Annotated in this window: 42 protein-coding genes, 4 tRNA genes and 1 pseudogene (1 of these 47 running past the window's edge); 31 read left to right on the forward strand and 16 right to left on the reverse strand. The window is 40.6% G+C overall.

Features of this window, described 5'->3' with window-relative positions; translation table 11 throughout:
• Positions 1-140 precede the first annotated feature (140 nt).
• The 3 genes from FN809_RS16430 to FN809_RS16440 all read right to left on the reverse strand — a co-directional run bounded on the left by FN809_RS16430 (position 141) and on the right by FN809_RS16440 (position 1,733).
• A tRNA-Val gene (locus FN809_RS16430) sits at positions 141-215 on the reverse strand.
• Between the two features lie 31 nt (positions 216-246).
• Positions 247-321: transfer RNA gene (locus FN809_RS16435), tRNA-Val, on the reverse strand.
• Between the two features lie 122 nt (positions 322-443).
• Positions 444-1,733, reverse strand: coding sequence for a bifunctional folylpolyglutamate synthase/dihydrofolate synthase (locus FN809_RS16440; protein ID WP_142534627.1), 1,290 nt, complete (start codon positions 1,731-1,733; stop codon positions 444-446).
• Between the two features lie 100 nt (positions 1,734-1,833).
• Between FN809_RS16440 and FN809_RS16445 the strand changes: the two genes are divergently transcribed.
• The 5 genes from FN809_RS16445 (at position 1,834) to FN809_RS16465 (ending at position 7,408) form a co-directional block, all read left to right on the forward strand.
• A complete protein-coding gene (locus tag FN809_RS16445; protein ID WP_142534628.1) occupies positions 1,834-3,156 on the forward strand; it encodes a PhoH family protein in 1,323 nt (440 codons plus the stop codon).
• A 153-nt stretch (positions 3,157-3,309) separates the two neighbouring features.
• Positions 3,310-4,629, forward strand: a complete 1,320-nt coding sequence (gene mtaB / locus FN809_RS16450) for a tRNA (N(6)-L-threonylcarbamoyladenosine(37)-C(2))-methylthiotransferase MtaB (protein ID WP_142534629.1) — start codon at positions 3,310-3,312, stop codon at positions 4,627-4,629.
• Between the two features lie 49 nt (positions 4,630-4,678).
• A complete protein-coding gene (locus FN809_RS16455) occupies positions 4,679-5,488 on the forward strand; it encodes an inositol monophosphatase family protein (protein WP_142534630.1) in 810 nt (269 codons plus the stop codon).
• Positions 5,472-6,383: a lysophospholipid acyltransferase family protein gene (locus FN809_RS16460; RefSeq protein WP_142534631.1), complete on the forward strand. Its 912-nt coding sequence runs from the start codon at positions 5,472-5,474 to the stop codon at positions 6,381-6,383. Before FN809_RS16455 ends, FN809_RS16460 begins: the two co-directional genes overlap by 17 nt.
• Entirely contained in the window at positions 6,380-7,408 is a 1,029-nt protein-coding gene (locus tag FN809_RS16465) for a glycosyltransferase family 2 protein (protein WP_142534632.1), read from the forward strand. The genes FN809_RS16460 and FN809_RS16465 overlap by 4 nt, the downstream gene beginning before the upstream one ends.
• Before the next feature lie 6 nt (positions 7,409-7,414).
• On the opposite strand, the gene FN809_RS16470 is transcribed toward FN809_RS16465, so the two are convergent.
• On the reverse strand, positions 7,415-8,716 hold the full coding sequence (locus FN809_RS16470; protein WP_142534633.1) for a UDP-N-acetylmuramoyl-tripeptide--D-alanyl-D-alanine ligase: 1,302 nt from the start codon (positions 8,714-8,716) through the stop codon (positions 7,415-7,417).
• A 64-nt stretch (positions 8,717-8,780) separates the two neighbouring features.
• The gene (locus FN809_RS16475) at positions 8,781-10,277 is read right to left on the reverse strand and encodes an SUMF1/EgtB/PvdO family nonheme iron enzyme (protein ID WP_142534634.1); all 1,497 of its coding nucleotides are present in this window, start codon (positions 10,275-10,277) and stop codon (positions 8,781-8,783) included.
• A gap of 324 nt (positions 10,278-10,601) precedes the next feature.
• On the opposite strand from FN809_RS16475, the gene porU reads away from it, so the two are divergent.
• From porU to FN809_RS16500, 5 genes are all read left to right on the forward strand, one after another.
• Complete coding sequence (porU, locus tag FN809_RS16480) at positions 10,602-14,444, forward strand: type IX secretion system sortase PorU (protein ID WP_142534635.1); 3,843 nt, start codon at positions 10,602-10,604, stop codon at positions 14,442-14,444.
• Between the two features lie 82 nt (positions 14,445-14,526).
• Entirely contained in the window at positions 14,527-15,651 is a 1,125-nt protein-coding gene (gene porV, locus FN809_RS16485) for a type IX secretion system outer membrane channel protein PorV (RefSeq protein ID WP_142534636.1), read from the forward strand.
• Positions 15,652-15,850: 199 nt separating this feature from the next.
• Positions 15,851-16,336 carry a 2-C-methyl-D-erythritol 2,4-cyclodiphosphate synthase gene (gene ispF, locus FN809_RS16490; RefSeq protein WP_142534637.1) on the forward strand — a complete coding sequence of 162 codons (486 nt, stop codon included), beginning with the start codon at positions 15,851-15,853 and terminating at the stop codon, positions 16,334-16,336.
• A gap of 68 nt (positions 16,337-16,404) precedes the next feature.
• Complete coding sequence (locus tag FN809_RS16495; RefSeq protein WP_142534638.1) at positions 16,405-16,764, forward strand: CoA-binding protein; 360 nt, start codon at positions 16,405-16,407, stop codon at positions 16,762-16,764.
• Between the two features lie 655 nt (positions 16,765-17,419).
• Positions 17,420-17,746 (forward strand): thioredoxin family protein, encoded by a 327-nt coding sequence (locus FN809_RS16500; protein WP_142534639.1) that lies wholly within the window; start codon positions 17,420-17,422, stop codon positions 17,744-17,746.
• Here the strand turns inward: FN809_RS16500 and FN809_RS16505 are convergent.
• Positions 17,743-19,803 (reverse strand): urocanate hydratase, encoded by a 2,061-nt coding sequence (locus FN809_RS16505; protein WP_246095620.1) that lies wholly within the window; start codon positions 19,801-19,803, stop codon positions 17,743-17,745. The genes FN809_RS16500 and FN809_RS16505 overlap by 4 nt on opposite strands.
• A gap of 208 nt (positions 19,804-20,011) precedes the next feature.
• On the reverse strand, positions 20,012-21,265 hold the full coding sequence (locus tag FN809_RS16510) for a tetratricopeptide repeat protein (RefSeq protein ID WP_142534640.1): 1,254 nt from the start codon (positions 21,263-21,265) through the stop codon (positions 20,012-20,014).
• A 310-nt stretch (positions 21,266-21,575) separates the two neighbouring features.
• Between FN809_RS16510 and FN809_RS16515 the strand changes: the two genes are divergently transcribed.
• The 3 genes from FN809_RS16515 (at position 21,576) to FN809_RS16525 (ending at position 23,694) form a co-directional block, all read left to right on the forward strand.
• Positions 21,576-21,839 (forward strand): hypothetical protein, encoded by a 264-nt coding sequence (locus tag FN809_RS16515; protein ID WP_185957597.1) that lies wholly within the window; start codon positions 21,576-21,578, stop codon positions 21,837-21,839.
• Positions 21,840-21,939: 100 nt separating this feature from the next.
• Positions 21,940-22,350, forward strand: a complete 411-nt coding sequence (locus tag FN809_RS16520; protein ID WP_142534642.1) for a BlaI/MecI/CopY family transcriptional regulator — start codon at positions 21,940-21,942, stop codon at positions 22,348-22,350.
• A gap of 6 nt (positions 22,351-22,356) precedes the next feature.
• Complete coding sequence (locus FN809_RS16525; RefSeq protein ID WP_142534643.1) at positions 22,357-23,694, forward strand: M56 family metallopeptidase; 1,338 nt, start codon at positions 22,357-22,359, stop codon at positions 23,692-23,694.
• Between the two features lie 204 nt (positions 23,695-23,898).
• Here FN809_RS16525 and FN809_RS16530 read toward each other — a convergent pair.
• From FN809_RS16530 to FN809_RS16550, 5 genes and pseudogenes are all read right to left on the reverse strand, one after another.
• A pseudogene (locus FN809_RS16530) lies at positions 23,899-24,111 on the reverse strand (YfbK domain-containing protein); the annotation flags it as partial.
• A gap of 427 nt (positions 24,112-24,538) precedes the next feature.
• Positions 24,539-25,330, reverse strand: a complete 792-nt coding sequence (gene lpxA / locus FN809_RS16535; protein ID WP_142534645.1) for an acyl-ACP--UDP-N-acetylglucosamine O-acyltransferase — start codon at positions 25,328-25,330, stop codon at positions 24,539-24,541.
• Positions 25,331-25,596: 266 nt separating this feature from the next.
• A complete protein-coding gene (locus FN809_RS16540) occupies positions 25,597-26,997 on the reverse strand; it encodes a bifunctional UDP-3-O-[3-hydroxymyristoyl] N-acetylglucosamine deacetylase/3-hydroxyacyl-ACP dehydratase (RefSeq protein WP_142534646.1) in 1,401 nt (466 codons plus the stop codon).
• A gap of 58 nt (positions 26,998-27,055) precedes the next feature.
• Complete coding sequence (gene lpxD / locus FN809_RS16545) at positions 27,056-28,096, reverse strand: UDP-3-O-(3-hydroxymyristoyl)glucosamine N-acyltransferase (RefSeq protein ID WP_142534647.1); 1,041 nt, start codon at positions 28,094-28,096, stop codon at positions 27,056-27,058.
• A 118-nt stretch (positions 28,097-28,214) separates the two neighbouring features.
• A complete protein-coding gene (locus FN809_RS16550) occupies positions 28,215-29,480 on the reverse strand; it encodes an HD domain-containing protein (RefSeq protein WP_142534648.1) in 1,266 nt (421 codons plus the stop codon).
• A gap of 294 nt (positions 29,481-29,774) precedes the next feature.
• Here FN809_RS16550 and rimP point away from each other — a divergent pair, with 294 nt between their 5' ends.
• From rimP to FN809_RS16600, 10 genes are all read left to right on the forward strand, one after another.
• Positions 29,775-30,239, forward strand: coding sequence for a ribosome assembly cofactor RimP (gene rimP / locus FN809_RS16555; RefSeq protein ID WP_142534649.1), 465 nt, complete (start codon positions 29,775-29,777; stop codon positions 30,237-30,239).
• A 21-nt stretch (positions 30,240-30,260) separates the two neighbouring features.
• On the forward strand, positions 30,261-31,496 hold the full coding sequence (nusA, locus tag FN809_RS16560; RefSeq protein WP_142534650.1) for a transcription termination factor NusA: 1,236 nt from the start codon (positions 30,261-30,263) through the stop codon (positions 31,494-31,496).
• 63 nt (positions 31,497-31,559) lie between these two features.
• Entirely contained in the window at positions 31,560-34,628 is a 3,069-nt protein-coding gene (gene infB / locus FN809_RS16565) for a translation initiation factor IF-2 (RefSeq protein WP_142534651.1), read from the forward strand.
• A 255-nt stretch (positions 34,629-34,883) separates the two neighbouring features.
• Positions 34,884-34,956: transfer RNA gene (locus tag FN809_RS16570), tRNA-Met, on the forward strand.
• Positions 34,957-34,989: 33 nt separating this feature from the next.
• Positions 34,990-35,062, forward strand: a tRNA-Met gene (locus FN809_RS16575).
• 147 nt (positions 35,063-35,209) lie between these two features.
• Positions 35,210-36,085, forward strand: a complete 876-nt coding sequence (locus FN809_RS16580; RefSeq protein WP_142534652.1) for a M23 family metallopeptidase — start codon at positions 35,210-35,212, stop codon at positions 36,083-36,085.
• Between the two features lie 11 nt (positions 36,086-36,096).
• The gene (locus FN809_RS16585; RefSeq protein ID WP_185957599.1) at positions 36,097-37,251 is read left to right on the forward strand and encodes a 1-deoxy-D-xylulose-5-phosphate reductoisomerase; all 1,155 of its coding nucleotides are present in this window, start codon (positions 36,097-36,099) and stop codon (positions 37,249-37,251) included.
• 131 nt (positions 37,252-37,382) lie between these two features.
• Complete coding sequence (gene rseP / locus FN809_RS16590; protein ID WP_142534654.1) at positions 37,383-38,696, forward strand: RIP metalloprotease RseP; 1,314 nt, start codon at positions 37,383-37,385, stop codon at positions 38,694-38,696.
• Positions 38,697-38,735: 39 nt separating this feature from the next.
• Positions 38,736-38,939, forward strand: a complete 204-nt coding sequence (gene tatA, locus FN809_RS16595) for a twin-arginine translocase TatA/TatE family subunit (protein WP_142534655.1) — start codon at positions 38,736-38,738, stop codon at positions 38,937-38,939.
• 599 nt (positions 38,940-39,538) lie between these two features.
• Positions 39,539-39,970: a universal stress protein gene (locus FN809_RS16600; RefSeq protein ID WP_142534656.1), complete on the forward strand. Its 432-nt coding sequence runs from the start codon at positions 39,539-39,541 to the stop codon at positions 39,968-39,970.
• A 74-nt stretch (positions 39,971-40,044) separates the two neighbouring features.
• Here the strand turns inward: FN809_RS16600 and FN809_RS16605 are convergent, their stop codons facing one another.
• Positions 40,045-40,791, reverse strand: coding sequence for a toxin-antitoxin system YwqK family antitoxin (locus tag FN809_RS16605; protein ID WP_185957600.1), 747 nt, complete (start codon positions 40,789-40,791; stop codon positions 40,045-40,047).
• Positions 40,792-41,009: 218 nt separating this feature from the next.
• Here FN809_RS16605 and rnr point away from each other — a divergent pair, with 218 nt between their 5' ends.
• From rnr to FN809_RS16630, 5 genes are all read left to right on the forward strand, one after another.
• Entirely contained in the window at positions 41,010-43,172 is a 2,163-nt protein-coding gene (rnr, locus tag FN809_RS16610; RefSeq protein WP_142534658.1) for a ribonuclease R, read from the forward strand.
• 181 nt (positions 43,173-43,353) lie between these two features.
• Positions 43,354-43,953: a TetR/AcrR family transcriptional regulator gene (locus FN809_RS16615; RefSeq protein WP_142534659.1), complete on the forward strand. Its 600-nt coding sequence runs from the start codon at positions 43,354-43,356 to the stop codon at positions 43,951-43,953.
• Positions 43,954-44,039: 86 nt separating this feature from the next.
• Positions 44,040-44,957, forward strand: coding sequence for a homoserine O-acetyltransferase MetA (metA, locus tag FN809_RS16620; protein WP_142534660.1), 918 nt, complete (start codon positions 44,040-44,042; stop codon positions 44,955-44,957).
• 123 nt (positions 44,958-45,080) lie between these two features.
• Positions 45,081-45,458: a glycine cleavage system protein GcvH gene (gcvH, locus tag FN809_RS16625; RefSeq protein ID WP_142534661.1), complete on the forward strand. Its 378-nt coding sequence runs from the start codon at positions 45,081-45,083 to the stop codon at positions 45,456-45,458.
• 707 nt (positions 45,459-46,165) lie between these two features.
• Positions 46,166-46,804, forward strand: coding sequence for a hypothetical protein (locus FN809_RS16630; RefSeq protein ID WP_142534662.1), 639 nt, complete (start codon positions 46,166-46,168; stop codon positions 46,802-46,804).
• 521 nt (positions 46,805-47,325) lie between these two features.
• Here FN809_RS16630 and FN809_RS16635 read toward each other — a convergent pair.
• Entirely contained in the window at positions 47,326-49,143 is a 1,818-nt protein-coding gene (locus FN809_RS16635) for a glycoside hydrolase family 15 protein (protein ID WP_142534663.1), read from the reverse strand.
• Between the two features lie 9 nt (positions 49,144-49,152).
• A complete protein-coding gene (locus FN809_RS16640) occupies positions 49,153-51,357 on the reverse strand; it encodes a bifunctional alpha,alpha-trehalose-phosphate synthase (UDP-forming)/trehalose-phosphatase (protein ID WP_142534664.1) in 2,205 nt (734 codons plus the stop codon).
• A gap of 333 nt (positions 51,358-51,690) precedes the next feature.
• Between FN809_RS16640 and kamA the strand changes: the two genes are divergently transcribed.
• Positions 51,691-53,004 (forward strand): lysine 2,3-aminomutase, encoded by a 1,314-nt coding sequence (gene kamA, locus FN809_RS16645; RefSeq protein WP_142534665.1) that lies wholly within the window; start codon positions 51,691-51,693, stop codon positions 53,002-53,004.
• Positions 52,997-53,833: a putative beta-lysine N-acetyltransferase gene (gene ablB, locus FN809_RS16650; RefSeq protein ID WP_142534666.1), complete on the forward strand. Its 837-nt coding sequence runs from the start codon at positions 52,997-52,999 to the stop codon at positions 53,831-53,833. The genes kamA and ablB overlap by 8 nt, the downstream gene beginning before the upstream one ends.
• Before the next feature lie 299 nt (positions 53,834-54,132).
• Here the strand turns inward: ablB and FN809_RS16655 are convergent, their stop codons facing one another.
• Positions 54,133-55,104, reverse strand: a complete 972-nt coding sequence (locus tag FN809_RS16655) for a M23 family metallopeptidase (RefSeq protein ID WP_142534667.1) — start codon at positions 55,102-55,104, stop codon at positions 54,133-54,135.
• A 133-nt stretch (positions 55,105-55,237) separates the two neighbouring features.
• Between FN809_RS16655 and alaS the strand changes: the two genes are divergently transcribed.
• Positions 55,238-57,671 carry the 5' portion of an alanine--tRNA ligase gene (alaS, locus tag FN809_RS16660; RefSeq protein ID WP_142534668.1) on the forward strand. 197 nt of this gene lie beyond the right edge of the window, so the window shows 2,434 of its 2,631 coding nt (coding positions 1-2,434); its start codon is at positions 55,238-55,240; its stop codon lies beyond the right edge, outside the window.

Here is a 57,671-nt window from a genome sequence, read left to right on the forward strand (position 1 = left end):
CCAATCCATCGCAGGTATACCCGATGTAATATTTGTTTTTTGAAGGAGAATGCAGGATGTAGAAGTGGCAGGCCATGAAACGCTTTAGCTTACTTAAAAAAGAAAAGGAAGTCATATTTCTATAACTTCCTCCTATTCCGTGGGCGATGAGGGATTCGAACCCCCGACCCTCTGGGTGTAAACCAGATGCTCTGAACCAACTGAGCTAATCGCCCTAATGCTTTATACTATCTTTAAAAAATCGAGTGGGCGATGAGGGATTCGAACCCCCGACCCTCTGGGTGTAAACCAGATGCTCTGAACCAACTGAGCTAATCGCCCGATTTTTGTCTTTAAACCATGTCAAACCACCATTGTGATTTGCTTCCTCTTTTTGCCACCTCTTTTTTAAAGCGATGCAAATATAGACCTCTTTTTTTTATCTGCAAAACTTTTTGAATAATTCACAACACTTCGGCCACCACAAATGTGCTTCCTCCGATGAATATCAAATCATTAGCCCCCGCATTTTTTTTCGCTTTACACAGTGCCTCTTCTACCGACATATAAGTATTACCGATTACGCCATACTTTTGTGCTTCCTTTTTTAATATATCCACATCTAATCCTCTCGGAATATCAGCCTTGGCAAAATAATAAGTTGCGTCTTTTGGAAGCAATCGCAACACCCTACCAATGTTCTTATCGTTAACCATACCCCAAACCATGTGCAACTCCTTAAATGGTGTTTGACTTAACTGCTGCATCAATTCTTTTACACCTTCTGCATTATGACCGGTATCGCATATTATTGCCGGATTGGCACCCAACACCTGCCATCTACCCATTAATCCGGTATTTGCCACAACCTGCCTTAATCCTTTGTAAATATGACTCCTATTTATATTAAAACCCATCTCATTCAATACCTCTATTGTTTTTAATATAGTCTTTACGTTTTTTTGCTGATATTTACCCGCTAAATCCAATTTTAAATCCGGATATTCCAACGAATCTTTACGATACACCTGTAAAATTTGCGTTGCATCAACACCATTCATCGCTACCGGTATATTAAAGGCTTTATCCGCATAAAAAATAGGAGCCCCCTTTTCTCTGGCTATTGCATCGAATATTTTTTGCGTTAGTTCATCTGTTTCTCCAATTACCACCGGCGTATTGGCCTTTATTGTTCCGCCTTTTTCGCGAGCCACCTCTTCAATTGTATCCCCGAGCAAAGCAGTATGATCCAAGCCAATATTACTTATCACAGTGCATTGCGGCATTATAATATTGGTAGAATCTAACCTGCCCCCTAATCCTACTTCAATTACGGCTACATCCACCTTGTTCATCGCAAAATAATGAAAAGCCATGGCAACAGTCATCTCAAAAAACGACGGTTGCACTCCTTTAATAATGGACTGATGCTTTTCCACAAAGTTAATCACTTCGATCTCCGATATGCAGATACCATTAATTTTTATCCGTTCTCTAAAATCTTTTAAATGAGGCGAAGTGTATAATCCCACTTTATAACCGGCTTCGTACAAAACTGAGGCTATACCGTGCGATGTAGAACCTTTGCCATTGGTTCCGGCCACATGTATTGTTTTAAACTTTTTGTGTGGATGGTTAAAGTAGCTATCCAACTTATGCGTATTATTTAAGTTGGCCTTATAGGCAACAGTTCCCGCACGTTGATACATTGGCAGTTGTGAAAACAAAAACTCCAACACCTCTTTATATTGCATGTAAGTATCGTTTTAATTTTTTGCTATTAGATAACAAAACTATGTTTTTAGTACGAAAAAGAATATATTTATACATGTTCAACCATTAAAACCTATGCACATGTCCACTAAAAGCAAGATTTTTATTTTGGATACAAATGTAATTCTTCACGACCACAAATGTATATACAACTTTAAGGATAATGATGTAATTGTACCTATTGTAGTGCTCGAAGAGCTGGACAAATTTAAAAAAGGTACCGACCAAATCCATTATCAGGCAAGAGAATTCGTCCGTAACTTAAACGAAATAGCCGGCGAACAACTTTTTAACGAAGGGGTTTCCTTGGGGGAGAAACGAGGTAAACTTTTTGTAGCTACGGGTAAACCTTTTACGCAAGCTATGGAGGACTCCTTTTTTGAAAAATCAGCCGATCACAGAATTTTGGCCATCGCACTGTACGTAAAGGAAAAGTTCGCAGGACGAACCGTCACCTTGATTACCAAGGACATTAATTTACGGATGAAGGCTAAATCGCTGGGTTTAAAAAGCGAAGATTATACCACCGACCAGGTAAAGGATATCGACGTACTGGACAGGGGAGTTCAGATTATTGATAACTTTGACACCACAATAATAGATACCCTCTACAACTCAGATGGAGTTGCTGAAGGTGCTTTTCCCCAACAGGATTTACCCGCCAACCAATTTTTTGTGTTACGCAATGGTAACAAGAGTGTACTTGCCACTTACGATCCCTTTTCCAAATCTATAAAAAGAGTTGAAAAACAGGGTGCTTTTGGGATTGAGCCCCGGAATGCCGAACAAACTTTTGCCCTAAGCGCGTTATCCAATCCCGACATTAAATTGGTATCATTAACAGGAAAGGCCGGAACAGGCAAAACCTTATTGGCTTTGGCTTCGGCCTTACAACAAAACAAAAGTTACAAACAGATATTACTGGCTCGCCCCATCGTTTCGTTAGCCAACAGAGATTTGGGTTTCCTGCCGGGGGATGTGAACGAAAAGATTGGCCCCTATATGCAGCCCTTGTTTGATAACTTGAGTGTAATAAAACATGGCCATGGTATTAAAAGTCGCGAAAACGTAATGATTGAAGAAATGCAACGGGATAACCAATTAATGATAACACCATTGGCATACATTAGGGGCAGGAGTTTATCCGATGTATTTTTTATTGTAGATGAAGCACAAAATCTCACCCCACATGAAGTTAAAACTGTGATTACACGGGCTGGTGCCGGTACAAAAATTATTTTCACCGGCGACATCGAACAAATTGACTCGCCCTATCTCGACAAAACATCCAATGGTTTGGCTTATATGACCGAGAAAATGAAAGGACAGGATATCTTTGCCCATGTGAACCTTATCAAAGGCGAAAGGAGTTATTTGGCTGAATTAGCCAGCGACTTGTTGTAGAAATATACCACAATTACAAGCATAGGCCGGAGTAACTTTCCGGCTTTTTTTTGTGTCGGCATGTTATGATCCATTATTGCGCTCTTTTCATTATCTTTGTCCGTTTTTTTAACAAGTATGATATAGTAATTATAAAACGGAGAGAGGAATAGGATGATTGATAAATCGTTGTTTTTAGAGAAAAAAGTTGCTTTTCACACCTTGGGCTGTAAATTAAACTTTAGCGAAACTTCAACTATAGCGAGAGCATTGACAGATGAAGGTTTTATAAAGGTAAAATATGACGACTTTGCCGATGTTTATGTTATAAACACTTGTTCGGTAACAGAAATTGCGGATAAAAAATGTCGTTATGCCATCAACAAAGCTATTCGGCAAAACCCCAATGCCTTTGTGGTAGTAACTGGCTGCTTTGCTCAGCTTAAGCCACTGTCTATTTCCAAAATGGAGGGGGTGGACCTGGTACTGGGCTCTAACGAAAAATTTAGAATAGCAGATTATTTAGGCGACCTCCAAAAGAAAGCATCGGGAGAGGTACACGCCGGTAAAATCATGACCAACAAAGAATTTTTCCCTTCTTATTCGATGGGTGACAGAACACGAACATTTTTAAAAGTACAGGATGGCTGCGACTACTTTTGCTCTTTCTGCACTATACCTTTAGCCCGTGGAAAAAGTAGAAACGCCGATATAAAAACTACCGTTCAACTGGCAAAAAAGGCCGCTTCGGAAGGTGCACGTGAAATTATCCTGACCGGGGTTAATATTGGTGACTTTGGAAAAAGTACCAACGAAAACTTTTTTGAGCTAATCAAAGAGCTTGACAAGATAAAAGAGATTGAAAGATTTAGGATATCAAGTATAGAACCCAACCTTTTATCGGACGATATAATTGAATTTGTGGCTCAATCGCAACGCTTTATGCCGCACTTCCACATCCCCTTGCAGTCTGGTTCAAACAAGGTGCTGGCTATGATGAAACGCAAATACAACCGCGAACTTTTTGCCCAGCGTGTAGAAAAAATTAAAAGCTTATTGCCACATGCTTTTATTGGTGTTGATGTAATTGTTGGGGTACGTGGCGAAACAGGTATTCATTTTAACGAAGCCCTTGATTTTATCAATGAGCTCGATATTTCGCAGCTTCACGTGTTTACCTATTCCGAAAGACCAAACACCAAAGCACTTACCATTGAACACGTAGTGCCCATTTCGGAGCGAAAGCTTAGGAGCCAGATATTACATCAGGTTTCCGACAAAAAAACACGCCACTTTTATGGCCAATTCGAAGGGCAAACTGCGCGTGTGCTTTTTGAAGGAAGTGAAAACGAGGGCATGATGAACGGCTATACCGAGAACTATTTAAAAGTAAAACTTCCTTTTGACGCATCATTAAAAAATAGTATTAAACAAGTAAAGCTAAAATCGTTTGTACCCGATGAGATGGTTTTTGATGCTGTATTGATGGATTGATTTAGTAGATTTGTTCACCCAATTATTTTGTTCACCCAATTATAATGATATGGATTTAAAAACCTTATGCCAATCGGTTGTGGAATTGGCTAAAAATACAGGACAATATATACGCGATGAATCCCAAAACAGTAAGCAAATTAAAACCAAGGGCAAGAATGACTTTGTAACACATGTAGACAAAGGAGCCGAGGAACGCATCGTTGCCCGGTTATCGGAGCTATTGCCCGAAGCCGGTTTTATTGCTGAGGAGGGCAGCTCTACAAAAGTGGGCGATCGCTACAATTGGATTATCGACCCTATCGACGGCACTACCAATTTTATCCATGGCCTGTTTCCCCATGCCATTAGCATAGCGCTTCAGGATAATGATATTAAAAGTAAGGAAATTGTTTTAGGCGTAGTTTACGAGCTGGGCTTAAACGAGTGCTTTTATTCTTGGAAAGATGCCCCTGCCTATCTCAACGGTGAAGTAATAACGGTTTCTCAAGCGCCAAAAATAGCCGACAGCCTGTTGGCCACCGGGTTTCCCTATGCCAACTTTGAGCGGATGGAGGGTTTTATGAAATCGCTCGATTACTTTATGAAAAACTCACACGGACTGCGCAGGCTGGGCTCAGCAGCTGTAGACCTGGCCTATGTGGCCTGTGGTAGGTTTGAGGGCTTTTACGAGTATGGCCTGCAATCGTATGATGTAGCTGCCGGAGCATTTTTGGTGCAGCAAGCCGGCGGACATAATTGCGATTTTTCAGGTGGTAAAAATTACCTTTATGGTCAGGAAATAATTTCGAGTAACGCACTAATATTTAAGGAGTTTAAAAAGGTTATTTACAACTTAATGTATGGCGAAAGTGAATAACATTGGGGTTAAATCAGGCATATTTTTTATTAAGCTAATCGGTTATTTACCTTTTTGGGCACTCTTCCTGCTTTCGGATGCTTTTTACTTTTTAATACGGTTATCCGGCTACCGAAAAAAAACGGTGATGACCAACCTGCGCAACGCCTTCCCAGAAAAATCAGAAAAAGAGATTCAAAACATCGCAACTAAATTTTATCGTCACCTGTGCGACTTGTTTTTCGAAACCTTTAAGCTGCAGAGCATGAGTGAGGCACAAATGCGTCAAAGAGTGCAAATATCTAATGCCGAATTGTTAAACCGATACTACGATGAAGGCAAAGATGTTATTGCAGTGCTGGGCCATTATGGCAACTGGGAGTGGGTGCCTTCCATCAACCTGTTTATAAAAGCGCAAGGGTGCGAAGTGTACCATGTTATAAGAAACAAGGAGTACGATAAATATATGCTGGGTTTAAGATCCAAATGGGGGACTTTGAATTTTCCCATGAAAACCTCTTACCGGTCGATGCACAAGTTAAAAATGGAAAATAAACGCTTTGTCATCGGAATGATATCTGACCAATCGCCTGCAAAAAATAAAATACAGTACTTTACCAGGTTTCTGAATCAGGATACTCCGGTTTTGCTGGGCACAGAAAAAATGGCCATAAAAACAAACAGCCCGGTAGTATTTTTTAGGTTCGACAAAATAAAACGTGGCTACTATAAGCTTACGGTAGAGCCCCTGATTGAAAATCCCCGCGAAACCCGTGAATATGAAATAACGGAGATACATACCAAACATTTAGAAAATATAATCCGGGAAAAACCGGAGTTTTGGTTGTGGTCGCACAAAAGATGGAAGCACAAAAGGGAAGATGTTATGAATGCCACCTTAAGCAGAAACGCATGACCAAAGTAGCGGTTGTTATTTTAAATTGGAACGGAGAAAAATTACTGAACGAATTTCTCCCGCAAGTAATCGCCAACTCTCAAGTAGAGGGGGTAGAAATCATCGTGGCCGATAATGCTTCCACAGATGCCTCCATCCAATTGTTAAAAACCAAATTTCCAACACTAAGTATTATACAATTAGATAAAAACTATGGTTTTACGGGCGGATACAATCGCGCATTAAAGCAGGTTAAGGCTGAACATATTGTTCTTTTAAACTCGGACATCGCCCCGGCTCCCAACTGGCTTCCACCCTTAATAGAGGAGATGGATGCTTACTCCCAAACGGCTATTTGCGTTCCTAAGATAAAAAGCTATCGTGAGCCTGCCTATTTTGAATATGCCGGTGCAGCAGGTGGTTTTATCGATAAGTATGGCTTCCCCTTTTGCCGAGGCCGTATTTTTAATGAGATAGAGGAAGACAAAGGACAGTATAACCAATCGGGGGCTATATTCTGGGCCAGTGGAGCCGCATTAATGATTCGCTCAAAATTATTTTTTGAGTGCGGAGGACTGGATGAAGACTTTTTTGCCCATATGGAAGAAATTGACTTGTGCTGGCGATTAAAAAACAGGGGCTACCAGGTTAAATATATTGCCAACAGCGAGGTGTATCATTTGGGTGGTGCTACGTTGGATTATCAGAACCCCAGAAAAGTATATTTAAATTTCCGCAACAACCTTTTTCTTTTGGTCAAGAATATAGGCAAACACAAACTACTCTTAAAACTTACACAGCGCATGTTATTAGACGGTATAGCGGCTGTTAAATTTCTTGTTTCGGGCGAATTCCGTAACATCTCTTCCGTTTTTATGGCACATCTGAGCTTTTATCGTTTGTTTGGCAAAATGTATCGTAAAAGATTAAATAACCTAAAAAAGGTAAAAACAACCCGACACAAAGAAATTTACACGAAGTCGGTAATTGTTCAGTTTTTTATTAAAAACAAAAAAAAATTTAGCGAGTTAGAAGGCTTGGGATAAATCTTTTTATAGCACCCCTATCAGTTTCTCCAGTTGATTGCTGCGCGATCCTTTTATCAAAACAAAAGAATGCAGGATAGGCTTCTCTACTTCTAATTCAGACATTAAATCGTTTACATTACTAAACCAGCTATATTCTTCCTCTGCTTTTAAAAGCATTTTATAACTATCGCCCACTAAAAAAGCTTTTACCGATTTGTACTTTTTCAAAAAATCCAATATTGCTGCGTGCTCCTTATCACTATCGGCACCCAATTCTTTCATCTCGCCCAAAATAAGCACTTTATTATCTTCCTCAATAGCCATAAAGTTTTGGAGTGCAGCCAACATGCTGGTAGGGTTGGCATTATAGGCATCCAAGAGTATCTTATTGGTATCCGAAACCACCAATTGCGAACGATTATTATCGGGAACATAGTTGCTTACCCCCTGCGCTATATCCTCAACCTCCACACCAAAGTAGCTACCAACGGCCAAGGCTGCCAAGGCATTCTCAAGGTTATAAGCCCCTATCAATTGCGTATTAATATTCAACTGTTGCTTACCTACACTTGCCGCAAACGATAAGTTAGGTGTAGGGTTTAATTTTTCCAGTTTAACTTTACACTCCTCGTCATCGCCATATAAAAACAGTTGCGCGCCACGATTAAGCATCCCCATCAAATGCGCATTGCATTTATTCACAAAAAGAACTCCATTACGATCTTCAATAAAGCGATACAGCTCTCCCTTTGTTTTTTTCACCCCCTCAAAAGAGCCAAATCCTTCGAGATGTGCCTTACCCACATTGGTTATCAATCCGGCATTGGGTTGGGCTATCCGGCATAAAAATGCAATTTCGCCTGGATGGTTTGCCCCCATTTCAACCACAGCCATTTCAGTATCCTCGTTTAATGACAACAAAGTTAACGGTACCCCAATATGGTTATTCAAATTACCCGCAGTGGCGAAGGTACGATACTTTTTACCCAGCACGGCCTTTACCAACTCCTTGGTAGTTGTTTTTCCATTGCTGCCGGTTATGGCTAAAACAGGTATGCCCAACGCCATTCTATGAAAGGTAGCCAGCTCCTGTAAGGTGGCCAAAACGTCATCTACCAAGATATAGTCATCGTTTACAGCTACTGTTGCATCGTCAACTACAGCTTTCAAAGCGCCTTGCTCCATCGCGTTCTTAGCAAATAAATTACCATTAAAATTGCTTCCTTTAAGGGCAAAGAACAAGCATCCTTTTGTAATCTTGCGGGTATCGATGCATACGCCGGAGCTTTGTTTAAAAACAGGGTACAGTTGTTTCACATTCGTCATACTACAAAAATAAAAAAAGGTCGATTCAAACGAACCGACCTTTTAAATAATTATGAAATAATTTTTATCTTCTGTCTTTGGCCTGCATAGGGCTACCAACTCTGGTCATGGCACAGCGGAATCCCAAGTCGTCGCGGGCTTCGCTCTCATCGAGGTATCTGCGGGTTCCCGGGCTTAACCAGTAAGCTCTGTCTCTCCACGAACCACCTTTGTAAACTCTTGTTTTATCCGACACTAATGATCCCATGCTTCCGGTATGCGCACCGTACATATCTTTGGTATCTTTTTCGGTATCTAACCATTGGTCGCCAACCGAAATATTGGACTGTACATCGCCATCCTGATAGTTACGGTTATCCGCTGTACGATAGTTCTTACGACCCATGATGTCTTTATCGTCTTCCATCTCATAACGAATACGACCCAAACTATCTTTCTCTACCAGATAACCTTCTTCATCTATTACCTTGGTTTTAAATACATTACCTCTATAGGGGCTAAACTCATCTACTTCGTCAAAAGAAAGTGGACGGTACACATCGGCTACCCATTCGTTTACATTACCTGCCATGCAATACAAACCATAATCGTTGGGATAATAGGAATATACATCCACTGTAATATCGCCTCCGTCGTTCAGATCGCCGGCCATACCCATGTAGTCGCCACTGCCTCTAACAAAGTTGGCCATCATTTTACCTCTTTCGTTTTTGTCGGCATTTCGAGTAATATGTCCGTCCCAGGGGTATATCCTGCGGCTGGTCATACGCTCCTCTTGCGAGTTGCCTATTAATCCGAGCGCGGCATACTCCCATTCTGCCTCGGTAGGTAGGCGATAGCGTGGTAAAAGATATCCATCTTCCCAACGTACACGCCTGCTGTCCTTGTTTGGATCCAGATCTTCTATCGGCTTTTTACCCGCAATACCATCGTACTGGCCATAGAGATAAGCCTCAGTGTTAAAGTTATTTTCGTTTTGCTGGTTTACGTCCATTTCCAAAACGCCCATATCCACCAATATTTTTTCATTTACCCTATCGGTTCTCCACTGGCAAAAATCGTTGGCTTGCAACCAATTAACCCCCACCACAGGGTATTTACTGTAGGCCGTATGTCGAAAATAATTTTCCGTCATAGGCTCGTTGTAGGCCAATGCTCTACGCCAAACCAACGTATCGGGCAAGGCTTTTCTGTATACCTCGGGATATTCAACAAAAACCCGGTTTATCCAGTACAGGTATTCGCGATAATCCACATTTTTAACTTCGGTTTCGTCCATGTAAAACGATGGAACTGTAACACGCCTTGGCACATTGTTCCAATCATACATTACATCCTGTTCTACCCTACCCATTATAAAGGTACCACCCTCAATAAATCTCAATCCAGGGCCCAGCTCCTGCTCATACCCATCGTAAAATTCAAAACCGCCGTTTTCAGGCGTGTTATACTCCCATCCGGTAGCAGAAGAAACATTGCCCGAACCGCCTTTACCACAGGAAGTTGTTAGCACAACCCCGAGCACAAGTGCAATATGAAAAAGTCTAATTTTAAGCTTCATAGCGAAATATAATCTTTAGTTATCTTTAATTCTTACAACAATTTTATTACTTTTTATCAACTCTCTTTTTATACAATCAATCCTTCTCTTATACTGCAAAAATAGAAAAAGGTTATCATCCACTAATTATTCTTTTCATTTTTTTTTCTTTAAAAGCTTATTTGATTGTTTAATGTAATATTGTATCCTTTGTAAACGTTATATTTTGTGAAATCGTGTGCAAACACGGTTTTTTTTTACTTTTGTGAATTACCTCATAAACATCTACTGTTTTTTCGATGTTTATAAGGTAGTAGAATTGAACACAAAGAAACAGGAAATTATATGAATACGATAAAGATTGGGTTGTGGGGTTTTTTTTGTATGCTAAGCATGGCTGTAAGCAGTCAGGAAAACATTATTTTAGATAAAACAGTTGAGTGGAGGGATCCGTCAATAATCAACGTGCACGGAGAAGAAGTAACACTACTTCAATTCTCCGATATGGGTGACCTGAAACCTGAAACGAATATCCCCATGCTGAATCAAACAATTAAATTTCCCTACGGCACAACACCCGAAAATATTCAGGTATCCATCCAGGAACCGGTATTTATATGGCCTACACCACAGGAGCATGCTCATTTTAAAGATAAAGTTTTAAATAAAGACATCAACTTTGATTTTTCCGTTTCACAAAGCGGCCAACAGTATTTCCTGGATCTCTCACTCACCCCCGTTATTAAGCCCGAGGGTGCTTTATCATTTAAAAAACTGGTTTCGTACAGCATCCTTATCAGCTACAAACAAACACAGCCATCTCGTTTAAAAAGCACTTTAAAGGCAGTTAACTATGCCGATAACTCTGTACTTAGCAAAGGTAAATGGGTAAAGGTGAGTATAGCCAAATCAGGAATTCATAAAATAAGCTATAGCCAGCTTAAAGAGTGGGGTGTGACCAATACTGCCCATGTAGGCCTGTACGGAAACGGTGGTAAGGCGCTCCCTGCATCAAACAACGAATATCGGCCCGACGACCTTATTGAAAATCCGGTATGGCACTATAATAACGCCATCTATTTTTATGCTCAAGGCCCGGTAACATGGGAGTTTGACGACAACAAAAGAATTTTTAAACACAAAAAAAACCTTTTTAGCGATAAGGCCTATTATTTTATCACTGAAAAAGATGCCCCATCGCAAACCCTTGCAGCATCGAGCCTACACACTGCAGAATACGATAAAGAAGTTGATTATTTTAATGACTATGCTTATCACGAGATAGATAATCATAATTTGATTTCATCGGGCAATGTATGGTTTGGCGAAAAATTCGATTATTACTCTAATACGAATCATAGCTTCGATTTTACATTTGACAATACGGTGAGGGGATCCAGTGCTACGGTATTTGCTTCCCTTGCAGCCCGATCGAGTACTACCACTGCCTTTGAGTTGCTGGTTAACGACAAGCTCCTTACCAAAACCTACGTAAGCAGTGTAGATGTTACCAAAATCGTCGGCTACTTCGCCAGAATGGGTACACTCAGCACCAACTTTGATGTTAACGACGATAATATTAAACTGAACATCCGTTTTGCCCTTAAAAACAGTCAATCTTCATCCCTTGGATACTTAGATTATATATGTGTAAATGCAGACAGACATCTTCATTTTATAAGTAACGAGCTGGCATTTAGGAATCAGGATATGGTGGGCACCGGCAGCAAAGTAAAATACGTACTTTCCAACAGCAACAATGTTATTATATGGGATATTAGCAATCCCTTAAGTCCTTTAAGCGTAAAAACAAGCACCTCGGGTACACAAACCGAATTTAATTATGCAGCAAATGAGCTAAGGGATTTTGTGGCTTTTGACCCGGAAGGGAGTTTTCCGACTCCTGTTTTTGAAGAGAATGTGGCGAACCAAAACCTGCATGCCAGCCCTTTTGCCGATTACATTATTGTGAGCCATCCGGACTTTTTATCCGAGGCCAACCGATTAGGCACGATACATCAAAACTACAGTGGGATGAGTTATTTGGTGGTGAACACCAAAGAAATTTACAACGAATTTTCATCGGGGAAAACAGATGTTACAGCCATTCGCAGCTTTGTGCGCATGCTTTACGACAAAGCAGGTGACGATTTAAGTAAAAAGCCAAAAAACCTACTGCTGTTTGGCGATGGCTCCTACGATAACCGGCCGGGGATTGCCGGCAATACCGATAAGATACCCACGTATCAGTCGGACAACTCTATACACGCAACCAGCTCGTATGTATCAGACGATTATTTCGGATTATTAGATCCCAACGAAGGAGACAGAATACCATCTGACAAGGTGGATATTGGGATTGGTCGTTTTCCGGTAAACACATTAGAAGAAGCTAAAATAGCGGTTGACAAAACTTACAAATATTATTATCAGCAGAGCAACGACCAGTGGAAAAGTAACCTGACCTTTGTAGGCGACGACGGCGATGGAAATATCCATATGAGAGATGCCGACCTACTGACTAAAGACCTTTTGGCTACGCATCCCGAATATAATATATCCAAGCTGTATTTTGATGCCTACGAAAAATTAACCACCACTTCCGGAACCAGTATTCCTGTTATTGAACAGGATATAGGACAAGCGATTACCAAAGGAAATTTAATTTTTAATTACACCGGACACGGCAGCCCTAATGTTTTAGGCCACGAAAAGGTAATTACCAAAACACATATTGCCAGTTGGAACAATATTGACAAACTTGCCCTTTTTGTTACGGCCACATGCGAATTTAGCCGTTACGACGAAAAAGATATGATTACGGCGGGCGAAGAATTGTTTTTGAATCCACTGGGAGGTGCTATTGCACTTTTCTCCACCACACGAATAGTGTACTCAAACGCCAATCACAACCTGAACACCAGTTTTTATAATTTTGCTTTTGAACGTGATACTGATGGCCAGCCGTACACCCTGGGCCAGATAATGAGGCGTACAAAAAACAAACTATCGAGCTCCATCAACAAGTTAAACTTTTCGCTTTTGGGCGATCCGGCTATCCGCTTGATTTATCCCAATGCAAAGGTGAATACCCTGAAAATTAACGAAGGCGATGTAACCATGAAAGTGGACGGAACACCTGCTCCCCTGGACAGTCTAAAGGCTTTAAGTAAAATAAAAGTTACCGGACAGATAAGCGATAGTTTCAATAAACTAAAAGACGACTTTAACGGAAGAGTTTTCGTAACAGTGTACGATAAGCAAAGTCGAATAGTTACCCGAGGCAACGATGGAGCCACACCTTTTTCCTTCGACACCTTCGATAATATTATTTTTAAAGGTTCAGCCAGTGCGTCTAACGGTGTTTTCGAAACAGAATTTGTTATACCCAAAGATATTCGCTACAATTTTGATAAGGGAAAAATTAGCTATTATGCCTATTCAGATGAAAGCCAGCAAGAGGCATTTGGTGCCTTTTCGGATATTATCATAGGTGGTATCGATAACAATGCCGACGAGGATAACACAGGGCCTGAAATTAAACTATGGCTTAACAACAAAAACTTTAGCCAGGGAGCCAAGGTGGGTTCACGACCAATCCTGTTGGCCGAGATATCGGATATTTCGGGTATTAATACTACCGGAAATGGTATTGGCCACGACATTACGGCTGTAATAAACGATAACAACTCAAACCCAATTATATTAAACAACGACTTTGAAGCTACCATCAACAGTTATCAGGAAGGCATCATTAAACGACAATTGCCGGTTTTGGAATCGGGTAAGCACACACTCACCCTTAAGGCATGGGATACGCATAACAATTCCTCCACTGCAAGTATCCAGTTTCAGGTTTCAGAAGAAGGTGGTATAGCTATTTCCGATGCCATTGTGTTTCCCAATCCACTAGTGCCGGGACAAACATCGTATATCTCCTTTCAACACGATGACCCCAACTCGCGGCTTAACATTCAATTGTTAATATACGGATTAAACGGACAGCTCGTTTCGCAACAAAACAGCTCGGTAATATCACTGATTAATACCATCCCCCCCATTGAGTTAAAGGCGCAAACCAGCGGAGGGCATTCACTAAGCCCCGGTATTTATCTGTACAAACTTATTATCGACTCCCAATCAGGGCGCAAAGGGGAAATTTCGGGTAAAATTATGGTGGGCCGATAATAAATTTGATTTTTTTGAGTTTACAATTGTAGTCTTAAATTTGTAAGCTTAATCGACAAATAATAAATAAGGAACATACACTATGCAGAACTTTTTTTTAAGAACAGGGATTATCCTTTCATTGGTACTTATCTCATCCCTTAATATAAACAGCCAAAATACGGTAAATAAAAAAGATGCTTTCCCCCGTACAGCAGCACCCTTTTTAACCATCACGCCCGAGTCGAGAGGTGGTGCGATGGGCGATGCCGGTGTGGCCACAGCACCCGACATCAATTCGCAGCACTGGAACTCAAGTAAATATGCCTTTTTAGATCAGGACATGGGTGTATCTCTATCTTTTACTCCCTGGCTCAGGGATTTAGTCGACGATATCAACTTGTATTATCTTACTTTTTTTCGTCGTATAGATAATATGCAAACGGTGAGTGCTTCCTTACGTTATTTTTCGTTAGGCTCTATTATTTTTACGGATGAAACAGGCTCACCCCTTTCCAGCGGAAAACCCAATGAATTTGCCATAGATGCGGCATACGCCTTAAAGCTATCAGATAAGATATCCGGTTCAGTTGCCTTTAGGTATATTCGATCCGACATCAACAACGGGGCTTATTCAGAAGGAGCTGAGCCCGGCAGTGCTTTTGCAGCCGACCTGAACTTTTTTTATCTGCAGAATGTTAAATGGGGTGGCAGAAAAGGCGATGTTTCTGCCGGCATCAACATCTCTAATATTGGCTCTAAAATATCGTACGATGGAGGAGCTAACCAGGAATTTTTACCAGCTAACCTACGCATAGGAGGAGCCTATACCACCGAGATAGACCGATACAATAAAGTGGGCTTTACGCTGGATATCAACCGCTACATGGTTGCTAAGGGTGATTTTGTAGATGGGGCCTACGAAGACAAAAGCGACCTTTCGGTGCCTGCTTCCTTTTTTCAGAGTTTTGGTGATTTTGCCGTTGAAGACTTAAGGATTTCGGTTGGAGGAGAATATTGGTACGACAACCAATTTGCCATCAGAGCTGGCTATTACCACGAGGACGAAGTAATCGGAAACCGTAAGTTTGCTACTGCCGGAGCCGGCCTCAAATTTAACATGTTTACTATTGATGCTTCGTACATCATTGCCATAGCGCAAAACAACCCACTGGCCAATACCATCCGCTTTTCATTAGGATTTGACCTGGATCAGATGGGAAAATAATTAATTTGAGTTAAAACAATTACAAAGCAGCAAGAGTCAAGATACGAGCATCCTGTATAAAGTAGCTGAATTCGTATCTACAGCAATAAGCTATTAACAACATTTTAATCCCGGACATACAGTTCGGGATTTTTTTTACTTATTTTTGTTGCTTATTACTTTAACCTGCACTATTCTTAAACTTTCGGAAATAAAAATAATGAAAATAAAAGTAGGATTTGGATACGATGTCCATAAACTGGGCGAAGGTGAAGAGCTTTGGATAGGCGGCCTACATGTGCCCCACAGCAAAGGCTCCATTGGTCATTCGGATGGCGATGTGTTGATTCATGCCATTTGCGATGCCCTGCTGGGTGCCGCCAACTTACGCGACATTGGCTTTCACTTTCCCGATACTTCATCACATTATAAAGGGATTGACAGCAAAATATTATTGCGTAGAACGGTGGAGCTCATCAAAGAAAAAGGTTATGAAATAAGCAATATCGACAGCAGCGTGTGCCTTGAAAAACCCAAACTGAAAGATTTGATTCCTGAAATGCAGGCACTGCTGGCCAAGGTAATGGAAATAGACCCCGAAGATATTGCCATTAAAGCTACCACAAGCGAAAAACTAGGTTTTGTGGGTGCGCAGGAAGGCGTTACCGCGTATGCCAGCGTGTTAATTCAGAAACCATGCAAATAACATAGCTATTTGCATAAGTACTTGTATATGGCTACATTTACTCCTATTACCTTAATACATTTATTATCATGAAAAAGACCTTAGTTATTGGCGCCAGCGAAAATCCTGAGCGATATTCGCACAAGGCAATTAAAATGTTAAATGAACACCATCATTCCATTTTAGCCTTGGGTACGCGAACCGGCGAAGTGGATGGAATAAAAATACAGAAAGAAATAGATAAAAACGAAGATGTGCATACCATTACCATGTACGTTGGCCCACGGAACCAGCCTGTTCATTATGAACTCATAAAGCAACTTAAACCCCAAAGAATTATTTTAAATCCGGGAACGGAAAACCCGGAATTAGAATCGCTGGCAAAAGAAAATAACATTGAAGTAATTCGTGCTTGCACCCTGGTAATGTTGAGTACGGGACAGTACTAATTCTTGTTCCAAGCTATCTGAAAAAAATAGCTTGGAACAAGAATTTAGCTCGCTAACGCGAGGTGGGTTTGTTGTAATGTTTCCGTCAAAAATCGTGGAGTTTGTAATTCTGTAAAAGTCTGGGGCCTTTACCCCATGTAATGATGTAATATGATTTAGGTTCTTAAAAAGGAACTAACGCCAACATAGCCTGCACCGATTTTTCTTCGGCATTAACGATAATTTGTTGTCATATTTTAATTCTCGGACAGGAGTGTGAGGCTTGTGCGGCCGGCCTCCTGAAAAATATTATAGGGCTCAAAGCGCTGCCGTAGTAAGACCGGGAAGCTCCGAACACGTTCGGAGATCACCCGGCCGCACTTAGGCAGTGCTAAGAGACGGATGAATTTTTTCAGGCAGTCTTGAATTTCTTTGCTTACTTTCTTGTTTCAAGACAAGAAAGTAAGGGCCACTCCGGCTTTAGGAGGGTGGAAAGGGCTAAATAAGTAAAAAGGTTTCAAGTGATTGATTACTCTAACAATTCGGCCGTACCCCTCCCCCTGCAGGGCTTTTACTGACGCGGAAACATAGTACCTTTTCTCTAATATTCTGCGATTCTTTGGCAGAATTAATGCATCGCTTTTGTTACGAAAAGAAAAATGAAATCTTTACATCCATGCAAAATATTGGTTCGATATCGGATTTTGAATTGCTACTAAAAACCAACGATATGGTGCTCGTTTACTTTTCGCACAATAGATGCAGCGTATGCAAAGTGCTGCTACCAAAAGTACAGGACTTATTAGCAACTGATTTTCCAAAAGTACAGATGGCCTATTGCAACATTGAGCAAGCGCCAGAACCGGCCGCACAAAATTCCGTTTTTAATGCCCCTACCCTTCTTATTTTTGTTCAAGGCAAAGAGTATATGCGCTTTAGCCGAAATGTTGGTTTGATTCCGCTGGCTCAAGCCATCGAACGTCCGTATGGGATGTTGTTTTAATTCATTCCCTCTTTTGGGTGCGATTCTCCGCCAAAAACCTCTTCTATCACATCATCATCTGCTATGTTAGGCAAAGTAACCCTCAGTTGTGGATTGACTTCCATGGCTCTTTTAATAGCAAATACCGCTTCCGAATTGCGCGCCCAACTTCTGCGCGAGATACCATTGTTCACATCCCAAAATAACATCGATTGTATTTTTTTGTCCGCTTCCTCACTCCCGTCTATCACCAAGCCAAAGCCACCATTTATTACTTCTCCCCAACCTACGCCACCACCATTATGGATAGATACCCATGTGGCTCCTCTAAAGCTGTCGCCAATAACATTTTGTACTGCCATGTCGGCGGTAAAGCCTGAACCATCATAAATATTAGATGTTTCGCGCCAGGGGCTGTCCGTTCCCGACACATCGTGATGATCGCGTCCCAACACAACAGGTGCCGACAACTCACCATTTTTAATGGCTTGATTAAAAGCCTCGGCTATTTTTATCCTACCTTCCGCATCGGCATATAAAATCCGGGCCTGCGAACCTACAACCAGTTTGTTTGCTTCTGCTTCCTTAATCCAATGAATATTGTCTGCCATCTGCTGCTGTATTTCCACAGGGGAGGTCAGCCGGAGTTGCTCCAGCACCCGGCAGGCTATACGGTCAGTCTTTGCCAAATCACCGGGCCGGTTGCTGGTACAAACCCAGCGGAAAGGGCCAAAGCCATAATCAAAACACATAGGGCCCATGATATCCTGCACATAAGAGGGATATTTAAACTTTCCGTCGTGTAATAAAACATCGGCTCCTACCCTGCCGGCTTCCAATAAAAATGCATTTCCATAATCAAAAAAATACATTCCACGCGCATTTAGGGTATTGATAGCCCGCACCTGGCGTTTTAAAGAATCTTGCACCTTTTGTTTAAAAAGCTCCGGTTGGGCCACCATCATTTCATTGGCCTCTTGATAGGATAAGCCAACAGGATAATAACCACCTGCCCAGGGATTGTGCAGCGATGTTTGGTCAGAACCTAAATCTACCTGAATGCCCCGTTCGGCAAAATATTCCCACACCTCTACCACGTTACCTTTATAGGCGATGGATAGCACCTCTTTTTTCTTTTTAGCCCATTTCACCCTATCCTCCAACTCCGTAAGGCTTTCGACTACCTCATCCACCCATCCTTGTGCATGTCGGGTGTGCAAGGCCTTGGGGTTTACCTCGGCAGTTATACTTATACATTTGGCTATATTGGCTGCTTTAGGCTGGGCACCACTCATACCTCCCAAACCCGCCGTAATAAATAACTTTGGTGTATCGTCATTTGTGGAAGTATTTAATTTACGCAGGGCATTTAAAATGGTAATAGTTGTTCCATGCACAATGCCCTGTGGCCCAATGTACATAAATGAGCCGGCTGTCATCTGTCCGTATTGCGATACGCCAAGGGCATTAAATTTTTCCCAGTCATCGGGTTTTGAATAATTGGGTATCACCATACCATTGCTAACGACAACACGCGGTGCATGGCGGTGCGAAGGATATAAACCCATGGGATGCCCGGAATACATCACCAGGGTCTGTTCATCATTCATGATAGCCAAATATTGCATGGTAAGCAGGTATTGTGCCCAATTTTGAAAAACAGCACCATTGCCTCCATAGGTAATTAGCTCATGCGGATGTTGTGCTACATCATAGTCAAGATTATTGCATATCATTAGCATGATGGCAGCCGCTTGTTTACTTTTATGCGGAAAATCATCAATATGGCGGGCTTTCATTCGGTAATGCGGACGAAAACGATACATGTAAATACGTCCGTAATCCCTGAGTTCCTTTAAAAATTCAGGAGCAAGGGTTTTATGGTGATGTGAAGGAAAATAGCGCAGCGCATTTTTTAAAGCCAGTTTTTTTTCCTCTTCGGTAAGGATATCCTTGCGCACAGGTGCGTGGTTAACGGTACAATCATATTCCGATTCCGGCGGCAATTCACTGGGTATGCCTGCTAATATGGTCGATTTAAAATGGTTGATTTCCATGTTGCTATTTTTGAGTTTCATATTTCAATTTAATCGACCCACTGCAATACCCCAAAGCGATATTTCAATTTTACATGCGGTCAATCAAGTTACTAAAATAACAACATTTTAGGGCGAACTATAATTTTTGAGTCAAATAAAAAATAAAAAAATGGAAATCATAACCCGCTCCAGCCTATGGTCGCTGCCGAGAACGATTCGCTAATTAATATCCGTTGCCGCCGCGCAGCTACCAAAAATTGTCTTCTGTGAGTTCCTGGATTCTACTTTCTAAAAATTTTATAATTGCCCATCTGTCTGTTTTACTTGTGCTGTCGGCTTTGTACAGCGTCAGTAAATTTTGGTATCGTTGCAGGGCTTCTTTTTTATCATTAAAACCGTAATCATATAAGGTGGCCATTTTATAGTCCACATGTCTGCTGTCCGGTTCATTCTCTTTCATGATCAAATATATCTCCAACTCTTTTTCGTAGTTTTGATGATATTGATAATGCAACGCCAGTTCATTGTAAATTCGATTCAGGGTTTTGCCGTCGGGTTGCATCAGTGCGATGGCCTTTTCCAGAAAATCAACCCCTAAGGTAGGCTTATACCCGAACTTATATTTCAGATGGCAGGTGCCCAACATATAATATACCTGGTAATCGGTGGTATCGAGCTGGATAAAGTTTTCGAGAACAGGGATGGCATTGCCGTAATCTTCCTGTTTCCATAGGCAGGTGCCCAAAAACTTACAGGTAACCAGGGACGAATCGCCCGCAGCATATAAGCGGCTGAATGTTTTGCGTGCCAACTCTATCTTGCCGTTTACATATAAGGTTTTGCCATAGAGCCGCAGGAGAATTTGGTTTGAGGCAAACTCTGTTTTGTAATAGCGGTTAAAAAATCGCAATGCCTCATCTTTTTGATTTATTTTGAGATATAGATCCAGGGCTTTGATCATTACTGTAGAGCTGGGCTTAATTTGGCATGTTTTGTTATAATACACAAGCGCACGCTCTGGAATCTCTAAAGCTTTGTACAAGTCGCCTATTTGCGTGCTTATAAAAGAATTACTTGAGTCTGTGGCAAAAGCTCCCATAAAAATATCCAACGACTTTTGGTATTGGCCTATTTTTCTCAGCGACAAAGCCTTGCGTATAGCGTAGTAAGCACTATCCACCTTATTTAGGATCAGGTAATTATGTAAATGAATAGCTGCGCAATGCTGCGAGGTTTTAAAGTACAAGCGCTCCAACTCGGTAAAAGCATCCCTATTAAAAGAATCCCTTTTAACCACCTGCTCCAATATATCAATGGCGCCATCGAACTGGTATGCCCTTGATAATGTTCGCGATTCAATTATCAACAAAGAATCACGGTTGATGCTCATAAGCTGTTCATCACTTTGCTTTGAGTACAAAGTATAAGTTGCCATCGCGTTTGAGTAAAACATGACGAAAGATACAATGATAAGTAAATGGCTTGCTTTTTTAAAAGTCATAACATCAGCATTTTGGTATTAACATCCTCTTTTCAACTACAAATATAGTTTAAAAAATTTGCATAACTAAATCTTTAGTTATAAATTTGAACTAATTATTTAGTTAAAAGATTGAGCAAGCCACTAACGCCTTATGTTTTGTTATTTTGATACACAATTACCCAATAAAAACACAATTCCATGAAAGCAATTATAAAATCATTAATTTTTATAGGCATAATAATCCTCTTTATAAATGTTAGCTGAATGATTTTTTTTAGGGGGAAACAAATTAGAAAGCTATTTTTCAAAAGTTCAGTTCAAAGACTATTTGTTTAAAGATACGCACGCTCCTTCCCGTTTTGAAGCAGATAGTATCCCAGTTTATTACGACTGGACAAAAATGAAGTTTTTAAACAAGACTTTAGCAAAAAACAAATCAGCTCCTGAATGGAAACTTGCAGCATTGGCAGGAGACACTATTTCTTTGAAAGATTATAGAGGGAAATATCTATTGCTACACTTTTTATTTAGTAAAAAATTAATCGAAAATGTTGAGGAAATAATAAAGGCAAAAACCCCAGGCAATGTTTAAAAAATATCAGTCGGTTAAGAAGTAAGTTTAAGGGTTTAATCCCTGACTTGCCGCAGGAGGGTAACAGTCTATTGTCTAACTATCTACTAGTCTTAAATAAATGAAAGAACTTACAAAAGCAGAAGAACAGATCATGCATCAGTTGTGGGATTTGGGGGAGACCAATGTAAAAGGTATTATTAAAAAACTCCCCGAACCCAAACCGGCATATAATACCGTAAGTACCATTGTGCGTATTTTGGAGAGCAAAGGTTTTGTGGATCATAAAAAGCAGGGCAAGGGACATGTATATTTTCCGTTGGTAGCGAAAGAAGTTTATAAAAGAAAGTTTATGAAACGGGTTATGTTGCATTACTTTCAAGGTTCGTTTAAGGAGCTGGTTTCCTTTTTTGCCAAGGAGGATAAGATGGACATCAACGATTTGGAAGAACTGATGAACGACGTAAAAAGTGAGTTACAGAGCGAAAACAAGAATCAAATAAAAGATGATTTAAAAAATCCAAAAAAATAAGCTGTTATGGAATATTTTATCAATTACCTGCTGGAGTCGTCGCTCATTTTGGGCGTGTTGGCCTTGTTTTATCGCACAGTTCTGCATCACGAACCATTTTTTAAGTTGAATAGAGTTTATCTGCTATTGTCGTTGACATTGGCTACCGTTGTGCCCTTTGTGCATATTTCCGTTTCGCCACCCAGCACTACCGATATTGAAGTACAAGGTTTTACAAACCTACTGCAAGCTGTGAACGTTTATGCCGATGAGGTACAGCAGACGGTTGTGCCTGTCATTGCGAAAAACAAAACCTTTGGATGGCTTTATTTGGGTGGTGCGTTGGCCATATTACTGCGTTTGCTTTTTGGCCTGACACGCTTGGGTTTACTCTCAAAAAAAGCCCGATGGATAAAATATAAAGATGTTAGGATAGCCGACCTGCCCGGCAACTTTAACGCTTTTTCGTTCTTTCATGTAATTTTCGTTAATCGGTCACTTTATACCGACGACGATCTGGACAAGATATTAGTGCATGAAATGTCCCACGTTAAGCATCGGCACTCTTTGGATGTGCTGTTGTTTGAGGCGCTTCTTATTGTGCAGTGGTTTAACCCTTTTGCCTGGTGGATTAAGAACCTGCTCAGGGAGTTGCACGAGTTTCAGGCCGATCGTTCCGTATTAAACAAAGGAACTGCCATTGGCTCTTACAAAAAATTGTTATTGCACGAGGCTACCGGCGCGCGACTGTTTCCTGTGAATAACTTTAACCAATCCATTACTAAAAAACGATTTAAAATGATGACCAATAAAACAATTAAAAACAAGGCTTTTATCAAAGGTCTGGCTGCCTTCTTTATGATAGTGAGCGTGGCATTCTTTTTTGCCTGCGACCGCACTGCCGACGAGGAGTTACAGCAAAGCACATTAGAAGAATTGCAGCAAATCACCTTACAAAGTGAGGACATGGACCCAACTTTTTTCATTGTCGAGGTAATGCCCCAGTTTCCGGGCGGCGATATGGAGTTACGGAAGTACATCGCCAAAAGTATTAAGTATCCTGTTGATGCCCAAGAACAACGTAAGATGGGTCGAGTTTACGTGCAATTTGTAGTATCAAAAACAGGCGATGTTAAAGATGTAAAAGTGTTGCGCAGCGGAGGGTTTGAATCATTGGATGAGGAAGCGTTACGGGTAGTAAGGGCCATGCCCAAATGGACGCCAGGCCTACAAAGAGGTCAAAAGGTAAATGTGAGCTATACCATCCCTATCAATTTTGTGCTGCAAAGCAATCCACCAGCGCAGAAAGAGATTGAGCCTATTGCGCAAGAAAATGATAATGAAGTAATTGTTGTGGGGTATTAAAAAAGAGTTAGAATAAGCGTAAAGATAAAAAGGCGTGCTGGCGGTCTATTGAGCGCCGGCCGCCTAAAATAACAATGAGAACTATTCGCATTTACTAAAATATTAGCTGAATTTGTACATTCATATGAGTTAAATCCATTAGTACAGTAAGTATAATCAGCGACAATCTGGACTTAATATTTCTTTATCAGTATTTCCTGTTTATTAATGCGTTTGGGGGCTTTTACTCAAGCTATGATTTCCGGGTATGTAAATATTTTTGATGCATTCGGAGTTCCCCAGTTTCATGCCCCATACAGACACGGCAGCAGTAAAATTAAAGTTGGCACTTGCCTCATCATGGCGCTTTACTTTATTTTTAACCACTTTCACCAGAAGTGTGCTTTCGCTCACATTGGGCAATTTATAGCGTAACTTTAGCGTTGGTAGTTTATCTTAAAAAAACCATTAAATGTTGGTTTTGTGCACGGTTTGCTTGCTGGACTTCCGGAAATAATCGATGCAAAATCCCTTTGTCGGCAATAATTTCACAATTTAGTATCCTTATCAATACGTTTCCCCTGTAAGGCAACTTTCAATAAGTAATTCTGCGGTTATGGAGGACGATAAAACGCATTATTTTGATTCACAGAAGATAAATCGCGTATCACGGAGGTGCTCTTCGTTTATTATCATGTATTTTGTGTATGTCAAAAGCCACAACATACAATTTTAATATAGCTCTGTAAATAGGATGTCGCTATGACCATATTCCATAAAAAAACCGGACTAATTTTCATCAGTCCGGTTTATTATTTGCGGTCACTATGCTCCGCCATAAGATATCAGCCAGTAATCGACGAATTTACCTTTCCGCATTAGAAAGATACCCTTTGATAATTCCACGTTGCGAATTTTTCACAAATAAAATAATTTCGTCGCGTTCTTTTGATGCCGGTAATTCTGTTTCCATTTTTTCCACGGCATCCGAATTATTCAGTCCACTCTGAAAAAGCACGCGATAGATATTCTGAATACCGTTTATTTGCTCGTTTGAAAAGTCTCTGCGCCTTAGCCCAATGGAATTGATACCTCCATACGACATTTTTGTATTACCCACCTTAATATAAGGCGGTACATCCTTACCCAGGAGTGCTCCTCCCTGTATCATTACATGGGCACCTATGTGCACAAACTGATGAACAGCACAAGAGCCCCCTATAATGGCATAATCATCAATGCGCACTTCACCTGCTACTTGTGTTGCATTGGCAATAATTACATTATTACCCACTATCACATCATGGGCAATATGCACATAGGCCATCAGCAAACAATTGTTACCTACTACCGTTTTCCCTCGCGAAACCGTACCCCGATTTACGGTAACGCACTCACGTATCGTAGTATTATCCCCTATAATCGCCACGGAATCTTCGCCTGCAAACTTTAAATCCTGTGGTATGGCCGAAATAACAGCACCTGGAAATATATTGCAGTTTTTACCTATTCGCGCACCCTCTAAGATGGTAACATTGGAACCGATTCGGGTGCCTTCTTCAATTACCACATTTTTATCAATAGTAACAAAAGGCTCAATTACCACATTTGCTGCTATTTTAGCTTCGGGGTGGATGTATGCTAATGGTTGTTTCATTTTTTTCAGTTTACTTATCTCCGACAGTATTTTTTGCCTGTCGCATTTGCACAGTTCCTAACCTACATGCGTATTTTAATAGGGGATAGAATGCCAAACAGATAATAATGTAATTTACTTTTTTGCGCTGCGAAAATAATTCAAGAATTTTAAATAAAAAACAATTCACGTTTATTTATAGCCACGTGATTGCCTCGAATATATATTTAGTTGAATTCAGACAGGCTATTTTCGTATTAACCTATACAACTTACGCAGCAATATCTTTAAGCCTTGTTGCGTATGATACTGGCCATAAATTCTCCTTCGGCCACTACACAGTCACCTACAAAGGCAGTACCTTTCATATTAGCTACGCCACGTCGCATGGGAGTAACTAAATCCAGTTTAAAAATTACGGTATCGCCCGGCACTACTTTCTTGCGGAACTTAATGTTATCGAGTTTCATAAAATAGGTAGAATAATTTTCGGGATCTTCCACTTGGTTCAGCACAAAGATACCACCACATTGGGCCATGGCTTCAACCAGTAAAACACCCGGCATTACCGGTTCCGTGGGGAAGTGCCCCTGAAAAAAAGGTTCGTTAAGGGTCACGTTTTTAATACCCACTACAAAATCCTCCTGCAGATCGATAATTTTATCAACCAATAAAAACGGAAAACGGTGGGGTAACATTCGGATAACCGCATTGATATCGAATATAGGTTCCATACAAGGATCGTAATGCGGTACCTCGGGTCGGTTAGCTTGTTTTTTTATCTCCGTACGCAATAGCTTGGCAAATTCCACGTTGCTTTGATGCCCCGGGCGCATAGCAATTATTTTTCCTTTAATGGGTAAGCCGGCCAAACACAAATCGCCTATCACATCTAATAACTTGTGGCGTGCGGGTTCGTTATGGTGTACTAACTCCAGGTTGTTCAAAATACCTATGGCTTTTACCTCTACCCTGGGTTGATTAAACAAATCGGCAAGTCTATCCAGCTCCTCCTGGCTAACATCCCTGTCAATAATGACGATGGCATTTTTCAGATCGCCGCCTTTGATTAAGTTGTGCTGCATCAGCATTTCCACTTCGTGCAAAAACACAAAAGTTCGTGATGCACTTATCTCCTTCTCAAAATCGTCCATTGATGCTAAGGTAGCAAATTGACTTCCTAAAAACACGGAGTTATCGAAGGATACCATGGTATCTATACTAAAATGATCGTCGGGCAAGGCAACCAGGCTAATGCCCTTTTCCTTATTTTCGAACACCATTTTTTCTTTTACCACAAAATACTTTCTTGCCGCTTGTTGCTCTTGCAAGCCCACCTCGTTAATGGCAGCCACAAATAACTTGGCACTTCCATCAAGTATAGGCACCTCAGGGCCGTCCACTTCTATCAAGCAATTATCCACGCCCAAACCACGTAGGGCAGCCAGGCAATGCTCAATGGTACTTACTGTAGCATCCTTTTTTTGCAACACGGTTCCACGCTGTGTGTAAGTGACGTTTTCGGCGTGTGCTTCGATAATAGGCTGACCGTCAAGATCTGTCCGTTTAAATTTAAATCCATGATTCTCGGGAGCCGGATTCATCACCAAGGTCACCATTGCTCCGGTATGCAAGCCCGTACCTTTTAAAGTAGCCGGTTTTGCCAATGTGTTTTGTTTTTCTACCATTTCAATAGATATATGTTCTGCATAGATATTTTTAAACCAGGATAATCCGGTTTACTACCTACTCTTCTCCTTTTAATTTTTTTATCTCTTGTTTTAGTACCCGCACCTCTTTCACCAAGTCCGGGAGACTTTTTAGACTAATCCAGGAACGTGTAAATGCTCTGGCCTCAAATGCTGGTGTGCCGCGCATTACCGCACCCTCCTTTTTAACACTACTGGCAATACCGGTATATGCACCCATCTTAACACCATCGGCCACTGTTAAATGCCCAACAACACCGGCATGGCCACCAAACATACAATTCTTACCTATTACGGTTGAACCGGCAACACCCGACATGGCCGCAATAACTGTATTTTCGCCAATTTCAACATTATGTGCTATCTGCACAAAATTATCGAGCTTTACGCCTTTTTTGAGTACGGTGGATCCCATAGTGGCTCTATCTAAAGCAGTATTGGCACCTATCTCGCAGTTATCCTCTATTACCACATTCCCTAACTGTGGAATTTTTGTATACTCGTTATTTTCGTCGGGGGCAAAGCCAAAACCATCGGAACCTACCACTGCACCTGCATGAAGGATACAATTATCACCTACAACACAGTTGTGATATATTTTAACGCCGGCATACAAAATATTGTTATCGCCAATAGTTACGTTATCGCCGATATAAGTATTGGGATAGATACTTACGTTATTGCCTATTTTTACGTTTTCACCTATATAAGCAAAAGCGCCAATATATGGAAAGTCACCAATAATTGCCGTTTCGGACACAAATGATGGTTGCTCAACTCCCGTTTTTCGTGGTTTTGAATCAAGATACATCTGCATCAGTTTAGCTACCGCACTGTAGGCATCCGGCACCCTGATCATAGTGGCACTCACCTTTTTTTCGGGTTCAAAAGTATTGTTTACTATTACCACCGAAGCTTTGGTTTGGTATATGTATTGGGTATATTTTGGGTTGGATAAAAAACTAATGGTTCCGGGTTTCCCGTCCTCAATTTTCGATACGTTATTAATAGTAACATCGGGGTTTCCAACTACCTCCCCCTGAATTAATTCTGCAATTTGCTTAGCTGAGAGCTCCATTTTATTTAAATTTGCTGCAAATCTAATAATATTATCTTCATCAAACCTAAAAAAACTTGCGTTTTTAACCGCAAAAGCGTAGTATAGTACCACCTACTCTTCAATTCAAACATTTAAATCACAAACTCTTAACCCATCTGCTTATTGATTTTGGATAAATCAATACATTCTTTTTTACATTTTTACTCAAAACTGAAACATTCAAAATATCTGAGGCGTCGGAAACATCCTGTAAACTGCCGTCGCCAGATAGTATTTTTATCTTTTCATCCGTCAAACTATAGGCATGGTTCGCAACAACATCAGTATGTACAAAATAACTAATCTCTTCATTACCTAAATTCATTTGCTCCTTCACCCTGTTTTTAATTTGCTTTATCCTTTGTTTGTCAAAAGTCTCCTTTTGCATTTCAACATGAAACAAATCGCGATTAACAATCAGCTTAGCCAAGGTGGACAGAATAAAATCATTGTGGTTTGTCCAAACCTTTAAGGCCGACATAATATCACCGTCGTCGAGCATTGCAAATTTGTCGAGCACGGATGGATCGCTTTTAAATTCATCAATACTAATAGCTTCCTTAAAAAAACAAAGTAAATGGGGGGTGGCAAAAATTTCACTTCCCTGTTGCAGTAAATAACGTGCGCGTTGTAATATCAGCACCAACATTTTTTCGGCCACAACACATGTTTTATGCAAATACACCTGCCAATACATCAATCTGCGGGCTATCAAAAATTTTTCGATTGAGTAAATGCCTTTCGACTCCACTACCAGTTTATCATTATGCACATGTAGCATCTTAATTATCCGATCCGACCCTATAGTTCCCTCCGTTACACCAGTAAAAAAGCTATCCCGCCTCAGGTAATCGAGCCTATCCATATCCAACTGACTGCTCACCAATTGATGCAGAAATTTTTTTGAATAATGTCCTTTAAAAATATCAATCGCCAAGTTAAGTTTACCATCAAAAGCGTCGTTGAGTCGCTCCATAAACAGCAAAGATAGCTCCTCGTGATGAATACCTTTTACAACAGCATCTTCGAGCACATGCGAAAACGGGCCATGCCCAATATCGTGCAATAATATGGCAATGTGCACCGCTTCTGATTCTTGTTTACTAATTTCAATACCTTTGGAACGTAACACATCAACGGCCTGTGTCATCAAATGCATAGCTCCTACGGCATGCTGAAAGCGATTGTGCATAGCACCCGGATAAACCATTGAGGTAAGGCCTAATTGTTTTATACCTCTTAATCGCTGAAAATACTTGTGCTGTAAAAGGTCATAAATAAATTCGAACGGAATTTTTACAAAACCATAAACGGGGTCGTTGATGATTTTTAATTTGTTAAGCGTATAATACTGTTTTGTCATAAATTTTTTTCCTACATTGCAACCTTCGCAAGATAGTATTTTAATCCCAATCATTGGAGCACTCTAATTGGAGTACCCTGTATTAGCGAGCGATTAATTTAGTGTTGCGTGCTAGCACAAAAAGATACCCAGAGTGCTATAAGTACCGCACTCAGATTATCATCCCTTGCCGATACAATAAATAGTAAGAGCCAGTTGCATATTAAAAGCATAATAACTATCTTTGCAGCGGTTTTTAACTAAATATCTTAAATGATAGGGGGCAGATGTCCCCTATTTTATTACCATAAAACGATGATTACCAAGCAACAAATAGTAGAAATAATAGCTGAAAAAATAGCGGCCGATGGTTGTTTTATTGTTGAGGTTAAAGTTTCTGCAAACAACAAAATTACGGTTACTATCGACAGCATGGACGGCTTAAGTATCGACTATTGCATTCAGATAAGCCGCTTGATAGAATCATCGCTGGATCGTGAACAAGAAGATTTTGAATTGGAAGTATCTACGCCAGGCTTAGGACAGCCCTTAAAAGTATTAAACCAATACAAAAAAAACATAGGAAAAAATGTTGAAGTAACTCCACTAAACGCAGCGCCATTTAAAGGTAAGCTTAGCCATGTGTATGAGGAGGGTTTTACGGTTGAGGAAGAGAAAAAAGTTAAAATTGAAGGAAAGAAAAAAAAAGAAATAAAAGTTTTTAATCATAACTATACGTTCGACCAGGTTAAATCAGTAAAATTAATTATTACGTTTTAACGAGCCGGCAAATATAAAGTCATGGAAAACATTAATTTAATTGACACTTTTTCGGAGTTTAAAGAGCTAAAGAGCATCGACAGGGCAACCATGATAAGAGTGCTCGAAGACTCTTTCAGAAGCGTTCTGATAAAACGTTTTGGAACGGACGATAATTTCGATGTTATTATTAACACCGATAAAGGAGACTTTGAAATTTGGCGTAACCGCGAAATTGTTGCAGATGACGAACTGGAAGACGACAACTTGCAGATATCGTTAACAGACGCTAAAAAGATTGATGAGGATTACGAGATAGGTGAGGAAGTAACGGACGAAGTCCGTTTTCTTGATTTTGGAAGAAGAGCCATACTCAGTCTACGCCAAAACTTATCGGCTCGTATTCTGGAACTCGAAAAAGATAATATATACCATAAATACAAAGACAAAATAGGTGATATTGTCACCGGTGAAGTGTATCAGATATGGAAGAGGGAAATCCTGATTTTAGATGATGAGGGCAATGAGTTGATTCTACCCAAAGCAGAACAGATACCTTCCGACTTTTTTCGTAAAGGCGATAACATAAGGGCAGTTGTGGTAAGAGTGGAAATTAGAAACAACAACCCATTAATTATTATTTCGCGTACCTCGCCGGTATTCCTTGAACGATTGTTTGAGCTGGAAGTTCCGGAGATATTTGATGGGCTTATCACCATTAAAAAAATTGTACGCATGCCCGGCGAAAGAGCTAAAGTAGCGGTTGAGTCGTACGACGAACGCATAGACCCTGTTGGAGCCTGCGTGGGAATGAAAGGATCGAGAATACATGGCATTGTACGTGAGTTACGCAACGAAAACATCGATGTAATTAACTACACAAGCAATATACAGCTGTTTATTCAACGCTCGCTCAACCCGGCCAAAATAACAAATATCAAACTCTTTGAAGAAGATAAAAGAGCACAAGTATATTTACGTCCCGATGAGGTGAGCCTTGCCATTGGAAAGGGCGGGCTAAATATCAAGCTGGCCAGTCAACTGACAGGTTATGAAATTGATGTTTACCGCGAAATGGAAGTGGACGACGAAGATGTGAGCTTAGATGAGTTTACAGACGAAATTGAAGGATGGATTCTGAACGAAATTAAATCCATAGGCTGCGACACAGCAAAATCGGTACTCGACCTTAGTGTGGAAGATTTAGTAAAACGAACCGATCTGGAAGAAGAAACCATCCGGGAAGTTATACGTATATTGAGCGCAGAATTTGATTAATTCAATTAATTTTGCGGCAATCAATGATTCAGAAATAACATAGAAAAACCATTAATCCCCAATATGGCAGTTGGTAAAACAAATAGACTAAGTAAAGTAGCCCGAGAGTTTAATGTAGGGATAAATACCATTGTAGAGTTCTTGCATAAAAAAGGATTCGAGGTAAAAACGAACCCTAACGAAAAGGTATCGGAAGAAATGTATCGTCACATACAAAACGAATACAGTACTGACCTTAATGTGCGTAAAAAGTCGGAAGAACTTGGCAAACAAAAGTCTTACAAAGAAACCATCTCGATAGAAGATGTGAGGCAAGATTTAGCCCCCAGCCCTAAGGAGGAAAAGGCTAAACCGGAACCTAAAACAATAAAGACTCAGGTACCAAAAACTGAGGAACCAAAAATTAAGGGCAAAATCGATTTAGACCAGTTCAGCAAAAAGAAACCTGCCGAACAGGATAAAAAAGAGGAACCAAAGGTACTAACACCGAAGGAGGAGGAGGTTAAAGCTCCCGTTGAAAAAACACCCGTTCCCAAAGAGCCTGAGAAAACAAAGGAAGGGAAAAAAACCGCTGAGGCTCCTCACATACCAACTGCCAAACAAAATATTGAGGAACCAAAAGTAGTAGGAAAAATAGATGTGGATTCTTTTGCCAAGACGCATAAAGCCAAAGCACCTGTAAAAGACAAACCGGCAAAAACCAAGGGCGATATCGAAAGCCCCAAAGTAAGCGACAGCAAAACGGAAACAACGGAAACAAGAAAAAAAGCTGAACCAGAAGCTATAGCGCAAAAACCAAAACAAAGTAAACCAACAGAACAGCCTGTGGCAAAAAGCGAAACAAAAGAAAATGCTGCCGATACAGAAGTTGCCGATAATAAAGTCGTTTTTAAGCCTACAGAGTTTAAAAAACTTTCGGGACCAACTGTGGTCGGAAAAATTGATTTACCGGTTGATCAAAGTAGATCGGAAAATGCAGCCGATAAAAAGAAGAAAAAACGCAAACGCATTCGCAAGGATAAGGAACGCGTTAATATAAATGAAAAATCGAACCAGCCTGCAGGTCAAAGAAAACCGGCAAGTGCCGGAACCGGAACAAACAAACCCACCCGCGGTTCGGGAACAGGACGGCCACAAGACGCTAATCAACGCGCAGGACAGGCCGGTAAGGGTTCACGCAGAGGTGGTAAACCGGCTCCAAGTCGCCGTCCGGTAAAAGCGGAGATAAGCGAGGAGGATGTACAAAAGCAAATTAAGGAAACTTTGGCCAGGCTAACAGCCACCAAAGGTAAGTCGAAAGCCTCCCGCTACCGTCGCGATAAGCGCGATGCAGCAAGCCAGCGACAAATAGCCGAAACCGAAGCGGCCAATCAGGAAAAAAATGTAATAAAAGTAACGGAATTTGTTACTGTTGCCGAATTGGCTACCATGATGGATGTACAGGTAAACCAAATTATAGCCTCTTGTATGAGCCTTGGTTTGTTTGTATCTATCAACCAACGTTTGGATGCGGAGACTATATCTCTTGTAGCGGAAGAATTTGACCACACAGTTGAGTTTATCAGTGTTGAGGTTGCCGCTGCTATTGAAGAGGATGAGATCGAGGACGAAACCATGCTCGAAGACCGTTCACCCATCGTTACCGTAATGGGACACGTGGATCATGGTAAAACTTCGTTACTTGACCATATACGTAAAGCCAACGTTATTCAGGGTGAGGCCGGAGGTATTACACAGCATATAGGTGCCTATTCGGTAACCCTGGAATCCAATCGCAAAATAACTTTCCTGGATACTCCGGGGCACGAGGCATTTACCGCCATGCGTGCGCGAGGTGCACAGGTAACCGATATAGCCATCATTATTATAGCGGCCGACGATAACGTGATGCCGCAAACCGTTGAGGCCATTAACCACGCTTCTGCCGCAGGGGTGCCTATCGTTTTTGCGATTAACAAAATTGATAAACCAGGTGCCAATCCTGACAAAATAAAAGAAGAGCTGGCCAACATGAACTACCTGGTCGAAGACTGGGGAGGAAAATATCAGTGCCAGGAGATATCTGCTAAAAACGGCCTAAACATTGATGAACTGCTCGAAAAAGTATTACTCGAAGCGGACTTATTGGAACTTAAAGCAGTTAAAGATAAAAGAGCAGTAGGTTCAGTTATAGAATCATCCTTAGACAAAGGACGTGGTTTTGTAACTACCGTACTTGTACAATCGGGCACCTTAAAAGTGGGCGACGTAATACTTGCCGGCAGCTTTATGGGGCACGTGAAAGCCATGTTCAACGAACGTAACCAAAAAGTTGATGCAGCCGGACCATCAGAACCGGTACTAATGTTAGGTTTAAACGGTGCAGCTCAAGCTGGTGAAAAGTTTAACGTAATGGAAAGCGAACGCGATGCGAAAGAAATTACGAACAAACGAACACAGCTTCAGCGCGAACAAGGTATGCGAACCAAAAAGCACATTACCTTAGACGAAATAGGCCGACGCATTGCCATCGGAAATTTCCAAGAGCTCAATGTGATTGTAAAAGGCGATGTGGATGGCTCCATCGAAGCTTTGTCTGATTCATTAATCAAACTTTCTACCGACGAAATACAAGTAAACGTAATACACAAAGCGGTAGGTCAAATTTCAGAATCGGATATTATGCTTGCAGCAGCATCCAATGCCATCGTTATAGGCTTCCAGGTTCGCCCATCGCTTACAGCGCGAAAAATAGCCGAGAAAGAAGAAATCGACATCCGTCTGTACTCAATCATATACGATGCCATCGAAGAGCTAAAATTAGCTATGGAAGGCATGCTTTCGCCGGAGATCAAAGAGCAGATAAACGCTACGCTGGAAGTCCGCGAAACCTTTAAGATTACCAAGGTGGGAACCATTGCAGGCTGTATGGTTAAAGACGGTAAAATTAAACGCAACTCAAAGGTCAGACTGATACGCGAAGGTATTGTAATATATACCGGTGTATTGGGTGCGCTTAAACGCTTTAAGGACGATGTAAAAGAGGTAGCCTCAGGATACGAGTGTGGGGTGAACATAGCCAATTATAACGACATCAAAGAAGGCGACATCATCGAGGCCTTTGAAGAAGTTGAAGTATCACGAACACTTTAATAGGATACCGAGAACTTGAAAATTAGGCACATATTCTAATTAAAAAATCCCTATTCATTTGATTGAACAGGGATTTTTTAATCTTATGGAGGCAATATTAATACCGACAAATAAAATAAATACTATACACAATACGCTTACATACATCACCTTACATTTTAAGTTGTTTTATTTGATGTTTTAAATTTGCATTCCTCACTTAAACAGCCTATATTTGCAACCGCAAAAAAGGACACTATTTAAGTAACAATATATTGCGGGGTGGAGCAGTTGGTAGCTCGTTGGGCTCATAACCCAAAGGTCGTCAGTTCGAGTCTGGCCCCCGCTACTTAGCAGTAATGCAATAGCACTTAAAATACATTGCGGGATGGAGCAGTTGGTAGCTCGTTGGGCTCATAACCCAAAGGTCACTGGTTCGAGTCCAGTTCCCGCTACTTTAAAAGCCGAAAGAAACTATCTTTCGGCTTTTTTTTTACGCTATGCAGCGCCACCACATATCTCATTAATAATGAAACATCCCATTTTGTAAGCCGTATATTTTTTTAACTTTGTTGGCATCAAAATCACATCATTTTTAAAAGATGAACATACCAAAAACCAAAAAAAAACTTTTCCGTAACCTACGCAACAAATATCGACTGGCCATATTTAACGAACAAACCTACGAGGAAGTATGGCGGATGCGATTGTCACGGCTCAATGTATTTACCGTGGTAGGTTCTATGGCGATTATTTTGGTGCTACTGGTTACAGTGCTGATTGCCTATACGGGCTTGAGAGAATATATCCCGGGCTATCCTGACGGGAATGAACGCAGATTAATGGTGCGCAATATAAACCGGGTAGATTCCTTAATTTTAGAAATTGAAAAACGTGATCGTTTTTTCCAATCCATCAAATCTGTCATCTCCGGTGAAGCTCCACCCTCCGATGAACAAGAAGCGGACCATAGCGCATCAGGCGTACCACAAAAGGTAAACTTTGAAAAAAGCGACGATGATAAGATTTTCAGACAGCAAGTAGAAGAGGAAGAAAAATACAACCTGACTGTACTCGATAACACGGAAAAAATTCCCGAGCTAAATCAAATCTATTTTTACTCCCCCTTAAAAGGTATCGTAGTAAAAAAGTTTATTGAAAGCGAAGGGCATTTTGGAATAGACATTGTGGCAGCACCGGGCAAAACCGTCCTTTCCATTACGGGTGGTACGGTTATTTTTTCGGGTTGGACCGTAGAAACCGGTTACACCATCATGATACAACACAACGACGACCTGATATCCACCTATAAACATAACTCCCGACTACTGAAAAAAGCAGGCGACAAAGTTGTGGCTGGCGAAGCTATTGCCAACATAGGCAACTCCGGAGAGCTCACCACCGGACCCCATTTGCATTTTGAATTGTGGCATCAGGGTAATGCCTTAGATCCCACACAATACATATTATTTGAATAAGCGATACACACATGAAAAAAAGGGTAGCCGTTTTAGGATCCACCGGATCTATTGGCTCACAGACTTTGGAAGTTATATCCCAACATCCGGATAAGTTTGAAGTTGAAGTTTTAACTGCCAACAATCAGATTGGTAAATTAGTGGAACAATGCCGTACATTTTTACCCAATACGGTAGTGATAGCTAACAAAGCCAAGTACCAACAGTTACAAGATGCCTTGCACGATCTCCCTATTAAGGTGTATGCCGGCGAACGTTCCGTAGCACAAGTAGTAGAAATGAGCACGGTGGATATAGTACTCACGGCTATGGTAGGTTTTTCGGGTCTGCTACCTACCATCAATGCCATTAAAGCCGGTAAAGCCATTGCGTTGGCCAACAAAGAAACCCTTGTGGTAGCCGGCGACATAATCACCCAACTGGCCGCACAAAATAAAGTACCCATCCTACCTGTCGATTCGGAACATTCGGCTCTATTCCAGTGTCTGACAGGGGAATTTCAAAATCCTATCGAAAAAATTTACCTGACAGCTTCGGGCGGACCTTTCAGAGGAAAAGACAGCGTATATTTAAATAATGTTACTCCGGAACAAGCCCTAAACCACCCTAACTGGGAAATGGGTAATAAAATTACGATTGACTCAGCCAGCATGATGAATAAAGGACTGGAGGTGATTGAAGCAGCTTGGTTGTTTGGATTATCACCAGCGCAAATCGATGTGATTATTCATCCACAAAGTATTGTGCATAGTATAGTGCAGTTTACCGATGGCTCAATGAAGGCACAGATGGGCTTACCCGACATGCGCGTACCGATTCAATACGCCCTCACCTACCCCGAGCGATTTACCTCCGATTTTCCACGTTTTAACTTTATGGACTATCCCCAATTAAATTTCGATAAACCAGATTATAAAACATTCCGCAACCTGGGCATTGCCTACGATGCCATGCGGACGGGGGGAAATATGCCCTGCGTAATGAATGCCGCCAACGAAGTAGTAGTAGATAAGTTTTTACAAAATAAAATAGGTTTTTTGCAAATGTCGGATATCATCGAAAAAACAATGACAAAGGTAGATTTTATCCAAAAACCAAGCATCAACGATTATTTTGAATCCGATACTGAGGCGCGGGCAATTGCCCATGCCCTCATTGGATATTAACCTTTTAGCCTGCTATCATTGAACGTAATGTACACCGCCAAGCCAACTGATAATCATATCTTTGCAATTAATACTTTTTTACTGTCAAAAAAGAAATATATTTGTAGCTTCAAAAAAATTAAATAATTTAAATGGATTTTGTTATAAAAGCGGGGCAGTTACTCTTAAGCCTCTCAATATTAGTTATATTACATGAGTTTGGCCATTTCTTTTTTGCCAAGCTTTTTAAAACCCGGGTCGAAAAATTTTATCTCTTCTTTGATCCATGGTTCTCACTTTTTAAATTTAAAAAAGGTGATACAGAATACGGTATCGGATGGCTGCCTCTGGGTGGCTATGTAAAGATATCGGGCATGATAGACGAATCTATGGACAAAGAGGCACTTAAGGAGGAGCCCAAACCGTACGAATTCAGATCAAAGCCTACTTATCAACGCTTATTAATTATGATTGGAGGCGTTTTGGTAAACTTTCTGCTGGCCTTCTTTATTTTTTGGATGGTTTTATATAGCTATGGCGAGTCCTATGTTAATGTTGAGGATGCAAAATACGGTCTGGCTTACCACCCTTTAGCGCACGAAATTGGATTGAACGATGGCGATGTGATAACCCACGTAGACACCTTTAAGGTGAAATCGGTTCGCGATATACCTTCACATATATTATTGGAAGAGGCGAATCATCTTACGGTGAAAAGAGCCGACTCCACTTTTGTGCTGCCTATCCCCGAAGATTTTGGTAAGAAACTTTTGGATCAAGAAGTGAAAACCCTGGCTCAGATCAGAATGCCTTTTGTGATTACGAATGTGCTCAAAGGAGATAATGCGGATTTGGCAGGTATAAAAACTGGCGATCGTATTGTTTCTATTAACGGACAGGAAACCCCGTATTTTACGGAAGCAACAAAACTATTTGCCCAAAATAAGGACAAAAGAGTTGATATTGGGCTAATACGTAACAATACCGACACCACTGTTAGGTGCGAAATTTCAGACAAAGGCCTCATTGGGGTACATGCTAAAGTCGATTTTTTTGAAGAAACCGTTACCACCTACGGTTTTTGGGAAGCCCTGCCCGCCGGGGTATCCAAGGGAATAAATACCCTGGTGAGCTATGTTAAGCAGCTTAAACTGGTATTTTCCAAAGAGGGGGTAAAGCAAATTGGGGGCTTTGGTGCAATTGGCGGTTTATTTCCGCCAACATGGAACTGGGGAGCTTTCTGGGAACTTACAGGATTCCTTTCTATCATTTTAGCATTTATGAACATACTACCCATACCGGCTTTAGATGGTGGACACGTATTATTTTTAATGTACGAAATGGTTTCGGGACGTAAACCCAGCGACAAATTTTTAGAATATGCCACTATTGCCGGCATGGTACTGTTGTTCAGTTTGCTTATTTTTGCCAACGGAAACGATATATTTAGAGCATTTTTTAAATAAGTGCTTTTTAATTGCTATTTTTGATAAAAATAAATTGTTATGGAATTAAATTCAGTTTACATCTGCGGCTTCATGGGAGGCTATGAGTGGATTTTAATAATCTTAGTGGTTGTGTTACTTTTTGGTGGTCGCAAGATTCCTGAGCTAATGAAAGGTTTAGGTCAGGGCATGAAAGAATTTAAAAACGCGCGTAACGAAAACGATAAAGAAGAAGACAAGAAAACTTCAGAAGAGAAACAATAAAATTTGTCGTCTAAGGTCTTTGAACAGTACAATAGAAAGGCTGTTCCCATGTTAAGGGAGCAGCTTTTTTTTATGTTTTAGCGCTATCTTACAAGATGCACAATCATGTACATCGACTTTACCATTTATACATATACAACAATAAAAAGCAAGCATATTTAATTTTACTTGGGTTTTTTCGTTAGCATTTATTAACTTGTGGTTATAAGAAAAGACCACAATCTATTTTAACCCCGCTACTCCCCAAAGAGTGAAACTGAGCTCCGCCGCAGCATGTTATTTTTTCTTTAGGGCATGGAGCTCATCCCAAAGGGGAGTTTAACTATAGAACGTTTTTTATATGAACTATCGTACGGTATGCTTACACGAGAAAAAAAAGTAGGATAAATTTACCCGTTGTTAGAAGGTACAAAACGAGCCCCCGAAGGAGGGGGCGGGCTATATGGTAATTGAAAAAATAGGATCCTATGAAACGAGCCCCGAAGGATCGGGGCTGGCTATGCGAATTCTTCACACACTACCTGTCCCACCAAAGCGGGAAGGGAGGTCATTTATGGCGAGTCCCATCAAATACCAATAAAGGATAAAATTTATATGAGATGAAAAACATTTTGGTAGCAGTTGACTTAAAAGAAGGTACAGATAAAGTATTGACGATAGCCTCCGACCAGGCTCGGCAGTTTAAAGCAAAACTATGGATTGTTCACATTGCGGCTCCGGAACCTGATTTTGTAGGCTATCAAGTTGGTCCGCAATACATTAGGGACATGAGAGCTACCGAACTTAAAGGACACCACCGGAAATTAAAAAAACTGTCGGACGAGCGCTGTGCAAATGGTATAGATGCCGAAAGTTTACTGATAAATGGTGGCACCGTTGAAATGCTAACGGCAGAAACAGAGAAACTCCATATTGATTTGATAGTGATAGGACATCACAAACACGGATTTATACACAAAACTTTTTTTGGCCAAACAGATGTATCTTTGATAGAAAATACACAAGTGCCTACCCTTATAGTTCCAAACTGATGCAGTACCAAAGAAAAAGCAAAGAAAGGATATGATATGCCAATAAAAACAGCAGAGATATATCCCTTTTATGCTTATTGCCCATCCACGGGATTTCCATTTTTATAGTTGGTAATCGAAATCATTGTGCCTTCTTCATTGTAACAATACCTTTGACCGCTAAAGAGATTTCCTTTTACAAAAAAGCCTTTCTCTTGTATGCGTCCATCCAAATTATAAATGGTATGGTTTCCGGTGCCTGTAAACTTGAGGCCTGTTTTCTCATGCGCAGGCATGGGTTCTTTGATTTCAGCAAACTGTCCGTTTTCAAATATTTTCTCCTGAACTAATACCCCATCCTGGTCAAACACCTGCAGCGCACCTTGGGTTTTACCATTATCCCACTCCCCCTCGTACATAGGATTACCATTACTATAAAAATAAGTCTGTTTGCCTTCTCGTTTACCTTCCTTGTTATAAACCCAATCGTACGCTACCTGACCCGATTCAAAGTAATACTTATAGCTTCCTTCCCAATGGTCAACCTGCCAATTACCGGATTCTCGCAGCGTTCCGTCCTCGTAATAAAAGCGCGCCTCTCCCCTAGCCTCTCCGGCTGTAAAAGTTATTTCGTATTTTAAGATATTGTTTTTAAAATAGGCTTTCCATACGCCTTCTTTCCTATTGTCAACATACCGGCCTTCTTCCACCACAACACCATTTTTTTCAATTATCCAATGCCCCTGCTTCATGCCCACAGCATCTGTCATGTTAACCTGCCCTTTACCCTCTCTATCTTTCTGGGTATTGCTACTACCTCCTTCTACATGCAGTGTTAGCATTACAAAGCAACATGCAATTTTAAGTATGTATGGTACGATAGAATACATGGCTTTATCCGATTATAAAAGAATAGTGTAATTCGTTATACGCCATTTGCCTTGTCAAGGTTATAAATAGAGCCATAAATATTAATCATTTAAAAAATAATAATAACACGAAAATGCAGAAACAGCGGTAAAATTGTTACTTTGCAAATACTAAATAAAACTTTATACCCATGAGCGGGAAGAAAAAAACAAAAAAGAGAAATAGAGGATTAAAAAAAAATCAAATAATAGGTCTTGTTCAAGGCATATTTACCAATAACCCCAAACGGACTTATAACTACAAACAAATATCGGATTTACTCGAGTTAAAAAAGGCAACACTAAAACAAACTGTGGTTGAGGTGCTGTACGAACTTTTAGAAAGTGGTTTTTTAACAGAGGTAGCCAAAGGAAAGTTTAAACTACTCTCACGCGGCGCTTTTATAGTGGGCACGGTAGATACCACCAGCTCGGGTACCGCCTATATTGTGCCTCAGGATGGCATTGGCGACGACGTATTTGTGAGTCAACAAAACCTAAAAAATGCCCTTAACGGGGATTTGGTGAAGGTACAGATTTTTGCAAAAAAACGCAGAAGATCAGTAGAGGGCGAAGTAGTAGAAGTGCTTGAGCGAAAACGTGACACTTTTGTAGGAACAATAGAAATATCTAAAAATTTTGCCTTTTTGGTGACCGATAAAAAGGTGATGTTCCGAGACTTGTTTATTCCCTTAAATAAACTGAAGGGTGCCAAGTCCGGGCAGCTGGCCGTAGGAAAAATAACCGATTGGGATGATTATAACAAAAATCCTTTTGGTGAAATAATTGACATACTGGGCGACGCAGGAGAAAATAACGCCGAGATGCACGCCATTTTGGCTGAGTTTGACTTGCCCTACCGCTATCCCGAAAAAGTTATCCAGGCAGCCGAAAAGATAAGTGACAAAATTGACGAGAACGAAATTCAAAACCGCCGCGACTTTAGGCCGGTACCTACATTTACCATCGACCCCAAAGATGCCAAAGACTTTGACGATGCCCTTTCGTTGCAACAACTACCCAACGGCAATTGGGAAGTAGGGGTGCACATTGCCGATGTTACCCATTACGTAAAGCCCAATACCATTATCGACAAGGAAGGCTACGATAGAGCTACATCCGTGTATTTGGTGGATAGGGTGGTACCCATGTTACCCGAGCACCTGAGTAATAACCTTTGCTCCTTGCGCCCAAACGAAGAGAAATTGTGTTTCTCGGTTGTTTTTGAAATGGACCATCAAGCCAACTTGCTCGACACCTGGTACGGTAAAACCATTATTTTAAGTAACCGTCGCTTCAGTTACGAAGAAGCACAGGAAATTATAGAAACCGGCCAGGGCGACCATAGCGAAGAGATAATTACACTTGACAAATTGGCCAAAGGATTGCGTCAACAACGCTTTGCCAATGGTGCCATTTCGTTCGAGCGCACGGAAGTCAGGTTCGACATTGACGAGCAAGGCAAACCGCTCAACGTATATTTTAAAGAGATGAAAGATGCCAATAAAATGATAGAAGAATTTATGCTGTTGGCTAATAAAAGGGTAGCTGAGTATATAGGTAAAAAGGAAATTTCAAAGGGCAAAGGCAACAATCCAAAAACATTTGTTTACAGGATACATGACAACCCCGATCCCGACAAATTCGAGAACTTTGCCCGTTTTGTGCGCAAATTCGGCTACGAAGCTATGCCCATGGGTGAGGAACGTATAAGCAGCTCCATCAATCGTCTGTTGCAACAGGTAGAGGGTAAAAAGGAGCAAAACATTATAGAAACGCTGGCTATACGAACCATGGCCAAGGCCTCGTATTCAACAAACAATAAAGGACACTACGGTTTGGCCTTTAAGCATTATTCGCATTTTACATCGCCTATCCGTCGTTATCCCGATATGATAGTTCACCGCCTGCTTCATTCGTATTTAGAGGGTGGCAGATCGGCCAATGCCGAAAAACTAGAAGAAGAATGTAAGCACTGCTCCAAAATGGAAGTAAGCGCTGCCGAAGCCGAACGCGCCTCAATTAAACTAAAACAAGTTGAATTTATGAAAGAACATGTTGGCAGCCAGTTTAGTGGTGTTATATCAGGCGTTACGGAATGGGGATTCTACGTTGAGTTGGATGAAAATAAATGCGAAGGCATGGTTTCCATACGCAACCTCGACGATGATTATTATCGTTTCGACGAAGAAAACTACTGCATAGTGGGTAGAAGGTACAATAAGAAATATCAACTCGGCGATCCCGTAAACATACTTGTAGCCAAGGCAAATTTAATTAAAAAACAGTTGGATTTTGAACTGGTAAACGATTGATAAGGTACACTTGACTTATCGAACTTTTGCGGCACGTCTGCTTATTTTCCTATGCCTAAAAGCATTTCGTTTCGACCCGAATTTAAAAATAAGCACCTTGTAATATATATTAAGAGGCTAAAATCTTTTAAGTACTGTGCTATTTTATTACATTTGCAAATAAAGAAAACCCAAACGCCATATGACAACAGAAAACCTAAATTACAACGAATCTGTAAGGGTTTCGATATTGGAAGCTGCACAGACCTTGTTTGCCAAGTTTGGCTACAAGAAAACTACCATGGAAGACATTGCCCTGGAACTGCACAAAGGAAAAAGCTCACTGTATTATTATTTTAAAAATAAAGAAGAAATATTTCAGACTGTAATCGACAAAGAACAGGGAGTGCTCATAGATAAGCTGCAACAAGTTGTTAATTCGTCGCAAAAGCCACAAGAAAAAATGAAGGACTACGTTCTTACCAGAATGAAGACCGTCAGTGAATTAGACAACTATTTTAAAGCATTAACCGACGAAAGATTCGGAGGCATCGAATTTGTTAAGGAGGTGAAGGAAAACACCGAAAAGGCCGAAGTTAATATGCTGGAGCAGATTATCAATGAAGGCATAGATGAGGGCACTTTTCAAATGAAAAATGTGCATCTCGGTGCCATGGCTATCGCGCTCGCTCTAAAAGGTATTGAGTTACCCATGTTTTTGGCCTCAAACAAATACGAAGACATGGTTGAGCACTTACAAAATACACTCAACATTTTATTTTATGGCCTGATAAAACGGTAAAATGTCATTGTTAATACTTTTTTAAGGCCGTATTTTTACGGCCTTTGTTGTTCTTAATACTTACACCGTATTAAACATTTAATATCATGCCCATTAAAATTCCCGATAAACTGCCGGCACGCAACGTACTGGAAAGCGAAAATATTTTTGTAATGGACGAATCACGTGCTGTGCAACAAGATATTAGACCGTTAAAAATAGTAATTTTTAACCTGATGCCGCTAAAAATTACCACCGAAGCTCAAATTATGCGCGTATTATCCAATACGCCTTTGCAAGTGGAAGTGGATTTGTTGATGACGCGTACCCACAGCCCAAAATCGACACCTAAGGAGCACCTGACCAATTTTTACAGGACTTTTGAAGAGGTAAAGCGCAATAAATACGACGGAATGATTATCACCGGGGCGCCCGTTGAACATTTAAAGTTTGATGAGGTAACCTATTGGGACGAGTTGAAAGAAATTATGGAGTGGAGCCGACGTAATGTTACCAGCACCTTACATATTTGCTGGGGTGCACAAGCCGGTTTATACTACCATTACGGTATCCCAAAACACAACTTAGGCAGCAAGCTCTTTGGCGTTTTTGAGCACAAAGTAATGGACAATAAAGAACCCCTGGTACGTGGTTTCGACGATATATTTTATGCACCACACTCACGCTTTACCGGCATTCGAAAAAAAGATATTGATAAAGTGCCCGGTTTAAAAATCTTAGCAGAGTCAGACGAAGCCGGAATACATATGGTTATTTCGCCTGATAAACGATTGATATTTATTACCGGACATGCCGAGTACGATCCGTTTACCCTGCGCGAAGAGTATTTCAGAGATCTGAGCAAAGGTGAAGATATTGCTATCCCAAAAAATTATTTTCCTAACAACAATACAACCAGCGAACCCGAGGTGCGATGGCGAAGTCATGGCAGTTTAATGTTTACCAATTGGCTCAATTACTATGTGTATCAGGAAACACCATATAACTTTAATGAGATTAATTAAGGCATGCTGTGTGTCGGTTGGCTAACACCCCCGAGCCAATAACGATAAAACATGATATTTACCATGCCTTAAAAGTGATTTTTGTTTTAATTTTGATGATATTAATTTTTTAAAAACAGACACATGAACATTCCCGAAAATTTGAAATACACAAAAGACCACGAGTGGATATTGGTGGATGGTGAAATAGCCACGGTTGGCGTTACCGATTTTGCACAGGGTGAGCTGGGCGATATTGTTTTTGTTGAAATTGAAACCGAAGGTGAAGATTTAGATATTGAAGAGGTTTTTGGCACCATTGAAGCTGTTAAAACCGTATCCGATCTTTATATGCCCATAACAGGAACCATTACAGAGGTGAACCCCGAACTGGAAGATAAACCCGAAATTGTAAACAAAGACCCTTATGGCAACGGTTGGATGGTAAAAATAAAAGTGAAAAACAAAGCCGAAATTGACAACCTGCTCACCGCGGAACAATACAAAGAGCTGATAGCGTAGTAATTTATCGATTATAATATTAGATGTGAGCAGTAACTCACACACTAAAAGGATACCAAAGCCCACAGAAAAATCTGTGGGCTTTTTTTTGGTAGTGGTAATCGTTTAATAATTTACCGTTGGTTTTCTATTTTTATTTTATTTTACTTTGAAACACACTTTGCACAATTAACAATAAAATACTACAAACCCCGAATACAAGTATTATTTGTTAGATAAACGCAAATCATTTTTTTACGAAACAGATACTAAAGGCAGTATTTGAATATTTTGAAGCCAAGTAAAAGTATGTACGGGGATAATTTAAAAAGACATCTCTCCCCGTTAACGAAGAAAGGTGTCCAACTGATGGTTTTAACCGGGAGTTACAGCTCCCACAAACTTTACACAGTTCTAAAAAACTTAGCATACTAATTATTGCTATTATTTTTAGTGATGAGCTTTTTATTGGATGTGAAGATGCCGTAAATGAAATAAAAGTAAAGCAAGAAAATGATAATGCCATAGAATCACATTCCAATATCGAAATTACAATTGAATATGGGTATCTTAACTTTACATTAATAGAGGCATTTAACGCGTACTTTCAAAAAATTGAAAGTGCTTTAAATAATGATATTTTGTTAAAAACTTCATCAAAAAGCATCATAAAAAATAGATGATTTTGGACCTCTGGTAAGATTTTGTGTAGGGATTAATTTAAAACAATGGTAAAAAAAGTTTTTGTTTGCATAGCTATTTGCTTGGCATGTTCAAGCTCCGGTTTAGCCCAGCTCACTTACAGGTTGGAGATAGGTGTAGGCGGAAGTCCGTATATTGAACATGGTATTGCCAAAACAGTTGCCGGTGGCATAGGCTACAGTTTTTTTGAGGAGCTGACGGTATTTGGTGGCTTAAATTTATTTTCGCAGAGAAGTTATGTTTTTTCATTTGAAGCAGAAAGTGACCTTGCAAAACGGGAAGAAAATAAGACAGAAAACTTTACCTCTTTTCTTTTGCAAGCAGGTACACATTATTCAATTACCCTAAAAAGTTTTACCGAAAACAAAAGTCAATGGGAATATAAACGCATAGGTGTTTTTCCGGAAATAAATACATACTTCAATCCTCATTTGAATCGCAAGTACAAAGCTGCAAATGGCCAGGAGTATAAAGCCCCATCCACAACACAATTGTCCTACGGCTTTGGGGGAGGTGTTTTTTATGGTTCTTGGAAAATGTATTTGGCATTAAAATATGAATGCAATACCATTGATAACCTGGAGTCCGTGCGCAAGCTTGCTCCTACTTTGGAGAAAAGCAATACTTTCAATCATGTGGTCAGTTTGGTATTCGTATTTCGATAGTAATGCTATACTTAGCTAACGTAAAGTGGGAAAACAACCTCTCCAATATCGCAAAGAATACTTACAAAAATATTGAAGTCGTTAGAAAAATTAACTGTCTGCCGAATTAAATACCTACTTTAATTCTAAATTGAATCGCAAGTATAAAGTCCCAGCATGCCTTCTGCTTAAAAACAGATGAACTGCTGGAACTTCGCTCAATTGTTATTTCCCCTGCATTGCTTGCCTGCAGCACATTGATCTGTCCGCCCCAGTCTAGGTTTATTTTTTTCTCACCTTCAGATTATCTCCTTAATCCATTGCGTGCTGCTCCAACATTAACCCTTTTACTTAGGCAATAAGATGGTTGACCACCTAGGCCATACGGATAACAACAATAAAGTGGCTCCGGTATTTTAGTACTCCGCTAAAGGCATGGCAAAATATCCATCGCCGGTAGCAACAAAAATAAAACCCGACAGCCAGTATACTGATACCTGTCGGGATGAGTAGTTATTTAATCAGACCTTTTACTTTCGTTTTTACAATACTTCTCTATGTATGGCTCTTTTTAATATTTCATCATCCGTTATTTGGCCTCCTGATAACTTAATTGCTGTATCAATGAGTGCCAAGTGAGAATAGGCTTGCGGAAAATTACCCAACAAACGTTTAGATTTAAAGTCGATATCCTCGCTATAAAGTCCTAAATGATTGGAGTAGGATAACAATTGGTCAAACATTTGTTTGGCCTTCTCCTGTTCACCGATGGAATATAAACTATTGATCATCCAAAAAGTACAAATGGTAAAAGAAGAGGAAGGCAAGCCAAAGTCATCTTCATTTATATAACGATACATCAGTCCATCTACACACAATTCTTTTTCGATGGCTTTTACGGTTAATTTGTATTTCTCGTCGTCTGCATCAATAAAACCATAGGGTTCCATTAAAAGATTGGCCGCATCCTGATACTCCGATCCGTAAAACTGGGTAAAAGACTTGGTTTTTTCGTTCCAGCCATTTTTGTATATGTCTTCTTTTATGGTGTTGGCCAAGGGCACCCACCACTTCAAATACTCCTCTTTATTAATGATTTTTGCAATAGAAATAGCCCGGTCGATAGCCACCCAGCACAGCACTTTTGAAAAGGTAAAGTGCTTTTCTTCGGCACGAATCTCCCAAATGCCCTTATCTCTCTTATGCCAGTTGTTGGCTACAATTTTTACAATGCTTCGGGCAATAGTCCATAAGTTTTCGCCTGTTTCAAGTGTGGTGTCAAAAAGCCTGAAATGCTGAAGAATTACATCCATCAACACCCCATAGATATCATTTTGCTTTTGAATATAGGCTGCATTTCCGATTCTAACCGGCTTAGAATTTTCATAACCCGCCAGATGTGTCAACTCTTTTTCGGTGAGCACTTTTTCCTTGTTGATACCATACATAATTTGTATTTTCTCATCTTTGTCGGGTATAATATCAACAATAAAATTGATAAACCTTTTCACCGTGTTCAAATGCCCCAACTTGGCCATTACCTTAATTACCATCGAGGCATCCCTAATCCAACAAAAACGGTAATCCCAGTTGCGCTCCTCGCCAATCGTTTCTGGCAAAGAAGTGGTAGCTGCCGCCAATACCGCTCCCGTTTTATCGTAACTCAACATTTTAAGGGTAAGGGCACTTCTTAATATTTCGGGCTGATATTTTGTAAATGTAGTTATTTCACCTGTCCAATCGAGCCAGTACACCTTGGTTTTACACAACTTTACAAATTGTAAATCAACGGTTTGCGTAAGTAACTTTTGGTTATAACTAAGCAACACAAAAGCATCTTTCTCCAGGGTAATCGTAGCCCTGTTCACGATATCGTTTTTCGAAAAATCGGTATATAGATAAAGTGAATCGTAGTATCCTTCCTTGGTAAAACTCTTTATGCAATCGTCCTTTACAATTACTCCGGTTTCAAATTCTGCGTATTCGAGCCTGGCATCGTAATCAATTACAAACTTGGGTTTACCCGACAGGTGCTTAAAATAGCGAATCACATCCGGCGGATTATAATAACCGGTTCCTTCTAATTTGTATCTGGGCATAAAATCCTGCACCTCAAATGCGCCTTCCTCGCTTGAGAATTTGGTACAAAGTATACTTGTATTTTTTAAGTAACGTTGTTCAATCTTATAGTTTTCACTAACATTTATTTTAAAACTGCCTCCTTTTTCCTGATCTAATAAGGCCGCAAATATGGTGGATGCATCAAAATCGGGTAAGCTGCACCAATCAATTGATCCTGTTTTAGAAATTAATGCTGCCGATTTACAATTTCCAATAATTCCGTAATCCAAATTATTCATTCTAATAATTTACTTCGTTAATAATTTATTTAACAAACTTCTGACTTCTTTATAATTACCCACATAGTACTTTGCCGCCGACCTGTCGGTGCCCACTTTAATGGTGATTGACTCCTCCGGTAATGCTTTAAACAGGTACTCATCAGTCCAATCGTCGCCCATGGCCATAATAAAGTCATAGCTGCCATCATGTATATACTCCAATGCAGCGGATCCCTTGTTGATTCCGGCCACTTTAATTTCAATCACTTTGCTGCCTTCCAATATCTCCAGATCCTGATTAATGATGAGGTTGGACAAATCGGTGGTGAGCTCCAAAGCACGCAATGCACCCAGCTCTACATCTGCTTTTCGATAATGCCATACTAAAGAGTGCGATTTTTCCTCGATAATACTCCCGGCCGTTCTATCCATATACGATTCCAACACCGGCCTGATATTTTCTTTCCAATTGCTTCGTGTGTTGGTACGCTCTTTCCATTCTCCATCTTTATCTTTTGTCCAGGCACCATGTTCGGCAATAAGCGAAAAGCCGGAGTCGCCAAACCACTCGTTTAAGGTAACTTTATCGCGTCCGCTGATGATTACTAATTCCGTTTTGTCATCCAAATGCGATTTCTTTAGCAATTGCAACAACTCTTTGTCGGGTTTGGCATCGCCCGGAAGGCTAAAGAATTTTTGCAATGTTCCGTCATAATCCAAAAACAACAATCTACTTTTGGCTTTTTGATATTGGGATAAAAATTTTTCGATATTTTTTCCCGACACTTTACGTGCCTGGTTTATTTCCTGCTTTTTACTGGTCTTCTCCAAGTTATCCATAAAATCAGAGGCCCATTTATGCACGTCGTATCTTTTAATGCGCTCTTGCATCGTGTGCATTGCATTCGTTTGGTCGTCCTGATCCATGGTAAGGGCTGCGTAAATAGCATCCGACACCGCTTTTATATTAAATGGGTTTACGGATAAGGCCTCGCCCAGCTCCTTTGCTGCCCCCGCCATCTCGCTTAAAATAAGTACTCCCTTATGCCCTGCTTTTGTGGCAATAAACTCTTTGGCCACCAAGTTCATACCATCTCGTAAGGGCGTTAACAATCCAATATCTGCCGAGCTGTACAATTCTATTAAATTATCGAATGGTAACGAACGATAAAAATAAATAATAGGGTTCCAACCCAGGGTTCCGAATTCACCATTTACTCCCCCCACAAGTTCTTCAATTTCTCTTTTTAAATTTTGGTACTGCTCCACATCTTCACGTGAAGGAACAGTGAGCATTAAGAGCGATACTTTTCCCCTAAACTCGGGATGATCCGTCAAAAACCTTTTAAAAGCGTTAATCCGATGCGGTATGCCTTTTGTATAGTCTAAACGATCAATTGACAGGATGAGTTTTCGATTCGGCTCACCCATCAAAAAACGATCTATCTCCTGATGCTGCTTCGAGCGTTCCTGTATGGGTTTACTTTGTACTTCAAGCGCTTTACGCTCAAATTTTTCGTAATCGATACCCATAGGAAAAACATCCACATACACATGCCGACCGTCCATCGAAACCGTATTAAAATCAATATCGTGCCCTAACAAGCGTTTTACCGAACTTATAAAATGACGGGCATAATCGTAGGTATGAAATCCTATTAAGTCGGCACCTAACATGCCACACAAAATTTCCTCGCGCCAAGGTAAAATCCTTATAATTTCGTACGAGGGAAAAGGAATATGCAAAAAGAAACCTATGCGTATATCAGGTCGTTGCTTCCGAATCATTTCCGGAACCAAAAGCAACTGATAATCGTGAACCCAAACGGTATCACCTTTTTTGGTGTGCTTTAAAATTGACTCGGCAAACATTTCATTTACCTTTTTATATGCGTCCCAATAATCCTCTTTAAAAGAAGCGTACTCGGTAAAATAATGAAACAGGGGCCACAATGTGGCATTACTAAAGCCATCGTAGTAATTCTCTATCAAATCGCTTTCCATATAAAGCGGAATACAGTGTTCGTCCGAAAGCAGTTTTTCAATCTTTTTTTTATCCTTGCTGTCGTCAACATCTATGCCGGGCCAACCTATCCATACGCTGTCGTTTTTTTTATGATACGATTTTAAACCTGTAGCCAGTCCGCCGGCACTGGGCTCAACGGTAAAGTCACCTTCTACTTCATTAATTTTTACAGGCAGGCGATTTGATGCGATAATTAATCTATCCATGGTATTGTCTATGATCTTGTTTATAACTTATGTAGAAATTAACTCATAATGCTAAGATAATCAAATTAAGATTTTTAACCAGTCTTTTTGCGTTTTAATAGATACAAAACAGGCCTTACGCGAGTTTAGAAAAAATTCCTTATTACAAAATTCGTATATTTGTTGTATAGAAACTATTTTTGATGCTTTCTATAAAAGATGAACCTATACTTGACATAAAAGTTTAATAAAAAAAGCAACCACTTAATAAACATTTTTATAAAACAATAAACATTTTTATTATTCTAACTCCATTGGTACTTATACTAATGACAACGTAACAAACTAGTGCGTATGATTTACGACAAAGAACAAAAAGAAATTGCAAGTAGAATGGACAACAAGTCCAAATTAACCAACTGGAAAGACTGGAAATGGCAGCTTAGGCACGCCATTCGATCGATGGAGAAATTTGAGCAGCTCACCGGTATTAAATTCGACGACAAAGAGAGAGTCAACCTACGCAAAACATTCGATAAATTTCCGCTATCCATTACCCCCTATTACCTATCCCTCATCGACAAAAAAAATTATAAGAACGACCCGGTTTTTAAACAAGCATTCGGCGGCATAGAAGAATTAACCACCCTACAATCTGAACTTGAAGACCCCTTATCAGAAGACAAAGATAGCCCGGTAGAAGGCATCACCCACCGCTATCCGGACAGGGTGCTTTTTCATGTAAGTAACATATGCGCCATGTATTGCCGCCATTGCACACGCAAGCGCAAAGTGGGCGACATTGATTCAGTGCCATCCAAAGACCAATTGAACCAGGGCATAGAATATATAAAAAACACACCACAAGTAAGGGACGTGCTGCTTTCAGGAGGGGATCCCCTAATGCTCACAGACGAAAAGCTAGACTGGCTACTATCCGAGATTAGTCAGATACCACATGTGGAGATTATCCGTATAGGAACCAGGGTACCGGTGGTTTTACCCTATAGAATTACCGATAAGCTAATTTCGATATTAAAAAAATATCAACCTCTCTGGATAAACACCCATTTTAACCATCCCAACGAAATCACCACTTCCTCAAAAGAGGCATTGGCTATGCTGGCCGACGGTGGATTTCCATTGGGCAACCAGTCGGTATTATTGGCCGATGTAAACGATTGCCCCCGGATAATGAAAACACTATTGCACAAGTTGATACAAAACAGGGTTCGCCCATACTATCTTTATCAGTGCGATCTGTCCGAAGGGCTATCTCACTTTAGAACACCCATTGGCAAAGGAATAGAAATTATGGAAAGCCTGATAGGCCACACCAGTGGCTTTGCTCGCCCCACCTATGTGATAGATGCCCCGGGTGGAGGTGGCAAAATACCCGTTATGCCCAATTATATCATATCGTGGTCTACCAACAAAGTGATACTGCGTAATTACGAAGGCGTTATTACCACCTACAAGGAACCCGACAGCTATGAAGCCAGGGTATGTGACAGAGATTGTGACATCTGCACCTTGGATTTAAACTTGAACGAAGACAGCGAAATGGAAGCTGTAGGTATCGAGAAATTACTTTCGGATCATGACGACACGATATCGTTGGTACCTGAACATAACGACAGATTACACAGGAGGGGTGAAAATGAGTGATCAATTTGAGACAATTGGGCATGGAACGCATATTCAGCACGAAAAACTCAACGACCGCATTTACCTGCTGAAACTTGATGCCCGGGATGCTAAAGCAACTTTGGACATAATGCGGCAATTGGCTCAGGAAAACAATTATAGCAAAATATTTTGTAAAGTTCCCAAGCCTGTGGCGCCCCTTTTTATGGCAGACGGTTATATTATGGAGGCCTGCATTCCCAACTTTTATAACAGCTCGACAGACGTATTTTTTATGTCGAAATTTTTAAATTCGGACAGGTTACTTCATATTGAAAAAAAACAACTCGCCAATTTATCTAAGCTGCTCTCCGAGCCCCCCCAAAAACCAACAACAAGCCAAGTAAAATCCAAATATCAGGTACGAAGACTGCATGAGTCGGATGCTGAACGGATTTCGGAAATATACAGAACGGTGTTTGAGAGTTATCCTTTTCCGATTGACAACCCGGAATACATAAAACAAACCATGGGCCAAAACGTGCAATATTATGGGGCTCAACTAAATGGTAAACTGGCCGCTTTGGCCTCTTCTGAAATGGATAGGGAAGGTAAATACGCCGAGATGACCGATTTTGCTACACTCCCGAAACATCATGGCAACAACCTATCCATGGTGCTACTAAAAACCATGGAACAACAAATGCAAGAGCAGGGTATCAAAACCCTGTTTACTATAGCACGCTTAAATTCCATCCCCATGAACAAAACATTTTTGCGCTTAAACTATCACTATTCCGGAACCCTAATAAAAAACACCAACATCGCCGGAAAAATAGAAAGCATGAATGTTTATTATAAGTATGTTTAGAATGATAGATACTAAGATTTATTGAGTTAGCATTTTAAGGGTATAAACGGAAATGCATTGTATTCAATGTCTTTCATTAATGGGGCTGTCTCAAAAGTAAAAAATATTTTGACGTAAGGTACAAATTGCAAGTACCATGTAAATGGATCTTCCCTTTGTTCTTGAGAACAAGGGGAAGTACGCCGCCAGCGGCGGTGGGATGGGAATCGTGAGGTGACCTCACTTACAATCTGTAAGTTTAAATGTTAAATAAAACACTTTTGAGACAACCTCATTAAAAATACAACACAGCATTTTTTTTAGTCGAAGGTTTGATTGGAAATGGACGATATTTTTATCATCTCCTCATACTCTTCGGCAGAAAGGTCGTTAAAGTAATAATGTGACGGATTTACTTTTTTGTTTTTAACATGCACCTCGTAATGCAAGTGAGGGGCGGTAGAAGTACCCGTATTGCCCACATAACCAATTACTTCGCCCCGCTTGACTTTTTGCCCCCTCCTAACATTAAAGTCCGATAAATGCGCATAAAGGGTGGTAAAACCAAAGCCATGATCGATTTCTATCCTATTGCCATAACCTGTTTTTTCGCGGGTTATTTTAGACACCGTACCATCACCTGTAGCATAAATTTCTGTTCCGGTTGGTGCGGTAAAGTCCATCCCCGAATGGAAACGTCGTGTTTTATAAATGGGGTGTATCCGGTAACCCCAGCCCGAAGCCGTCCTTTTCAGATCTTTATTTGACAGCGGCATGATGGCAGGGATGCTCTTGATCATCTCTTCGTTTTTCTTGGCCATCTCAATAATTTCATCGAAGGATTTTGATTGCACATAGGCTTGCTTCATCACCACATCCAACTTTTTAGCGGTAGCCATCACCAGCTCCGCATTTTCTAAATCCTGCAATTGCTCATACCTGTTTACACCGCCAAAACCGGCCTTACGAATAGAGTTGGGAATAGAATCAGCCTGAAAAATAACGCGGTAAATATTTTCATCGCGTCTTTGTATGTCGTCCAAAACTTTTACCGTTTGATCCAAGCGCTGGCTCATAATCTCAAACTGCGTGGTTAAACGGGCATTTTCACGTTTTAGGCGGAGTTCTTTGGGGCTGTCCAGTAAATAAGAGTAGGCAAAAAAATACAGCAGCCCCAACACACTGCCAAAAAAGAAATAGAATAAGGTACGAGACAGATAATACTTCATACCCGTTTCTATTTTATCGTAACTTAAACTATCCGGGTTATATCTGAATTTAACTTTAGCCATTCAAAAAAAGAAGTTTTATTTCCCTACAAGGAATTTTACCGATACTTTCTGCAAAATTAGGGAAATAATCTACCTTTGCAACCTATAATTTAACCCGAATCCAGAAAAAAATAAAATAATAACAACGACTGATATGAACGCTTCGGATGTAAGACAAAGTTTTTGGACCTTTTTTGAATCAAAACAGCATCAAATCGTACCCTCCGCCCCCATGGTAATTAAAAACGATCCTACCCTCATGTTTACCAACGCGGGCATGAACCAGTTCAAGGCTATCTTCTTGGGCAATAGTAAACCTACCGCGCTACGGGTGGCCAACTCCCAAAAATGCCTGCGCGTTTCGGGAAAGCACAACGACCTGGAAGAAGTTGGCCGGGATACCTATCATCATACCATGTTTGAGATGTTGGGCAACTGGTCGTTTGGCGATTATTTTAAAAAGGAAGCTATTGACTGGGCATGGGAATATCTTACCGAAGTTTTAAAAATAGATAAGGACAGGCTTTATGCCTCAGTGTTTGAAGGGGATAAGGATATGGAACTCCCCAAAGATATGGAAGCATTCAACCTTTGGAACAAGTATCTACCAGAGGAAAGAATAATCAATGGCAACCGTAAGGATAATTTTTGGGAAATGGGCGATGCAGGTCCTTGTGGACCTTGTTCCGAAATACATATCGATTTGCGCCCCAACGAAGAGAGGAGCAGAAAGCCGGGGGGCGATTTGGTGAACGCAGATCATCCCGAAGTAATTGAAATATGGAATCTGGTGTTTATTCAGTATAACCGTAAAGCCAATGGCGATCTGGAATCCTTACCGGCCAAACACGTTGATACCGGTATGGGCTTTGAGCGTTTATGTCGCGTTCTACAGCACAAGCAGTCGAACTACGATACCGATCTTTTTGCCCCTATTATTAATGCCATTGCCAATATTACCGGCATAAACTACGGAAAAAGCGAAGATGGCGACATTGCCATGCGGGTAATTGCCGATCACATCCGCACCATTGCTTTTTCCATTACCGATGGTCAGCTGCCTTCCAACAACAAAGCAGGTTACGTTATTCGCCGTATTTTACGCCGAGCTGTACGTTATGGTTATACTTTTTTGGGACAACGCCAACCGTTTATGCACAAATTACTTCCGGCATTGATAAACACGATGGGCGATGCTTATCCTGAACTTATAAATCAGCAGGAGTTGATTGGTAAAGTGATAATGGAAGAAGAAGTTTCGTTTTTGCGTACGCTGGCAACCGGTATCTCCATGCTGGAAAAGATAATGGTTCAAACAAAAAAGGGCAATTACAAAGTGGTTGACGGAAAAGTTGCCTTTGAGCTTTACGATACCTATGGTTTCCCATTGGATTTAACTGAGCTTATATTGAAAGAAAATAACCTGGTGGTAAACCGTAAGGAATTCGAAGCCGAGATGGAAGCGCAAAAGAATCGTGCCAGAAATGCCACAGCCATAGAAACGGAGGATTGGATTACCCTTGTACATGATGATGTAGAAGAATTTATTGGTTATGATTACTTGGAGAGCGATGTTACCATTACAAAGTACCGCAAGATAACAGCTAAAAACAAAACATTGTACCAATTGGTATTCAACATCACCCCTTTTTATGCCGAGAGTGGCGGACAGGTGGGCGATACGGGTTATATTGACAATGGTACAGAAAAGGTGGAGATAATAGATACAAAAAAAGAAAACAACCTGATTGTACATATCACCAAAAAACTACCCACTAACATAAAGGGTGAATTTAAAGCCTTTGTAAACCGGGATAAACGACAGAGCACCGCTAACAACCATACGGCAACACACCTCTTGCACCAGGCACTGCGACAAGTATTGGGTTCACATGTAGAACAAAAGGGCTCGCTGGTACACCCGGATCATCTACGTTTTGACTTTGCACACTTTCAGAAGATGAGCCGCGAAGAGATAGAAGAAGTGGAGCAATACGTTAATAAACGCATTAGAGCAAATTATTCGATTGAAGAGATGCGCGACATACCCGTGGCCAAAGCACACGATATGGGTGCATTAATGCTTTTTGGCGAAAAGTATGGCGACCTGGTACGTGCCATAAAATTTGGCGATTCGATTGAGCTTTGCGGTGGTACGCACGTAAAGCACACCGGCGAAATAGGTTTTTTCAAAATACTTAGCGAAGCGTCTATCTCCTCCGGCATAAGGCGGATAGAAGCCGTTACCGGACAAAAAGCTGAAGCCTTGATTCAAGGACAGCACCGCCTGCTCATAGCGCTGAGTGAGATGTTTAAATCGTCGGGTAACCTGGAAAAAAACATTGCTGCACTAATTAAGGACAACAGCCAACTAAGCAAGGAGTTGGACACGATGAAACAAAACTACATCAACATCGAAAAACGTAACTTGATGGATAGTGCAGTTGAAATAAATGGCACATCTGTTATTACAGCCAAAGTAAATTCCATATTAGCCGATAAGCTAAAAGACCTGGCTTTTCAGCTAAAAAATGAAATGGGTAATTTTGTGGCTGTATTGGGGGCTGTAAACAACAGAAAACCACAAC

Source organism: Saccharicrinis carchari (assembly GCF_900182605.1).
Classification (GTDB): Bacteria; Bacteroidota; Bacteroidia; order Bacteroidales; family Marinilabiliaceae; genus Saccharicrinis; species Saccharicrinis carchari.

Bases quoted from the DNA above. Each gene is read 5' to 3' on its own strand.
- FN809_RS16440 (WP_142534627.1), bottom strand. From the start codon at position 1,733: ATGCAATATAAAGAGGTGTTGGAGTTTTTGTTTTCACAACTGCCAATG.
- FN809_RS16605 (WP_185957600.1), bottom strand. From the start codon at position 40,791: ATGCTAACACTGCATGTAGAAGGAGGTAGTAGCAATACCCAGAAAGAT.
- FN809_RS16505 (WP_246095620.1), bottom strand. From the start codon at position 19,803: ATGAAACTCAAAAATAGCAACATGGAAATCAACCATTTTAAATCGACC.
- ablB (WP_142534666.1), top strand. From the start codon at position 52,997: ATGAGTGATCAATTTGAGACAATTGGGCATGGAACGCATATTCAGCAC.
- rimP (WP_142534649.1), top strand. From the start codon at position 29,775: ATGATTACCAAGCAACAAATAGTAGAAATAATAGCTGAAAAAATAGCG.
- FN809_RS16465 (WP_142534632.1), top strand. From the start codon at position 6,380: ATGACCAAAGTAGCGGTTGTTATTTTAAATTGGAACGGAGAAAAATTA.
- porV (WP_142534636.1), top strand. From the start codon at position 14,527: ATGCAGAACTTTTTTTTAAGAACAGGGATTATCCTTTCATTGGTACTT.
- FN809_RS16475 (WP_142534634.1), bottom strand. From the start codon at position 10,277: ATGAAGCTTAAAATTAGACTTTTTCATATTGCACTTGTGCTCGGGGTT.
- nusA (WP_142534650.1), top strand. From the start codon at position 30,261: ATGGAAAACATTAATTTAATTGACACTTTTTCGGAGTTTAAAGAGCTA.
- infB (WP_142534651.1), top strand. From the start codon at position 31,560: ATGGCAGTTGGTAAAACAAATAGACTAAGTAAAGTAGCCCGAGAGTTT.
- lpxA (WP_142534645.1), bottom strand. From the start codon at position 25,330: ATGAAACAACCATTAGCATACATCCACCCCGAAGCTAAAATAGCAGCA.
- FN809_RS16600 (WP_142534656.1), top strand. From the start codon at position 39,539: ATGAAAAACATTTTGGTAGCAGTTGACTTAAAAGAAGGTACAGATAAA.
- mtaB (WP_142534629.1), top strand. From the start codon at position 3,310: ATGATTGATAAATCGTTGTTTTTAGAGAAAAAAGTTGCTTTTCACACC.
- tatA (WP_142534655.1), top strand. From the start codon at position 38,736: ATGGAATTAAATTCAGTTTACATCTGCGGCTTCATGGGAGGCTATGAG.
- FN809_RS16510 (WP_142534640.1), bottom strand. From the start codon at position 21,265: ATGACTTTTAAAAAAGCAAGCCATTTACTTATCATTGTATCTTTCGTC.
- FN809_RS16630 (WP_142534662.1), top strand. From the start codon at position 46,166: ATGGTAAAAAAAGTTTTTGTTTGCATAGCTATTTGCTTGGCATGTTCA.
- FN809_RS16520 (WP_142534642.1), top strand. From the start codon at position 21,940: ATGAAAGAACTTACAAAAGCAGAAGAACAGATCATGCATCAGTTGTGG.
- porU (WP_142534635.1), top strand. From the start codon at position 10,602: ATGAATACGATAAAGATTGGGTTGTGGGGTTTTTTTTGTATGCTAAGC.
- FN809_RS16455 (WP_142534630.1), top strand. From the start codon at position 4,679: ATGGATTTAAAAACCTTATGCCAATCGGTTGTGGAATTGGCTAAAAAT.
- FN809_RS16635 (WP_142534663.1), bottom strand. From the start codon at position 49,143: ATGAATAATTTGGATTACGGAATTATTGGAAATTGTAAATCGGCAGCA.
- FN809_RS16495 (WP_142534638.1), top strand. From the start codon at position 16,405: ATGAAAAAGACCTTAGTTATTGGCGCCAGCGAAAATCCTGAGCGATAT.
- rseP (WP_142534654.1), top strand. From the start codon at position 37,383: ATGGATTTTGTTATAAAAGCGGGGCAGTTACTCTTAAGCCTCTCAATA.
- rnr (WP_142534658.1), top strand. From the start codon at position 41,010: ATGAGCGGGAAGAAAAAAACAAAAAAGAGAAATAGAGGATTAAAAAAA.
- FN809_RS16460 (WP_142534631.1), top strand. From the start codon at position 5,472: ATGGCGAAAGTGAATAACATTGGGGTTAAATCAGGCATATTTTTTATT.
- FN809_RS16615 (WP_142534659.1), top strand. From the start codon at position 43,354: ATGACAACAGAAAACCTAAATTACAACGAATCTGTAAGGGTTTCGATA.
- lpxD (WP_142534647.1), bottom strand. From the start codon at position 28,096: ATGGAGCTCTCAGCTAAGCAAATTGCAGAATTAATTCAGGGGGAGGTA.
- FN809_RS16470 (WP_142534633.1), bottom strand. From the start codon at position 8,716: ATGACGAATGTGAAACAACTGTACCCTGTTTTTAAACAAAGCTCCGGC.
- FN809_RS16580 (WP_142534652.1), top strand. From the start codon at position 35,210: ATGAACATACCAAAAACCAAAAAAAAACTTTTCCGTAACCTACGCAAC.
- FN809_RS16445 (WP_142534628.1), top strand. From the start codon at position 1,834: ATGTCCACTAAAAGCAAGATTTTTATTTTGGATACAAATGTAATTCTT.
- FN809_RS16640 (WP_142534664.1), bottom strand. From the start codon at position 51,357: ATGGATAGATTAATTATCGCATCAAATCGCCTGCCTGTAAAAATTAAT.
- FN809_RS16540 (WP_142534646.1), bottom strand. From the start codon at position 26,997: ATGGTAGAAAAACAAAACACATTGGCAAAACCGGCTACTTTAAAAGGT.
- FN809_RS16550 (WP_142534648.1), bottom strand. From the start codon at position 29,480: ATGACAAAACAGTATTATACGCTTAACAAATTAAAAATCATCAACGAC.
- metA (WP_142534660.1), top strand. From the start codon at position 44,040: ATGCCCATTAAAATTCCCGATAAACTGCCGGCACGCAACGTACTGGAA.
- gcvH (WP_142534661.1), top strand. From the start codon at position 45,081: ATGAACATTCCCGAAAATTTGAAATACACAAAAGACCACGAGTGGATA.
- ispF (WP_142534637.1), top strand. From the start codon at position 15,851: ATGAAAATAAAAGTAGGATTTGGATACGATGTCCATAAACTGGGCGAA.
- FN809_RS16655 (WP_142534667.1), bottom strand. From the start codon at position 55,104: ATGGCTAAAGTTAAATTCAGATATAACCCGGATAGTTTAAGTTACGAT.
- FN809_RS16525 (WP_142534643.1), top strand. From the start codon at position 22,357: ATGGAATATTTTATCAATTACCTGCTGGAGTCGTCGCTCATTTTGGGC.
- kamA (WP_142534665.1), top strand. From the start codon at position 51,691: ATGATTTACGACAAAGAACAAAAAGAAATTGCAAGTAGAATGGACAAC.
- FN809_RS16500 (WP_142534639.1), top strand. From the start codon at position 17,420: ATGCAAAATATTGGTTCGATATCGGATTTTGAATTGCTACTAAAAACC.
- FN809_RS16585 (WP_185957599.1), top strand. From the start codon at position 36,097: ATGAAAAAAAGGGTAGCCGTTTTAGGATCCACCGGATCTATTGGCTCA.